53 protein-coding genes and 1 riboswitch (1 of these 54 running past the window's edge) are annotated in these 57,671 nt (G+C 42.9%); of the genes, 28 read left to right on the top strand and 25 right to left on the bottom strand.

Features of this window, described 5'->3' with window-relative positions:
* The 3 genes in view from mnmA to purB are tightly spaced (at most 18 nt apart) and all read left to right on the top strand, a layout consistent with a single transcriptional unit that may run on beyond the window.
* On the top strand, positions 1-695 hold the 3' portion of the coding sequence (mnmA, locus tag FFR00_RS17630; protein WP_137674737.1) for a tRNA 2-thiouridine(34) synthase MnmA. It extends 409 nt beyond the left edge of the window; 695 of the gene's 1,104 nt are visible here — the last part of the coding sequence; its start codon lies beyond the left edge, outside the window; the stop codon is at positions 693-695.
* A 5-nt stretch (positions 696-700) separates the two neighbouring features.
* Positions 701-1,327, top strand: a complete 627-nt coding sequence (gene hflD, locus FFR00_RS17625; protein WP_137674736.1) for a high frequency lysogenization protein HflD — start codon at positions 701-703, stop codon at positions 1,325-1,327.
* An 18-nt stretch (positions 1,328-1,345) separates the two neighbouring features.
* On the top strand, positions 1,346-2,713 hold the full coding sequence (gene purB / locus FFR00_RS17620; RefSeq protein WP_137674735.1) for an adenylosuccinate lyase: 1,368 nt from the start codon (positions 1,346-1,348) through the stop codon (positions 2,711-2,713).
* 142 nt (positions 2,714-2,855) lie between these two features.
* On the opposite strand, the gene FFR00_RS17615 is transcribed toward purB, so the two are convergent.
* Complete coding sequence (locus FFR00_RS17615; protein WP_137674734.1) at positions 2,856-6,137, bottom strand: Ig domain-containing protein; 3,282 nt, start codon at positions 6,135-6,137, stop codon at positions 2,856-2,858.
* 325 nt (positions 6,138-6,462) lie between these two features.
* Here FFR00_RS17615 and FFR00_RS17610 point away from each other — a divergent pair, with 325 nt between their 5' ends.
* The gene (locus FFR00_RS17610; protein WP_137674733.1) at positions 6,463-7,392 is read left to right on the top strand and encodes a LysR family transcriptional regulator; all 930 of its coding nucleotides are present in this window, start codon (positions 6,463-6,465) and stop codon (positions 7,390-7,392) included.
* Positions 7,393-7,456: 64 nt separating this feature from the next.
* Here the strand turns inward: FFR00_RS17610 and FFR00_RS17605 are convergent, their stop codons facing one another.
* Entirely contained in the window at positions 7,457-9,046 is a 1,590-nt protein-coding gene (locus tag FFR00_RS17605) for an ABC-F family ATPase (protein ID WP_137674732.1), read from the bottom strand.
* A 253-nt stretch (positions 9,047-9,299) separates the two neighbouring features.
* Here FFR00_RS17605 and FFR00_RS17600 point away from each other — a divergent pair, with 253 nt between their 5' ends.
* Positions 9,300-9,662: a DUF2750 domain-containing protein gene (locus FFR00_RS17600; RefSeq protein ID WP_137674731.1), complete on the top strand. Its 363-nt coding sequence runs from the start codon at positions 9,300-9,302 to the stop codon at positions 9,660-9,662.
* A 63-nt stretch (positions 9,663-9,725) separates the two neighbouring features.
* Here FFR00_RS17600 and hemH read toward each other — a convergent pair whose 3' ends face one another.
* The 6 genes from hemH to recR form a co-directional block, all read right to left on the bottom strand.
* A complete protein-coding gene (gene hemH / locus FFR00_RS17595; RefSeq protein ID WP_137674730.1) occupies positions 9,726-10,712 on the bottom strand; it encodes a ferrochelatase in 987 nt (328 codons plus the stop codon).
* 95 nt (positions 10,713-10,807) lie between these two features.
* Entirely contained in the window at positions 10,808-11,452 is a 645-nt protein-coding gene (adk, locus tag FFR00_RS17590) for an adenylate kinase (protein WP_137674729.1), read from the bottom strand.
* A gap of 88 nt (positions 11,453-11,540) precedes the next feature.
* The gene (locus FFR00_RS17585) at positions 11,541-13,661 is read right to left on the bottom strand and encodes a GGDEF domain-containing protein (protein ID WP_137674728.1); all 2,121 of its coding nucleotides are present in this window, start codon (positions 13,659-13,661) and stop codon (positions 11,541-11,543) included.
* Positions 13,658-14,830: an extracellular solute-binding protein gene (locus FFR00_RS17580; protein ID WP_137674727.1), complete on the bottom strand. Its 1,173-nt coding sequence runs from the start codon at positions 14,828-14,830 to the stop codon at positions 13,658-13,660. Before FFR00_RS17580 ends, FFR00_RS17585 begins: the two co-directional genes overlap by 4 nt.
* Positions 14,831-15,021: 191 nt before the next feature.
* On the bottom strand, positions 15,022-16,932 hold the full coding sequence (gene htpG / locus FFR00_RS17575) for a molecular chaperone HtpG (protein WP_137674726.1): 1,911 nt from the start codon (positions 16,930-16,932) through the stop codon (positions 15,022-15,024).
* 157 nt (positions 16,933-17,089) lie between these two features.
* Positions 17,090-17,692 carry a recombination mediator RecR gene (recR, locus tag FFR00_RS17570; RefSeq protein WP_137674725.1) on the bottom strand — a complete coding sequence of 201 codons (603 nt, stop codon included), beginning with the start codon at positions 17,690-17,692 and terminating at the stop codon, positions 17,090-17,092.
* A 197-nt stretch (positions 17,693-17,889) separates the two neighbouring features.
* Here recR and FFR00_RS17565 point away from each other — a divergent pair, with 197 nt between their 5' ends.
* Together FFR00_RS17565 and FFR00_RS17560 are read left to right on the top strand one after the other, a co-directional pair.
* Positions 17,890-19,119, top strand: a complete 1,230-nt coding sequence (locus FFR00_RS17565) for a phosphatase PAP2 family protein (RefSeq protein ID WP_137674724.1) — start codon at positions 17,890-17,892, stop codon at positions 19,117-19,119.
* A 55-nt stretch (positions 19,120-19,174) separates the two neighbouring features.
* Positions 19,175-22,066 (top strand): PAS domain-containing protein, encoded by a 2,892-nt coding sequence (locus tag FFR00_RS17560; protein WP_137674723.1) that lies wholly within the window; start codon positions 19,175-19,177, stop codon positions 22,064-22,066.
* A gap of 69 nt (positions 22,067-22,135) precedes the next feature.
* On the opposite strand, the gene FFR00_RS17555 is transcribed toward FFR00_RS17560, so the two are convergent.
* Together FFR00_RS17555 and FFR00_RS17550 are read right to left on the bottom strand one after the other, a co-directional pair.
* A complete protein-coding gene (locus FFR00_RS17555; protein WP_137674722.1) occupies positions 22,136-23,242 on the bottom strand; it encodes a phosphoribosylaminoimidazolesuccinocarboxamide synthase in 1,107 nt (368 codons plus the stop codon).
* Between the two features lie 310 nt (positions 23,243-23,552).
* A complete protein-coding gene (locus FFR00_RS17550) occupies positions 23,553-24,710 on the bottom strand; it encodes a cupin domain-containing protein (RefSeq protein WP_137674721.1) in 1,158 nt (385 codons plus the stop codon).
* Positions 24,711-24,851: 141 nt separating this feature from the next.
* Here FFR00_RS17550 and FFR00_RS17545 point away from each other — a divergent pair, with 141 nt between their 5' ends.
* Positions 24,852-25,772 (top strand): J domain-containing protein, encoded by a 921-nt coding sequence (locus FFR00_RS17545; protein ID WP_161985202.1) that lies wholly within the window; start codon positions 24,852-24,854, stop codon positions 25,770-25,772.
* Here the strand turns inward: FFR00_RS17545 and FFR00_RS17540 are convergent.
* Entirely contained in the window at positions 25,756-25,938 is a 183-nt protein-coding gene (locus FFR00_RS17540) for a hypothetical protein (RefSeq protein WP_137674719.1), read from the bottom strand. The genes FFR00_RS17545 and FFR00_RS17540 overlap by 17 nt on opposite strands.
* Before the next feature lie 114 nt (positions 25,939-26,052).
* Here FFR00_RS17540 and FFR00_RS21825 point away from each other — a divergent pair, with 114 nt between their 5' ends.
* The 4 genes from FFR00_RS21825 (at position 26,053) to FFR00_RS17515 (ending at position 28,545) form a co-directional block, all read left to right on the top strand.
* Complete coding sequence (locus FFR00_RS21825; RefSeq protein WP_201798766.1) at positions 26,053-26,991, top strand: tRNA-(ms[2]io[6]A)-hydroxylase; 939 nt, start codon at positions 26,053-26,055, stop codon at positions 26,989-26,991.
* A gap of 84 nt (positions 26,992-27,075) precedes the next feature.
* Complete coding sequence (locus tag FFR00_RS17525) at positions 27,076-27,648, top strand: LON peptidase substrate-binding domain-containing protein (RefSeq protein ID WP_137674718.1); 573 nt, start codon at positions 27,076-27,078, stop codon at positions 27,646-27,648.
* Positions 27,649-27,949: 301 nt separating this feature from the next.
* Positions 27,950-28,177 (top strand): hypothetical protein, encoded by a 228-nt coding sequence (locus FFR00_RS17520; RefSeq protein WP_137674717.1) that lies wholly within the window; start codon positions 27,950-27,952, stop codon positions 28,175-28,177.
* Between the two features lie 125 nt (positions 28,178-28,302).
* Complete coding sequence (locus FFR00_RS17515; RefSeq protein ID WP_137674716.1) at positions 28,303-28,545, top strand: DUF6482 family protein; 243 nt, start codon at positions 28,303-28,305, stop codon at positions 28,543-28,545.
* 67 nt (positions 28,546-28,612) lie between these two features.
* Here the strand turns inward: FFR00_RS17515 and msrA are convergent, their stop codons facing one another.
* Together msrA and glnS are read right to left on the bottom strand one after the other, a co-directional pair.
* On the bottom strand, positions 28,613-29,248 hold the full coding sequence (gene msrA, locus FFR00_RS17510) for a peptide-methionine (S)-S-oxide reductase MsrA (RefSeq protein ID WP_137674715.1): 636 nt from the start codon (positions 29,246-29,248) through the stop codon (positions 28,613-28,615).
* Between the two features lie 43 nt (positions 29,249-29,291).
* A complete protein-coding gene (gene glnS / locus FFR00_RS17505; RefSeq protein WP_137674714.1) occupies positions 29,292-30,956 on the bottom strand; it encodes a glutamine--tRNA ligase in 1,665 nt (554 codons plus the stop codon).
* A 229-nt stretch (positions 30,957-31,185) separates the two neighbouring features.
* Between glnS and FFR00_RS17500 the strand changes: the two genes are divergently transcribed.
* The gene (locus FFR00_RS17500; RefSeq protein WP_137674713.1) at positions 31,186-31,587 is read left to right on the top strand and encodes a hypothetical protein; all 402 of its coding nucleotides are present in this window, start codon (positions 31,186-31,188) and stop codon (positions 31,585-31,587) included.
* Positions 31,588-31,613: 26 nt separating this feature from the next.
* On the opposite strand, the gene FFR00_RS17495 is transcribed toward FFR00_RS17500, so the two are convergent.
* Together FFR00_RS17495 and norR are read right to left on the bottom strand one after the other, a co-directional pair.
* Entirely contained in the window at positions 31,614-32,423 is an 810-nt protein-coding gene (locus tag FFR00_RS17495; protein WP_137674712.1) for a fumarylacetoacetate hydrolase family protein, read from the bottom strand.
* Between the two features lie 61 nt (positions 32,424-32,484).
* Positions 32,485-34,056, bottom strand: coding sequence for a nitric oxide reductase transcriptional regulator NorR (gene norR / locus FFR00_RS17490; protein WP_137674711.1), 1,572 nt, complete (start codon positions 34,054-34,056; stop codon positions 32,485-32,487).
* A 193-nt stretch (positions 34,057-34,249) separates the two neighbouring features.
* Between norR and FFR00_RS17485 the strand changes: the two genes are divergently transcribed.
* The 3 genes from FFR00_RS17485 (at position 34,250) to rhtB (ending at position 36,413) form a co-directional block, all read left to right on the top strand.
* Positions 34,250-34,519, top strand: a complete 270-nt coding sequence (locus FFR00_RS17485) for a hypothetical protein (protein WP_137674710.1) — start codon at positions 34,250-34,252, stop codon at positions 34,517-34,519.
* Positions 34,520-35,719, top strand: coding sequence for an NnrS family protein (locus FFR00_RS17480; protein WP_137674709.1), 1,200 nt, complete (start codon positions 34,520-34,522; stop codon positions 35,717-35,719). It abuts the gene before it with no gap.
* Between the two features lie 76 nt (positions 35,720-35,795).
* Positions 35,796-36,413: a homoserine/homoserine lactone efflux protein gene (rhtB, locus tag FFR00_RS17475; RefSeq protein ID WP_137674708.1), complete on the top strand. Its 618-nt coding sequence runs from the start codon at positions 35,796-35,798 to the stop codon at positions 36,411-36,413.
* A gap of 154 nt (positions 36,414-36,567) precedes the next feature.
* On the opposite strand, the gene FFR00_RS17470 is transcribed toward rhtB, so the two are convergent.
* Both FFR00_RS17470 and FFR00_RS17465 read right to left on the bottom strand, forming a co-directional pair.
* Positions 36,568-37,425 (bottom strand): NAD-dependent epimerase/dehydratase family protein, encoded by an 858-nt coding sequence (locus FFR00_RS17470; protein WP_137674707.1) that lies wholly within the window; start codon positions 37,423-37,425, stop codon positions 36,568-36,570.
* A 396-nt stretch (positions 37,426-37,821) separates the two neighbouring features.
* Positions 37,822-38,640, bottom strand: coding sequence for a DUF6602 domain-containing protein (locus FFR00_RS17465; protein ID WP_137674706.1), 819 nt, complete (start codon positions 38,638-38,640; stop codon positions 37,822-37,824).
* A gap of 450 nt (positions 38,641-39,090) precedes the next feature.
* On the opposite strand from FFR00_RS17465, the gene FFR00_RS17460 reads away from it, so the two are divergent.
* Positions 39,091-39,786, top strand: coding sequence for a glutathione S-transferase family protein (locus FFR00_RS17460; RefSeq protein ID WP_137674705.1), 696 nt, complete (start codon positions 39,091-39,093; stop codon positions 39,784-39,786).
* 98 nt (positions 39,787-39,884) lie between these two features.
* The gene (gene sigZ, locus FFR00_RS17455) at positions 39,885-40,427 is read left to right on the top strand and encodes an RNA polymerase sigma factor SigZ (protein WP_137674704.1); all 543 of its coding nucleotides are present in this window, start codon (positions 39,885-39,887) and stop codon (positions 40,425-40,427) included.
* Positions 40,428-40,496: 69 nt separating this feature from the next.
* Here sigZ and FFR00_RS17450 read toward each other — a convergent pair whose 3' ends face one another.
* The 3 genes from FFR00_RS17450 to FFR00_RS17440 all read right to left on the bottom strand — a co-directional run bounded on the left by FFR00_RS17450 (position 40,497) and on the right by FFR00_RS17440 (position 42,497).
* Positions 40,497-41,054 (bottom strand): YbhB/YbcL family Raf kinase inhibitor-like protein, encoded by a 558-nt coding sequence (locus FFR00_RS17450; RefSeq protein ID WP_137674703.1) that lies wholly within the window; start codon positions 41,052-41,054, stop codon positions 40,497-40,499.
* Positions 41,055-41,138: 84 nt separating this feature from the next.
* The gene (locus tag FFR00_RS17445; protein ID WP_137674702.1) at positions 41,139-41,963 is read right to left on the bottom strand and encodes a helix-turn-helix transcriptional regulator; all 825 of its coding nucleotides are present in this window, start codon (positions 41,961-41,963) and stop codon (positions 41,139-41,141) included.
* 141 nt (positions 41,964-42,104) lie between these two features.
* The gene (locus FFR00_RS17440; RefSeq protein WP_137674701.1) at positions 42,105-42,497 is read right to left on the bottom strand and encodes a cupin domain-containing protein; all 393 of its coding nucleotides are present in this window, start codon (positions 42,495-42,497) and stop codon (positions 42,105-42,107) included.
* Positions 42,498-42,685: 188 nt separating this feature from the next.
* Here FFR00_RS17440 and FFR00_RS17435 point away from each other — a divergent pair, with 188 nt between their 5' ends.
* Positions 42,686-43,156 (top strand): CreA family protein, encoded by a 471-nt coding sequence (locus FFR00_RS17435; RefSeq protein ID WP_137674700.1) that lies wholly within the window; start codon positions 42,686-42,688, stop codon positions 43,154-43,156.
* Positions 43,157-43,255: 99 nt separating this feature from the next.
* Here the strand turns inward: FFR00_RS17435 and nagE are convergent, their stop codons facing one another.
* Positions 43,256-44,698, bottom strand: coding sequence for an N-acetylglucosamine-specific PTS transporter subunit IIBC (gene nagE, locus FFR00_RS17430; RefSeq protein WP_137674699.1), 1,443 nt, complete (start codon positions 44,696-44,698; stop codon positions 43,256-43,258).
* A 286-nt stretch (positions 44,699-44,984) separates the two neighbouring features.
* Here nagE and nagB point away from each other — a divergent pair, with 286 nt between their 5' ends.
* From nagB to FFR00_RS17410, 4 genes are all read left to right on the top strand, one after another.
* On the top strand, positions 44,985-45,782 hold the full coding sequence (gene nagB, locus FFR00_RS17425) for a glucosamine-6-phosphate deaminase (RefSeq protein ID WP_137674698.1): 798 nt from the start codon (positions 44,985-44,987) through the stop codon (positions 45,780-45,782).
* Between the two features lie 10 nt (positions 45,783-45,792).
* On the top strand, positions 45,793-46,929 hold the full coding sequence (gene nagA / locus FFR00_RS17420) for an N-acetylglucosamine-6-phosphate deacetylase (RefSeq protein WP_235836253.1): 1,137 nt from the start codon (positions 45,793-45,795) through the stop codon (positions 46,927-46,929).
* An 11-nt stretch (positions 46,930-46,940) separates the two neighbouring features.
* The gene (locus tag FFR00_RS17415) at positions 46,941-48,170 is read left to right on the top strand and encodes an ROK family protein (RefSeq protein ID WP_137674697.1); all 1,230 of its coding nucleotides are present in this window, start codon (positions 46,941-46,943) and stop codon (positions 48,168-48,170) included.
* Between the two features lie 110 nt (positions 48,171-48,280).
* The gene (locus tag FFR00_RS17410) at positions 48,281-49,822 is read left to right on the top strand and encodes an EAL domain-containing protein (protein WP_161985201.1); all 1,542 of its coding nucleotides are present in this window, start codon (positions 48,281-48,283) and stop codon (positions 49,820-49,822) included.
* Between the two features lie 95 nt (positions 49,823-49,917).
* Here the strand turns inward: FFR00_RS17410 and FFR00_RS17405 are convergent, their stop codons facing one another.
* From FFR00_RS17405 to FFR00_RS17395, 3 genes are read right to left on the bottom strand one after another with little or no spacing between them, the layout of a single operon-like run.
* Positions 49,918-50,160, bottom strand: coding sequence for a FeoC-like transcriptional regulator (locus FFR00_RS17405; RefSeq protein ID WP_137674695.1), 243 nt, complete (start codon positions 50,158-50,160; stop codon positions 49,918-49,920).
* On the bottom strand, positions 50,141-52,399 hold the full coding sequence (gene feoB / locus FFR00_RS17400) for a Fe(2+) transporter permease subunit FeoB (RefSeq protein ID WP_137674694.1): 2,259 nt from the start codon (positions 52,397-52,399) through the stop codon (positions 50,141-50,143). Before feoB ends, FFR00_RS17405 begins: the two co-directional genes overlap by 20 nt.
* Positions 52,396-52,623 carry a FeoA family protein gene (locus tag FFR00_RS17395; protein ID WP_137674693.1) on the bottom strand — a complete coding sequence of 76 codons (228 nt, stop codon included), beginning with the start codon at positions 52,621-52,623 and terminating at the stop codon, positions 52,396-52,398. The genes feoB and FFR00_RS17395 overlap by 4 nt, the downstream gene beginning before the upstream one ends.
* Positions 52,624-52,822: 199 nt before the next feature.
* On the opposite strand from FFR00_RS17395, the gene FFR00_RS17390 reads away from it, so the two are divergent.
* From FFR00_RS17390 to FFR00_RS17380, 3 genes are all read left to right on the top strand, one after another.
* On the top strand, positions 52,823-53,155 hold the full coding sequence (locus FFR00_RS17390; RefSeq protein ID WP_137674692.1) for a translation initiation factor: 333 nt from the start codon (positions 52,823-52,825) through the stop codon (positions 53,153-53,155).
* Positions 53,156-53,199: 44 nt separating this feature from the next.
* Positions 53,200-53,362: riboswitch (yybP-ykoY riboswitch) on the top strand.
* Between the two features lie 15 nt (positions 53,363-53,377).
* Positions 53,378-53,932 (top strand): TMEM165/GDT1 family protein, encoded by a 555-nt coding sequence (locus FFR00_RS17385; protein ID WP_137674691.1) that lies wholly within the window; start codon positions 53,378-53,380, stop codon positions 53,930-53,932.
* A gap of 66 nt (positions 53,933-53,998) precedes the next feature.
* Entirely contained in the window at positions 53,999-54,358 is a 360-nt protein-coding gene (locus FFR00_RS17380) for a glutaredoxin (protein WP_137674690.1), read from the top strand.
* 79 nt (positions 54,359-54,437) lie between these two features.
* Here FFR00_RS17380 and fadR read toward each other — a convergent pair whose 3' ends face one another.
* Complete coding sequence (fadR, locus tag FFR00_RS17375; RefSeq protein ID WP_137674689.1) at positions 54,438-55,154, bottom strand: fatty acid metabolism transcriptional regulator FadR; 717 nt, start codon at positions 55,152-55,154, stop codon at positions 54,438-54,440.
* A gap of 246 nt (positions 55,155-55,400) precedes the next feature.
* On the opposite strand from fadR, the gene nhaB reads away from it, so the two are divergent.
* Entirely contained in the window at positions 55,401-56,972 is a 1,572-nt protein-coding gene (gene nhaB / locus FFR00_RS17370; protein WP_137674688.1) for a sodium/proton antiporter NhaB, read from the top strand.
* Between the two features lie 51 nt (positions 56,973-57,023).
* Complete coding sequence (dsbB, locus tag FFR00_RS17365; protein WP_137674687.1) at positions 57,024-57,533, top strand: disulfide bond formation protein DsbB; 510 nt, start codon at positions 57,024-57,026, stop codon at positions 57,531-57,533.
* The last annotated feature ends 138 nt before the right edge of the window (positions 57,534-57,671 follow it).

Here is a 57,671-nt window from a genome sequence, read left to right as displayed (position 1 = left end):
ACGGTCATTGGCAAATGTTACGTGGCTTAGACAGCAACAAAGACCAAAGCTACTTTTTGTATACTCTAGAAGAGAAGCACGTGGCACAAACGTTGTTCCCTGTTGGTGAAATCGAAAAACCAGAGGTTCGCCGAATCGCCGAAGAACAAGGTTTGATCACCGCCAATAAAAAAGATTCCACCGGAATATGCTTTATTGGTGAGCGTAAGTTTACTGACTTTTTGGCTCAGTACTTACCCGCTCAACCAGGTGATATAGAAACGTGCGAAGGCAAAGTAATTGGTACTCACCAAGGTTTGATGTACCACACCCTAGGCCAACGTAAAGGTTTGGGTATTGGCGGCACCAAAGACGGTGACGAAACGCCATGGTACACAGTAGATAAAGACATTGAGCGTAATGTGCTTATTGTTGGCCAAGGTCATGACCACCCTCGCCTTAAATCACAAGCTTTAATCGCCGCGCAACTGCATTGGGTTGACCGCAAAGTGATTAAGCAGGAGTTGCGTTGCAGCGTTAAGATCCGTTACCGCCAGCAAGACGTAGCCTGCACCATTATCCCGCAAGGTGATGATGAAATTAAAGTCGTTTTCGATGAGCCTCAAATTGCCGTTACACCAGGTCAATCTGCGGTATTTTACTTAGACGAAGTATGTTTAGGTGGCGGTATCATTGAACAGAAAATTGGCCTATAGCGCTTATGAGTAATCCTCTATCTGATCGTGTTATTGCCTTTGCAGGCATTTGCCAAGCGGCCAAGCTGGTACAAGACGTTGCTCGCACCAGTAACTGTGAAGAAGCCGGTTTAAGTACCTGCCTCAACAGTATTTTGGTGACCAACCCTGATCAAACGGTTGAAGTGTTTGGTTCACTGGAAGAGCTAAAACTAGGTTTAGGCGTAATGAACGCTCAGCTTAGTAGCCAACAAGAAAAGCGCAACGCCGAAATCACTCGTTACTTGGTTAGCCTATTAGCGTTAGAACGGCGTTTAAATAAACGTCCTGACCTTATGAATATGATGGGCGAGCGGATTACCCAACTCGATCGCCAGTTACAGCATTTTAACTTACTCGACCAACAAGTATTAGGCGGCATAGCTGATATCTATAGCGACATTATTAGCCCGCTAGGGCCACGCATTCAAGTTGCAGGTAACGTGAGCTATTTACAACAGCCGGTGGTTCAACACAAAGTGCGTGCATTACTCTTAGCCGGTATTCGTGCTTGTGTACTGTGGCGCCAATTAGGCGGACAACGCCGCCAACTACTGTTTTCAAGAAAGAATTATTTACAGCAAACATCAACACTTTTACACACCATTGATTAGTTAATTTAGGAGAGCACCATGGAACTGTCGGCCTTGACAGCCATTTCCCCGATAGACGGACGCTACGGGGATAAAACTTCTGAACTGCGCAGTATTTTTAGCGAATTTGGCTTAATAAAATACCGCGTAAGGGTAGAAATTCGTTGGTTACAAAAACTTGCCCAGCAAAACAACATTGCAGAAGTGCCTGCCTTTTCTCCTGAAGCCATTGCTTTTTTAGATAGCATTAACGATAACTTTAGCGAAGCCGATGCTGCTCGCGTTAAAGAGATTGAACGTACTACCAACCACGATGTAAAAGCGGTTGAGTACTTTCTTAAAGAAAAAGTAGCAGGTAACGCAGAGCTTAACGCAGTATCTGAGTTCATTCACTTTGCCTGTACTTCTGAAGACATTAACAACTTGTCTCACGCTTTAATGCTAAGCGAAGCACGTAGCGAAGTATTAGTGCCTTACCTGCAACAGTTAATTGATGCGATTACCAGTCTTGCTAAAGAACTGCGTGAAACACCGTTACTATCTCGTACTCACGGGCAGCCGGCTTCACCAAGTACTATGGGCAAAGAAATGGCTAACGTAGTAGCACGTTTACGTCGCCAGCTTAAACAAATCGAAGCAGTGGAAGTTTTAGGTAAAATTAACGGCGCAGTAGGTAACTACAACGCTCACATATCGGCTTACCCAGAGGTAGACTGGCACCAGTTTTCTGAAGAGTTCGTTACAAGTCTAGGTGTTCAGTGGAACCCTTACACTACGCAAATCGAACCGCACGATTACATTGCCGAGTTGTACGATGCCATTGCCCGTTTTAACACTATTTTGTTAGATTTTGACCGCGATGTTTGGGGCTATATCTGCCTTGGTCACTTCAAACAAAAAACCATTGCTGGTGAAATTGGTTCTTCAACCATGCCACACAAAGTGAACCCAATTGATTTCGAAAACTCTGAGGGTAACTTAGGCATCGCCAACGCATTGTTTGGTCACTTAGCCGCTAAACTACCGGTTTCTCGCTGGCAGCGCGACCTTACCGATTCTACGGTATTACGTAACCTAGGTGTAGCAATGGGTTACTCGCTAATTGCCTACCAAGCTACGCTTAAAGGCGTAAGCAAGTTGCAAGTAAACGAAGAAAACTTGTTAAAAGATCTTGATGGCAACTGGGAAGTATTGGCCGAGCCAGTACAAACCGTTATGCGCCGTTACGGTATTGAAAAGCCATACGAGAAATTGAAAGAGTTAACTCGCGGTAAGCGAGTAGACGCTGAAGCAATGCGCAACTTTATCGACGGTTTAGATATGCCAGAATCAGCGAAGGATGAGCTGAAGAAAATGACCCCTGCCAACTATATTGGCGATGCGGTTAAGTTAGTTGACCAGCTTTAAACGCTAGGCTCACTATCAAAAGCCAGTAGCAACGCTACTGGCTTTTTTGTATCTAAAGGCTTTTAAAACACCAAAAAGAAAAATCCCCGCCATAGAGGCAGGGATTGGTGTAAAAGTATCTATACTAGAAAAACACTAACAATTAATTTGCAGAATTAGTCTCTACCCATTGCATATTGTATTTAACCGCTTCCATAAACTGACTTTGGTCGTCTTTTACCTTACCAATGAAGCTATAAGTATCTCCATCATTCAGAGCTCGACTAAAATCAAAGTCATATGCCGCTGATTGCACGCCATTTTCAACTAAATCGAAGCATTCAGTACTGGTAACGCTAAAGCCATCCGGGCCGTTTAAGGTAAAAGCACTGTAAAATTCTCTTATCGTAGAGCAGCTAATACTTTCACCATTCGCAGGATCAAAGTAAAGATCCGCATCGTACAACGCTCCTAGGTCACTAGTGTCTTTTTTCATCGATAGTGACACCGTACCTAGCTGATACTGTAATGCTTCACTTTTAGGCAAGTAAAAATCGAATGCACGTTTGAACCAAGCATCACTTGATTTACTTTGTAAGCGTTTTTCAGCTTCTTGCAAATCACTATAATAGGCATAACGTTCGCCTCCGAACGCTTCAACCATAAACGCGCCCTCTGATAGATCATCAGCAAGGGCTTGAATAAATAGCTCGGTGTACTCAAATTGCGTTGCACTTATTGTATCGTCAACATCAGCCGTAATACGGATAGACAGTTTATTGTTTACAATTTTGTACTCGCCCACTTCAACGTCTGCTTGTGTATCACAAGAGGTTAAGTTTTCTGGACTACGACGGTTCATAAACATCTTACCGTCTTCAAACAACGCTGTATCACACCAAATACGGGTGAAGTTGCTGGTAGAATCATCACCATCGTCACTACCATATTCGGTGTAGTACCAATTCATACCAATCAACGCTTCGACATTGTGTTCGGGGTTTTGTGAAGGGTCCCATTGTTGAATGGTACTTTCGATAAGCGTCAAGTTTTCTGACTCCAGCAAAGTGAAAAGCGATTCCCCCTCAGCTTGGTCATAAATGATACTTAACGCCTGCTCACCCTCACCAAATGTACGCATGTAAACCCAAGTGAAATCACCTTCATCTGAGCTACTTAGGTTTAATCGTTGTATCTCATTTTCAGCAGTAACAGTCCAATCACCACTAAACCCTTGTTCGCCCCAATTATGATCGGGCCACGTTGCTTCGAAGCTACCCGCTTTAAGCGCCGAGTTTACATAAATATTTTGGCTAGTTTGCTTGTAAACAACTTGCTGCAAAAATACATCAGTCCCATCGGGGTGATCTTCAATTGCTTGATATAAAGTATTGTTAGCGACAGGCACTGCTGCAGTGTGAGTAAACGGTGTATCATTACTGTCGAGCCAGAATAACTCATTATCCATAGCAAACATGATCTGGTAATGGTTGTCTTTGGCATATTCAAAGGTCGCGACTAAAGAGAAGTCAGCATCTCCTTCGTCATCTCCAGCCATGCTTAAACTACCATCTTGATTCAAGGTAACCGGGTCACAACGCCACTCTTCTTCAGCGGGTGGATTTGCTTCTACGTCAACTAAATCGGCGGCATCTTTAATGTCATGCTCATGAGGGTTCCAACAAAATTGTTTTTCACCGTCAACGATACGCAGCGAAACCCAACCAAATTCAATCCCATCATTATCCATGCCTACTTCGCCCATGCGCCACGCGCCGGCCTTAGCAAAGTGCTCTTCTTTAAATCGGTACTTTACCGGAACCACTGGTTCAACGGGATCTACCGGTAGATCTGCTGCGGCAACCACTAAAGCAAAATTACTATCTACTGTTGGGTTTTCACTGTCAGTCGCAGATACCGTTAAACGGCCTGTTTGCTGCTTAGTTGGAGTGCCAACTAGTAGTAAGTTATCTGCTTCCAAGCTTGCACTTAAGCCAAGCACGTCGGTGCTTACCGTTAACGTGAAATCTTCATTATCGGTAAACAGGTCACTCAGCGAAATAACAGAGTCAACCGATGTAGCTACTTTAAGCTCTAATGCATTTAGCTGCTCTTGTACTAGGGCTTGAGCGGTTTTGTTGACTTCAGGGGCGTGGTTAAACGCTTTTGCTACAGCGATAGCAAAGTGAGCTCTTACTTCAGCATTAATTGAATCACTGGCGCCAATAGACAACACAAAGTCACCGCGTGTGGTCGGTGTACCACCCAATAGTAACTGCTCTTGTTCAACCCTTAGTGTTAATCCCGGTACATTAGAGTCTGCAGAAATAATCAGTGCATCATCATCTTCAAATAGTTGCGTTAGATCGATTGTTTCGTTTACTTGCTCATTAGCTCTAAGCTCAAGTTTGAGTAACTGCTCTTGAATTTGTTGTTGCGTGGCAGTATTAACTATTGGTGCTTGGTTAGGCGAACTAACATTTAACTCAAGGACCAAGGGGTATGAGCGTGTTTTTTGATCGCTAGCATAGACATATAAAGTAAACTGCCCTGCGACTTGAGGCGTGCCGCTAATAATGCCTGAGTCAGAATCGATACTTAAACCACTATCAAAGGCATCCATTGAATAGCTAAGTACATCTGCTTCGTTAGCATCGTTAAAATAAAGGCTTACGTCTTGATCAACGCTTTCACCTAGCTCAATGCTAACCGGAGCGGGTAACTGCTCCAGATCTACATATGGGCGGTAATTTGTTTCTACTTTCTCGTAGCCATTTGTTGGGTCAACCACTACAACCGGAGAGTAATGCTCTAAATCTTTCGCTGGGTCAGCAATAATTTCTGATGTCTCTTTTGACACATCTTCAATTACTTTTAGCTGCTCAGACGGATCTAAAACATCATCATTATCAACTAAAGTTTCACCTACAATGTTAACCGCTTCAGCCTTTTCGTCCCCGCTTTCAGCCGCTTCAATGTAGTCTCCAAAAATGTCTTGTTCGGTATACACCACGTCAGAGTCTTCGCTATTGAACGAATCGACCACAGCGGCTTCAGCTTGCTCTTGGCTTAAGCTGTCGTCTGCAATCATTTGCTCAACCACTAGGTTAGTCATTGGACTAACTACTGCAGAACCCGCTGGAGCCGCTAATTCAAACTCATCTACCACTACCCCTCGGTTGGAATCAACGGTTACGCCAGCAATCGCTTTTATACAAATGGTTTTGTCTGCATGCTCTACCGATAATGACAGTTCTCCCTTGTCATCTGTTGCGCCCACTCTTAACTCACAACTATCTCCAGCGTACACATCTGCATTGGCTAAATAGCCATCAATAGCGGTCACGGTGAACAGCGAAGGACTGTTCGGTGAATCATTTGAATCACTGCCACAACCAGACAACGCTAAGGCCACTGCAGCCGTTAGCAAACTAACTTTCTTCATTAATACAACCTTGTTATAGGATCAGATTACCTCAAGTTTTCTAACTCGAGGGTTTACGGGTCTATACAAGCCAAAAACGCCACTAAGCCATACCCTACCGGCAGACTTAATCTCAAATTTGAGCTTTGGATAATCGAGTGATTAACAATGACTAACAAATAACCTGGCGGTTAAACACTGTTCAGAAGTTGTCGTAAAAACGAGCGTTAAGTCATTAAAAAATCGCGCTAATTCTACTTATTTGCCCTAAGACAAGTTAACGCTAAATAAGACTTCAATTAAGTCGGTTTGCGACTTATAGTGCGCGGCAATATTAGGAGAGATTTTGCAAAAATTAGACACCAGAGCTTATGACCAGTTGTCATTAAAACTACTTAGAATATTACGTGCGGTATATGAAACATCCAGTACCTACAAAGCGGCACAACAGTTGTACGTATCTCAATCGGCGGTAGCCAGGGGATTAGATAAGCTACGACAAATACTAAACGATCCCTTATTTGTAAGAAGCAATAATCAACTCATTGCTACACCATATTGTCAGCGAATTTACTTAAGAGTCCCCCATTTATTAGATGCCTTATTGTCGACTATTTCTACACAAGCAGAATTTTTACCAGAGCAGTTAACTGAACAGTACTCAATTGCACTAAACAGTACTTTTGGCCATCAATACGGAAGCGCTTTTTCCAAAGCAATATTAACTCAGGCTCCCAATGCTACTTGGTGTTTTAAAACGTGGTATCCAGGCGCTGAAGTTGATATTCAACATAACCGTATATCTTATGGCATTCAATACCATAACAACGAGTTTCCATCCACTATTCATCAAGAACCCATTAGCCAGCAAACCATGGTGATGCTAGCAGGCGAAGATCACCCTCTCGCTAAACTACAGCGAAAAATTCGCTTAGAAGAATTACAACACTGGTCTTTTATAAAGTTTTCGGTGGTTGGTTGGAACGATACTTATAGCAAAATTAAGCAACTGATGAGCGAGCAAGGTTTACCTTTTAAGCAATTGGCAGAAACCGACTCAGTGGAGAACTTAATTAGCATGCTTCAACAGCACCCCTTCGTTAGCGGTGGTTGTCGCTCTCTTGCCACCAAAAAAAACCGTTTAGTGGAGTTAGATATTGAGCAAAGCAAATACAGTAAGCATTACTGGCTTAATGCCTGCTATCCACGCTCAGCTAATCATACAGCTTTAATACAATGGTTAAATGCACTCACCAAGTCTTGTGCAAAACAATAAGTATATTTTTGGAATAAAAAAAGCAGCCAATGGCTGCTTTCTTGTTTAAGGATTCAAAGCAAACTTAAGCCGTTAGGCCTTGGCTCGCTAAGTACTCTTCGTAAGTGCCATGGAAATCGACAATACCTTCTGGCGTCATCTCAATCACACGTGTAGCCAAACTTGATACAAATTCTCGGTCGTGGCTTACAAAGATTAACGTGCCAGGGTAGTTTTCTAAGGCTAAGTTTAATGATTCGATAGATTCCATATCCAAGTGGTTGGTTGGTTCGTCCATCACCATTACATTTGGTTTTTGTAAAATCATTTTGCCAAACAACATACGGCCTTGTTCACCACCAGAAATGACTTTTACTGACTTTTTAATATCATTTTGTGAGAATAATAAACGCCCCAGAGTGCCACGCATTACTTGCTCGTCGTCGCCCTCTTTGCCCCACTGCCACATCCAGTCAATCAAGTTTTTATCTTCTTCAAAGTCAGCTGAGTGATCCTGTGCATAGTAGCCAAGCTGCGCATTTTCAGACCATTTAATGCTGCCGCCAAATTCTGTGTCGCCCATCAAACACTTTAAGAACGTAGTTTTACCAATGCCGTTAGGGCCGATAACTGCAATACGCTCACCCACTTCAACCATTAGATCTAAATCTTTAAATAAGGTCTCTTCGTAAGTTTTCTCTAAACCTTCGATTTGTACTGCTAAACGGTGTAACTTTTTCTCTTCTTCAAAACGAATATATGGATTTTGACGACTTGAAGGTTTCACTTCGGCCAATTGGATTTTATCAATTTGCTTAGCACGAGACGTAGCTTGCTTAGATTTAGAGGCGTTTGCAGAGAAACGGCTAACAAAGGTTTTAAGCTCAGCAATTTGCGCTTTTTTCTTGGCATTATCAGACAGCATTTGATCACGTGCTTGGGTTGCAGCGGTCATGTACTCGTCGTACGAGCCAGGGAATGTGCGTAGTTCGCCGTAATCTAAATCAGCCATGTGAGTACATACACTATTTAGAAAGTGACGGTCGTGCGAAATGATGATCATGGTGCAGTTACGCTCGTTCAACACACCTTCCAACCAGCGAATAGTATTAATATCCAAGTTGTTGGTAGGTTCGTCGAGTAACATAATGTCTGGGTCACCAAACAATACTTGGGCTAGCAATACACGTAGCTTCCAGCCCGGCGCAACTTCACTCATTGGACCATAATGCTGTTCAATGGGAATACCTACACCCAATAATAACTCGCCTGCACGTGCTTCAGCGGTGTAACCGTCCATTTCGGCAAACTCGGCTTCTAGCTCAGCGGCACGAATACCGTCTTCTTCGGTCATTTCAGGGTTATCATAAATAGCATCGCGCTCAGACTTAACTGCCCACAGCTCTTCATAGCCCATAATCACGGTATCGATAACCGCATTATTTTCGTAGGCGAATTGGTCTTGTTTTAGTTTACCGATGCGCTCGTTGGGATCTTTAGAAACATTACCGCCACTTGGCTCTAAATCACCACCCAAAATCTTCATAAAGGTCGATTTACCACAACCGTTTGCCCCAATTAGGCCATAACGATTACCCTCGCCAAATTTAACTGAGACATTTTCAAATAATGGCTTAGCGCCAAATTGCATGGTGATATTAGAAGAAGTAAGCAATGTAAATATTCCGCATGGTTTAGTGACCGCGGCCAATATGCCGTGTAATCACTTTGCTAAAAAGTTTGGTCGCGCATTATGCCACAACTTGACTAAACATCGCACATTTAACGACAACGAGCACATAAGTGTAGCGACTAAGTCATTTCTCGTTTGAATATTAAGCACTCAACCAAGCGCTTAGCCCTTTTATATGACGCCTAGCTTTATTTGGATTATTCTAATCATAAATCACCGCAACCGAGGACGATTTATGTCTGAAGCAAACTCTGTCGCTAAGTCTGACAGTCAATCACGCCTGCAATACTTGATTAAAGAAAGCAAAGCTCAGAATCAGCTGTGGATCTTAATTGATGATGACGGCTGCGTTATGCTTAACTCTGAAGACGAAGACTGTGTTCCTGTTTGGCCAAGTAAAGAATTTGCCGAAGACTGGGCCACTGGAGATTGGGCACACTGTAAAGCAGAAGCTATTTCACTGAACAAGTGGCGAAGCCGATGGACAGAAGGGTTAACGGGTGACGAACTATACGTGGCTGTATTCCCGAACGAGCTAGAAGAAGGGCTTATATTGTCGCCTTACGAATTTGAAGACGCGCTAGGAAAAGGGCGTTAAAACAATAAAGCCTCGTATAGTGTTCAACTATTGCGAGGCTTTATTTTATCAATCGTTAACGATTTACCAACCCTGAGTATGTTTTTCAATAAGTTGGCAATATAACTCTACTTGCTCAGGGTTATCGTTCAAAGCAGATATATAGTGATACTGTTCACCGCCCGCCTCTAAAAACTCGTCACGTAACTCACAAGATACTTCTTCAATGGTTTCTAAGCAGTCTGCTGAAAAAGCAGGCGAAATAACATCTACCGATTTAACCCCTTGCTCGGCTAGTTGATGAAGCAGCTGATCGGTGTAAGGTTTCACCCAAGGATCTTTACCAAAGCGCGACTGATAACATAAACGCCATTGGTTTTGTTTTAACCCCAACAAGCCTGCCACTTTAGCCGCGGTATCTTCACATTGTTGTGGATAAGGGTCGCCATTTCTAGCATAACGTTCGGGAATGCCATGGAATGAAAACAGTAATACCTCGCCGCGCGCTGTGAGCTCCCAATGTTGCTTAATTGAGTTGGCTAATGCTTCAATGTAAGCGGGCTCAGCATAGTACTCTTTCACCATACGTAACTCGGGCAAGTTATAGGTATTCTTTACACTTTTTGCGTAAGCATCAAATACTGGGGCAGTAGTAGAAACCGAATATTGCGGGTACATAGGCAACAACAATACTTTTTGATGGCCAGCCTTGAGCACCTCATTAACAGCCTCCTGAATATCAGGTGAGCTATACGTCATGGCTAGGAACACTTCAACCTTGCCACGAAGTTTGGCTGACACTTTTTGATGAATTTGCTCACTAATGACTTTTAGCGGGGAGCCATTTTTTAGCCAAATTTGCTGATACAGCTTAGCTACTCTGCGTGAACGCAGTGGCAAGATGACACAATACAACAAGGGCAACCAGAGTATTCTGGGCAGATTAACCACGCGTTTATCTGATAAAAATCGACCTAAGAATTTAGCAACGGCGTTTGGCGTAGCTTCGTCTGGGGTACCTAGGTTTACCATAATTACGGCACATTTTAATTCGCTGTCGTTTTGCTGCATTCAACTATTCCCTATATATAGATGACACAGTGTACGGCATTTTTAGGCATAAAAAAAAGCGGCAAGAGCCGCTTTTTTCTTATCACGATGAGCAATTAATCAAGCAATTCAATTAATTGATTGCTGATAGCTTCAACTGACTGAGTTCCGTCAAGTTTAAAGTATTTGCTATTGCCCTGTTCAGCTTCTTTACCGTAGTAGCTTACTAATGGTTTAGTTTGCTCATGATAAATAGCTAAACGGTCACGAACGATGCTTTCTTCATCATCTGGGCGAATAACTAAGTCTTCGCCGCTAACGTCGTCTTTACCTTCAACCTTAGGTGGGTTGTATACAATGTGGTAAACACGGCCACTGCCTGGGTGAACACGACGGCCACTCATGCGTTTTACGATTTCTTCATCGGCTACGTCAAATTCCAAAACAGCATCAATGTTAATGCTTGCTTCTTTCATTGCGTCTGCTTGTGGAATAGTACGAGGGAAGCCATCTAGCAAGAAGCCTTTGGCACAATCGTTTTCAAGAATACGTTCTTTTACTAAACCAATGATCAACTCATCTGAGACCAGTTGTCCTGCATCCATTACTTCTTTTGCTTTGATGCCTAATGCGGTGCCAGCTTTTACAGCTGCACGAAGCATGTCACCAGTAGAAATTTGAGGGATGCCATAACGCTCCATAATAAACTGTGCTTGGGTACCTTTACCCGCACCTGGAGCGCCTAAAAGAATAATGCGCATAATTTGCTGTTCCTTGGTCTAGTTTTTAGTGCTTTTACAAGAGACGTGAATTTACACTGATGGGGCCAATACTACAAGGGAAGCTCGACTAAAGTTGAGTTTGACGAAGCTGCGCGTAGTAGCGTTGTTTATTGCTGTACATGTTTTGGTCAGCCAGTTTATATAAGCCGCTAAAATCAACATCACCGGTTGAGGCATAACCCAAAGAGAAACTCACTACAGGCTCTCCGCCGAAGCTATTTAGGTCGATCCCTACCTGGTTATTTTGTTTGTTTTGCAAGGTTTGCTCTAACAATTCAGCATTAACCAACTGCTCTCCTACCAACACAATGGCAAACTCGTCACCACCAATGCGGTAAAAATCAGAGGTGATACCTTGGCAGCACTCCGCCATAACTTTAGCGACCGAAATAATCAATTGGTCGCCTTTTTCATGGCCCTTTTCATCATTCATTTGTTTTAAACCATTTACATCTATAATGAACAATCCTACTTCGGCATCTAATTGGGTTTCCAAGGTAAATTGAAGCTCGTCAAAGGCTTGACGATTGCGGATCCCAGTTAATGAATCGGTTCTGGCAACATGATCTAACTCTTCGTTCAGAGTTCGGTTTTCCAAAAAAGCGCTCAGCTCAGTAATAAACAACAAAATGCGATTGCTGTACTCTTCACTAAGTTTTGGTTCATTAACCAATAGCCAACCCATTTCACCACCGCCACAACGAATACCAAAAACATTCACCAGTTGTTGCTTAAACTCAATGCTAAAGCGATCCCAACGTTGCCGAGATTTTTCTGATACGCGGTTTTGCAATACCTCAAAACTATCAATCTCTAGCGACAATCTTTCATAAACTGTGCGATGGCCCCGCGATTTAGGCAAATGGATTATCAAACCCATATTGGGAAAGCACATCGCAAGGATACGCAATGCATCTCGAGAGATTTGCCGATTGCCAACACTGGCTTCAAGCACTCGTCTAAATTGCACCAATTGTTGGAAGAAGAAGTTACTTTGAGCCAGGTTATCCATGGATTCTTCTAAATCCCTTGTGCGCTCTTCCACCTTAAACTCTAACTGGCTGTTAAGTGTTTGTACTTCTTCTAAGTAGCCTGCCCGCAGTTTATCTACTTTGGCCAGTTCTTCGTTCTTTTGATTTACCGTACGAAGCTGTTCACCAATTGTTGATTTCATTTCAGCGAGTAAGTTAGCAACATCGGCAAATTCACGAATAGTCACTTTCCCGTCGGCAACCCAGTCGGCTTCTCGGCCTTTTTCAAAGTCCCGGATCAGCGCGTACAATTGGCCAAAGGCTTTGGCGACCAAGTGGGCAAATAGCATTACAACGAGAATAATGGCCACAATCACCACTACGCTGGTTGCCATACCGGGTGCCATGGCCTCTTTTACTTGATGAGTTAAGCTGTCTAAGCGCTGGCCAACTTTAATCTTAAGCCATACAGAGTTTTGGTAATTGCGCCCACTAATAATCAATCTGCTTGAATGCGTAACATCATACTCATCATCACCAATCAAGTTACCTTCTAACTGCTCTTCACGGTAAAACACCGCTAGGCTTTCATCGGCTTGTAGCTCTTTCTCTACCGTTGAACCCAGTTTATAAATGGGCACAACAGCAATCAGATAGCCTCTCACATGTATATGATCGATGGCTTTGTCGGAGTAAATTGGCACCACATGCACCAAACTATGGTGACGCCCACCTTTGTTTACCAGTGAGTAATTGTCGATTAGGTAAACTTTGCTTTTTGAGTCGATATCTTTGATTTTGAAGGGTGACTCGAAACGATTGTGAAGAATATTAGATTGCTCTAACGCAAGAATATTTCCGCCATAGGACTCAATCACATATCCATCAGCTTCCACCAAATACAGTGATTCAATCAACGGTGTATCCAATACAAAATTAGCGAGTACGTCTGGCAGGTGAATTGAAAACAGCAGATCATCAATGCCTTTCACTATGCTGTCTTGTTCTGACAACAAGCGTAAGCCATTAGTTAAAATCTCGTTGCTGTGCGACAACTCCGCGGTGATTTGATTAGCAGACGCCACCAAACGACTGTCTACCGACTTATAAACAAAACTATACATTTGCTTATAGAGCGTAAACGACAGCACGGTTACCGGGATAATGGCAACAAAGATTAACAATATAAAAGTGATAGACCGAAGCCTAATGGTCATTTTTTGCTTCCGCGTTTACGAACTTCTTTATCGGCAACATTTTGCATAAATTTGGTGGCTTGTTCGACCGAATAACTATGGTCAATATAGCGATTAAACCCGCGTTCCATAGCCAACCATACAATTGTCATTTCAGCATCACTGGGCATAGCCTTGGTTTCTGCCATTTGTTGCAGCATTTGTTGGTCGTTCTCGGTATCACTATTTATTTTTTGCTCAAGCACATCCAGATTGGCAGGAATTAAGCCACCTTGCTCATAAATAATATCTTGCGATGTGGATTGCTGCATAAATAAACTAAATTGTTTTATCTGTTCATAATTAGCGTCTGTTTCCGCCAAACGAGGAAAAGCCAGAACGTAACCAGAAAACATTGGCAACATAGGTTTACCCGCTATGCTAGGTAATACACTCACGCCGAGTTTATCGCCCACGCTTTGCTTGAGTTCTTTGTATATCCAATCGCCATTGATCATGTAAGCCGCGTCTCCATTTTTAAAACGTTCAACGCTACAATCATGATTACAACTTGAATCAACGAGACCTATATCTTTCAGCTGCTTGTAATAACTTAATGCCTTTTGCATTTCAGGCGTATCAAGAGTGATGTTACCGTTCTCCATTAACCAACCTTGATAGGCGGTTAGGAAAGGAATGAACCAATACATTTCTCGATAATTCCAAACAATAGCATCACGCCCATCGGCACTCAGCAGTGTTTGCTGCTCTAATAACTCAGCCCAGCTTTTCACTGGTTGCTTCACCAAATCTTTATTGTAATAAAGTACTAAGTGATTGCCTTGAAACAAAGGAATACCGTATTGCTCACCATCCGTATACCCAGCACCTAATACCCGTTGTTCAAGCTGCGGAATAATCCAGTCTTCAGGTACTGGAGCCAATGAAATAAGATCATGCATGCCCACAAAATCACTGGGTACATACAGAATATCCGGCAAGGTATTAGTACGCGCTTGATTAAGCACTTCTTCGCGTAAACGCTCTGAAAGAAAATTGTTTTTCTCAACGGTAGCGCCGCTTTGTTTTTCAAATTCAGCAATCGCGTTATCGAGATATTGAGATGGGTTATGTGCATTCCACAATGACACCTTTGTATCGGCTAGAACGGCAAAACACGTAAAGCCCAAAACAAGTAACCATGTGCGCATGTTAGCTACCTAATGTTTTTTATTTTTTTTTAGTGTAGCAATGAATTATCGCTTTAACTGTGAGCTTACACGCTGCCCTCACTGACAAGTGCTCGGATCAGTTTAATAGTTTGTATAATCGTTCATCAATCAGCGACTTAAAATACAAAAAAGGCAGCACGTAGTGCTGCCTTTTTACCCCATATTAGCGTTTAGGCTAATAGTTGGTTAATACGCTTAATAAACTCTGAAGGGTTTTCTAGGCTACCGCGCTCTGCCAAGGTTGCTTGATCAAACAATACATTAGACCACTCGGCAAACTTCTCTTCATCTTGTTCGTCTGCTACGCGCTTAACTAAAGCATGCTGTGGGTTAAGCTCAAAAATGTACTTTTGCTCAGGAACATCTTGACCCACCGCTTGCATCAACTTCTGCATTTGGGTACTCATGTCGTTGTCATCAACCACAATACACGAAGGCGTGTCGGTTAAACGGTAAGTTAAACGTACATCTTTAACTTTATCACCAAGACTTTCTTTTACTCGAGTAACAAAGCTTGCGTATTCGCTTTCATCTTGCTCTTTTTGCTTCTTAGTTTCTTCATCATCTAAGTCGCCTAAATCCAAGTCACCTTTAGTCACAGATACTAGCGTTTTACCTTCTGCTTCTGGCAAGTGGCTAATCAACCACTCATCTACACGGTCGTGCATAAGCAGAACTTCAATGCCTTTACGCTTGAAGATTTCTAGGTGCGGGCTGTTTGCTGCAGCGGCGTAACCATCGGCCGTTACGTAGTAAATCTTGTCTTGTCCTTCTTTCATGCGCTCGATGTAATCGGCAAATGAAACATTCTGTTCAGCGCTATCACTGTTAGTAGAGGCAAAGCGCAATAGCTTGGCGATTTGGTCTTTATTCGCCATGTCTTCTGCTGGGCCTTCTTTCAACACTTGGCCAAACTCAGCCCAGAACGATTGGTACTTCTCAGCATCGTTTTTCGCCATGCGCTCAAGCATAGTTAGTACACGTTTAGTACATGCACTACGTAAATTAGCGGTGGTTTTGGTGTCTTGCAGAATTTCGCGAGAAACGTTAAGCGGTAAATCGTTTGAATCTAACACACCCTTAACGAAACGCATGTAACCCGGCATAAACTCGTCAGCGTCATCCATAATGAATACACGTTGTACATAAAGCTTAAGGCCGTGCTGGCGCTCGCGGTTCCACATATCAAATGGGGCTTTGCTCGGGATGTACAACAAGCTGGTGTAATCTTGCTTGCCTTCAACCTTATTGTGCGCCCAGCTTAGTGGATCGGCAAAGTCGTGAGAGATATGCTTGTAAAACTCGTTGTACTCTTCTTTAGAGATATCGTTTTTACCACGAGTCCATAATGCAGTCGCTTTGTTAATCGCTTCCCATTCACCAGAGATAGCTTCAACTTTTTCGCCTTCAGGGCCTTCAGACTCTGGGGTTTCATCTTTCCACATTTGTACTGGAATAGAGATGTGATCAGAGTACTTAGTGATAATTGAACGAACTTTCCAGCTATCTAGAAACTCTTGCTCGTCTTCGCGCAGGTGTAGAATAATGTCTGTGCCGCGACCTTCTTTAGTAATGTCGGCAACCGTGTAGTCACCCTCACCAGCACTTTCCCAACGCACGCCTTGGCTTGTTTCTGCGCCAGCTGCGCGTGTTTCTACTGTCACTTTATCGGCAACAATAAAGGCTGAATAGAAACCTACACCAAATTGACCAATCAGTTGTGAGTCTTTCGCGCTATCGCCGCTTAACTGGCCAAAAAATTCTTTAGTACCTGACTTAGCAATCGTACCCAAATGCTCAATCACGTCATCGCGTGTCATACCAATGCCGTTATCAGACAAGGTAATCGTTTTAGCATCTTGGTTAAAACTAACACGAACACGTAAATCACCGTCGTTTTCAAACAACGCGTTATCTTCTAATGCTCTGAAACGCAGTTTATCTGCGGCATCGGCGGCGTTAGACACCAACTCACGAAGGAAAATTTCTTTATTAGAATAAAGTGAGTGAATCATCAACTGCAGTAATTGTTTTACTTCAGTTTGAAAGCCATGTGTTTCTGCATGAGCTGCATCAGTCATCGAGTTATATCCTTGCTTTAAACATACTTCTTTAGTTGATAAACGATATGGGGGTAAGCAATTTTGATTTCAAGCAATGCACTAAAAAAAATTATCTACCACAAATAAAAAAGCTCACTAACGTTAGTGAGCTTTGTGCTTAGTGTTAACCACTCATTTAATCGAACTGCTGGCGGCCAATGAGGGAGTGAGACAACGTTGTTCCATCCACGCTATCTAATTCACCACCAAGCGGCACTCCGTGGGCGATACGCGATACTTTGACTTTATAGCGCTTTGCCATATCGGCGATGTAATAAGCAGTCGCCTCACCTTCTACAGTTGGGTTGGTTGCAAGTATCAATTCTGAAACATCTTCATTAGCTAAACGCCGTTCTAGCTTATCTAAATGCAGTTCACTGGGGCCAATGCCGTCTAATGGCGATAGATGGCCCATAAGCACAAAATAACTACCATAAAACTGCGCAGTTTGTTCAATTGCGGCTACATCGGCTGGCGTTTCAACCACACAAATCACCCCTTTGCTGGTACGCTTTGGCGATTGGCAAATTGGGCATAAGTCTTCTTCTGCAAAATTTCGGCACACCTCGCAGTGGCCAACAGCGTCCATCGCCTTCGTGAGATGCTCGGCTAATTGCAAACCATCTCGACGTTTTCTTTCTAACAAGTGAAACGCCATACGTTGCGCACTGCGGGGGCCAACCCCAGGTAAAACCTGTAGCGATTTAATCAGTTGGTCAATACTAGGGCTATATTTCATTAAACTTCCACTAAACTCTATTTAAGCGAGGCTAATGTAACAGTGTGATTTACAAAATTCATCTTAACTCAGCAAATATTTATGCGGTATTTAGTTAAGCTGTTTACTAGCCTAACAGCGGTAGCCTGCGTATTATAAAATGTGTAAAGCAGTATTGGTGATTACGGATTAATCACCAAATAAAACAAGGAAGAACAATGAAGCTGAAAACAAGCCTAGTTGCAGCCGCCGTGCTCGCAACACTCAGTGCCAACTCTATGGCCGAAGAAACCTATGTCCAAATTGGTGATTACACTCAAATATTGCTGCCATTAGGCGGTTTAGCAGTAAGTTTAATGAAAGAAGATTATGCCGGTAGCCTTCAGCTTACTAAGTCTTTTGCAACGACGATGGTATTTACCCACGGTATTAAATTTGCGGTAGATAAACGCAGACCTAATTTCACCACTAATAACTCCTTCCCTTCAGGGCACACTGCAGCAGCATTCAGCGGCGCGTCATTTTTTCAAACACGTTATGGCTCAGCATGGGGCGTTCCTGCTTATGCCTTAGCGGCTTACACAGGTTGGAGCAGAGTACATGGCGACAAACACTATTGGGATGACGTGGTCGCCGGAGCTAGTATCGCCACCTTAAGTAACCTATTTTTCGTTAACCCTATTGATGAAGACATTCGCGTAAGCCCCATGGTTGACGGCGACGCGAAAGGTTTAAAAATATCCCTGTCTAATGGCTTTTTTGAAGGGGGGACACGCTCTAAAAAGCCGACAACTACTTTTGATCCGCAATTCAAATTCGATTTTTTACTTGGCCCTACCCGCTTAAAATCAAATGATATCGGTAGTTTTGCCAACGACCAAAATATTGAATTTGGCCAAGAGGATACAGTAACCACTGCCGCAGCGCGCTGGACCTGGTTTGCTAGCGACCAACATAGCTTTAGCTACCAGACTCAACCTTACGAAGCTCGTGACCAAGGTAAAGTAGAAGGTAGCACTGATGTTTATGCCCAATACCAAGTGTGGGATAACGCGGTAAACTGGCAATATGACCTACAACTAGACAAACAGTGGATTGCCAAAGCAGGTTTAGGCTTATTAGTGCAATATGCCCAAGCATCCCTTTACCCAGACTCTAGCTTTTCTAGCGAGCTTTCTGGCGAAGAAGAATGGCTATTTTATCCTTTAGTCAACGCCACTGTTGGTTACTATTTTACCCCAAGCGTAAACCTAGCTTTGGCCGGTGAGTACGGCAACAATGGAGACGGTGAAGTTGTATCTTCTGATTTAAGTGTAAATTATGCCTTTAACCAACGTTGGGACATTGGCGGTGGTTACAATTACTATAAGCGCGACCAAGACAATGCTAAAACCTTTAGAAAGGTTGAGTTTGACAGCATTTATCTACGACTAGGTTACGCATTTTAATGACTCGGGCGCATTAAGCGCCCAAATTTTTGAGCTTTAGCTAGCAAGGATGCCCGTGAGAACGCGTTTGAAATCTACATTACTGTTTAACTTATTAAGCATCATCGTTATTGCCAGCTTAGCAGCAATTAGCTTACCTTTTCTTTATAAGCAGCACACCGCAGCAATTGAAGCAGAAGTTAACACCGCTCTCAGCTTATTTGAAATAAGCGCGCGCCGAGCGGTGAATACACAAAACAAAAATATCCTTACCGACTTAGCTCAGCAACTCCTTAAATCACCAAGCATTAACTACGTAAAAGTGACTGATCAAAGTTCTAAGCAATTAATGGCAGAGGCAGGTGAAGCGCGTAAATCAAACCAATCAGACGCCCAAAAAACCAATAAATTAGCCGCACAAGTTGATAACCAACAACGGCCAGCCAGCCAAATAAACCCTGTTGCTTGGGTAGAAATAGAGTTTGCCACTCCCAGCAATGTTTACTATTGGCTTTACCCTCATCGTTTAGCACTTATCAATTTAATTATTGCGATACTTTTAATACAGCTTGCCTTAAGCCTTATCGCTAGTAGTTTGTTAAATAAGCACAAACCCCCTTCAAAGAATGATACCAAAATCCAAAAAGAGCCCAGTATGGGGGAGCAAAAGCCTTTAGTCACTAGCTCTAAAACCGCCTTGGAAATGGCCAATACTAAACTACAGAAAGAGCTCACTCGTACTAAATCTAAACACGAAAAAGATAAAACCAAGTTAAAGCAACTGGTTGAGTTATCTAGTCGAGCGAACAGTTTAAAACAAGCCTTGCTTGAACATGCTGACAATGCCACCTTCATTGTTGATGAGCATAATCACATCATTGAATCTAGTCCGATAGGCTTGGCATTTTTAGGAGTAGATAAAAATAAACTGATTAAAATAAACCTAAATAATTATTTTCATACGGTAAACAATCAGGATTATGAGCCTGCTGATTTTATGGAGCTACTAGTATCCTTCCCCGAGAGCTTCTGTATGCTGGCATCAAGCAAACAGAATCAACAAGCCTATGCGGCAACCCACGTAGCCTTACCTTTTAATGAAGACAGTCTTTATTTAGTTAGTCTGAGTCCGATCCCTGAACATAAAAGCGACCTGGCGAGTAAGCAAAAACGTGAGCAACGCATTGAACAATTACAACTTGCTTCGCTCTACACACCGTTAAAAGCAGGCTGTATAGAAGCCTTAAATCAGTTAAACAATGCTAGCCAATTAGCATTTTCACACACGCTTAATTACCAAGCGTTAGACGCACAACTTCGCTTAAGTACTCTTATGAAGTGCTTACCTTGGGAACAAGCGCATAAAGCTGATATTGCCCTTCAAGCTAGGTCTATATTAGTCGAGTTAGAAAGTCATTTACTCACCTTCAGCCCCTTGTACAGGTCAAAAAGCTTGAGTTGGTCGTTAGTGGTGAGCCCTGAAGTAAAACAGCAGTATTTTGTCAACAGCGAACATCTAAGTGCCATTTTACATCTTCAGTTGTATTTAGTGTCTTTGTACCCAAAGGGCTCACAGGTGCTGTTTCAACTTACCACTGAACAAGAGCAATTGGTGTTTAGCATAGACAGCGAGAATGCGCCGGTTTTAAGCGAGTTACAACAATCAATCATTGGCTGCAGCGCTGCACTAACCAAGCAAGTTAATGCTAGGCAACAACAAAGCCAAGATACCTTAAGTTTAACCTTTGATTTTGCGGCCTTAAACGATCAAGTATTGTTTTCGGCTCAAGACAAGCCTCAAACAACCCAGTGCGTCGTCGCCTTACCTGATCCGTTTGTTCAGCGCTGTCTTAGCCTGCAATTACAACTGCTAGGCATAGAAGTAATAGAGCAAGCGCAATATACTCAGATAGATGATAGCCGCGAGGTGGTATACATCAGCACAGATAAACAATTGCCAACAGAGCTTGATGAGCTAAACCTTAACCAAATCAAAACTCTGCAACTACTTGAAGATGATTCTCAGATACAACAAACTAACCACTCTCATCTAACTTGCCTTAGGGCAAAAGCGAATAGCTACTTAATGGCCACGTTATCGTTGAAAGAAGAAAGCGAAGAACAGCAGAATCTTAGCGATATTGCTCAAGCAATTATTAAAGCAGAAGATCTAGAACTACAGACGACTAGAACAAACTTAAGCATAGCCTCGTTTAGTCAGTCCAAACATGACTTTGAAGAACTTAAAACAAGTCAACTGCAATTTAATTGGCAACATCGAGTGTGGCAAGAAGCCTATAACCAAATCAAAAACTTGTACCAAGTGGACTACCTGCTGATTAAGGCTGAAGACCTTAATTCAAAACGTATTCAGCAAGTTAAACAGCGCAGTCAGCGCCCTTCTTTATTAGTAGTAACAGATACAGAGTCAAATTCAGCACTATTAGCAGAGCAACTTCAAGGCGTAAATTACTACCCTTTAGTTGGCCCTCTCACTCAGCAACAGTTAGTGAATGCCATTCAACTCGATCAACAATTTGGTCAGGGCTTTGAATCAATCTGCGACGATGAGCAGTTATTACATACGCATCAGCTTTCTGAATTTAATTACTTAAGCCTGATCAAATCACTGAGTGAGCTAAATTCCAATGACTTAAAGGGTACAGATTGCGCTACTTTGACCAGTAAAACGGGTGCTAGCTTGACTCAACATAGTTTCAAAGAAAGCTACTTAAATGAGTTGTATCGGGTATTTACTATTGAAACCAAAAATAGAGCGAGCCTAATCAATGGCTATGTTGGAGAACAGCGCTGGCCTGAAATACAACAACATATAAACCATATTGCGCGCGACGCTGGGAAGTTTTCTTTAGCACCACTAGAGAAAAGCTTGAATGAGCTAAACCAAGCCTGTATTCAACAAAATGAATTAGCGGTTAAAGATGCCTTAAGCAGTTTAGTCAGTTAACGTTAAGTTAGTGCTTAAAGTTAAGTCGAGCAAAAAAGAACAAGGCATATTTGCCTTGTTCTTTTTTATCTAGTCGGCGATTAAGTCGTAGTCTCGACGGAGAATATCCACCACCTCTTGTTTAGGGTTATCACCCATAACAATTTTTGAGCCGGTGATCTTCTCAGCAATACCAATATAGGTGCTAGAGATTTTCATTAACACTTCTACTGGTAATTTATTATCGCGAGCCAATGCTTCACGTTCAGGCATACGATTTTTGTTTAACAAAATATCTGGATCAGGGAAGTAGCTAAGCAAGGTTTGGCGGAAATCTTCTTTCGAGTTTTCAACCACTTTACCTTGGCGGTACTGCGGGCCATCCCAAATGCGTGATGAATCAGGTGTCCCCACTTCATCCATGTAGATTAGTTTATCGTTACCCTGCGCATCGGTGACATAACCAAACTCAAATTTAGTATCAACAAACACTTGGTCGATATCACTTAACGCTTTACTAATAACATCGAAACCTTGCTTTAATAGGTTCTCGTATACGTCTATATCAGAGGCCGAGGTAAACTTGAAGGCCGCATAGTTATCTTCAATATTGTTGCGAGTTACGTTCACATCATCAGCTTCTGGTACACCAGGAATATCTTTTAGAATGCCTTTAGTAGAAGGAGTAATGAGCAACTCAGGCAGCTTTTGATCACGCTTTAACCCTTCTGGTAAATCAATACCACAAAAGTTACGTTCGCCCTTATCGTAAGCTCGCCACATAGAACCGGTAATGTATTGGCGACAAATGGCTTCAATCATTACCGGACGGGCTTTTTGTACAATCCATACAAAAGGATGAGGAATGTCTAGAATGTGGCTATCGGCTAAGCCCTGCTCTTTGAACAGCTTAAACCAGTGATTAGATATCGCATTCAAGGCAGCGCCTTTACCTGGAACGCCTTTTAGGCCGTCTTCACCATGCCAAATGCAGTCAAAGGCAGAGATACGATCGCTTATCACCATAATGGCTAACGGTGTATCAGCTGCTACGTTATAGCCTTTTTCTTTAATGAGTCGTTTGCTGTCGGCTTCGGTTAACCAATATACGGAGCGTACTTTACCGCTATGTACTGGGCTGTCGGTGCGAATGGGTAAATCGTTATTCACTGCTAATACTTTATCAGCAAGACTCATGGTAAACAGTCCTATATTTAAAGCGAAAAATCAGCAAATTATGATTGCTTACATGCTGATTTAACGGGGAACATTCATTTGCTGAGGGATTTTACCAGAAAGTATCACAACTGCTAGCCATTCCCCCGTTCATACAGCAATTCCTCACTGCAATAGCTTTCGATCCTTTGATTTCAGAAACCAAGGGATGTTTAAAGCTTTTTGCATTGGCGAATACACGTGTAACAGCGCAAAAAAGTACACTTAAACGGCAGCCGCGCTCTTGCTGCCAGTTTGTTCCTACCTTGTTTGCGTTATAACAGTTTGTAATTTACTCATCGCATTGCCCATCAAAATACCAGTAACCCGCATTAACTAAATCGATAAGCCAATCGAGTTGTTTACTATCTTTATCAAAAGCACGCAAAGAGTAACTATCCACAACCGACTTATCACACATCGTTTTAGCTAATGCCCACGAGCAATTAGGTATTGCATAAGCTTGGCCATCAACAAATATTTGATAAGGCAGTACATCCAGATAAAGCGCCTTAATACCTGCACAGCGAGTTAAAGCAATGCCTTGCTCCATACAGGCATGTAATTCTGAGTACCCTAGTTCATCTTCGCTACCGATCAGTACCACAATATCCGAACTGTGGGCGTTTTCGCTTAAGTGCTCACCCAAAAACTGCGCGGTGGCTTCTGGCGAATTAAGTAATCCTTGCATTAACTTATTTAGTGCTAAGCTGTCGTTTTCAGCGATCCGTCCAAACTCTTGAGTCGCAGAGCGTTTCGGGTCAGCAAAACGTTTAGAGCTTAAGTCATGGCGTAATAGATAGTCAGCAAATCCTGACAATAAATCTTTAGCATTAGGCGCTCTAAAGCCAATGGAGTAATTAATGGCCGGTTCGACTGCATAACCTTCATGTGGGCAACCTGGTGGAATATAAAGTACGTCACCAGGCTCTAGAATGACATCAATCTCAGCGTCAAAAGCTTCACAGTGTTTAAGTTTGGCATGAGGAGCAAACTCTTTAAGCATTTGCTTTTTACCCACCCGCCAATGGCGCTTGCCCTCACCTTGAATAATAAACACGCAATACTGATCGATATGCGGTCCCACCCCGCCTTCCGGCGTTGAATAAGAGACCATTACATCATCAAAACGCCAGTTAGGAATAAACTGAAATGCTTCAGCCAGTTTCGCCACCTCGGGGTGCCAATGGTCAACACCCTGCACTAACAACGAGCTATGAGAATCACCGAGCAGATCAAAGTTTTCAAAAGGGCCTAATTCAGCTTGCCACTGCTGGCCCCTAGAGGTTACCAAGCGCGACTGAATTTCAGGCTCCATTGCCAATCCAGCCAATTCTTCAGCACTTAATGGATCAATAAATGCCTGCATCCCTTGTTTAAGTAAACATGGCTGTTGCTGCCAATAATTGGCCATAAAATCTTCAATATTAAACGCGACTTGATATTGCATGCACTTTACCTCTTGTTAAGCAGCACGATTGTACCCGATAAAGGCATCAAAGTTTGCATTGCTTAACGGTGATTAATTAAGACAAAAGCATTAAAAGTTTGTATGCTTATTCACAGAAATACAGGGAAAGTTACACGCACCATGACTACGCATTTTAAGCTTTTTGATCTTCATGAAGATGCTACAGAAGAACAAATAAAATCTCGTTACAAACAACTTGCCTCACGCTGCCACCCCGATAAAGGCGGCTCTGCTGAGTTGATGGTGATGATTAAAAATAGCTATCAAAAACTCATGATTGGAGAAGGCTCTCTAGCAATAAATCAACCTCTGGATAGCAGTAACAAACAAGTTTTAGCGCTAAGGAAAACCATCCACCAGCAGCAATTTTATATTCAAAAGCTCAGTGTAGCCGTCGCTAAAAAAGCTCAACAAAAAGAAACCAAACAATTACAAAAAGTAGTATTTCCTGCGGTAACCAGTGTGTTGCTGATCGCGATTATGATTTTGGCATCTAATTGGTACCAAAGTGAGAAAAAGCTAAACGCATTGATTAGCCAACAACCTGCACCATCAATCATAACGCCAGCCCCAGTGTTGCCAGTCCCCAATTCGCTCAACCCAGAACAAGGGTATAAAACTTGGGAACTAAAACAAAAACTGCGTTTAACCAGCGCTAGGCAGCAATACTTAGAGTCTGATTTAGCCACTAGTTTAGAGGTGATTCAAGGATTGCTGCTTAATAGTAATACTGAACAACTAAGTGTTCAGCAGCAACAGTTTTTACTTCAACAGAATATTGCCTTAGTCCCCGCGCCTCCCCTCATTGCCGTAAACACATTTGAAGCGTTGCTAAACGAACTACAGACTGAACAAACAGAGCAAGGTATTGAGCAAGAACCCATTGAAGAGCAGGCGTTAGACCATGTTTTAGACAAAGACCCCGAGCTTGCCTTAGACCAAGCTACGAGCCTAAATGTTAGCTCTCAGGACGATAAAGCAGTACTTATTGAGGAAGATGCCGAACAACAAAGCGGTGAAGAGGTTAAACCGGATTCTTGATTAACTGATAAGCCTCTAACTTAGCTTGTTCATTTTGTTCTTTAATTAACGCGATTTGCTTTTCTAAGGCGTTTTTCTTTTCGCCGCTAGGTAGTTTTCTACATAAACTACTTAGCTGCTCTAGTGGGGCTAGCAGTTGATCAAACTGTTGGCTAATGTGTTCCATAACACCATCTCATCTTTTAAGAAGCGTTAAGTGTACGCATCAAGTACTTGAAAACAAGCCTCCAAATGGGTGAAACTGCGCGAAGTGACAGAAAACGGACTCTTTTTTACCACTATGCCATATAGCTCTCTACTCGCACCGACCAATCAATTCTTATTTTGCTCAACTCCTCAAGCTTGGATAGAGCAAGCTCGTAAATCAGAGAACCTCAGTTTACTGCTTACCGACCATGCAAATGCTGAATGGAAAGCAGCCGCTACTGCTAGCAAACTGATCAGCAAATATGTAACAAATAGCGCGCCCGAGTTACAGCAAGAGCTAAAAAACCTACTCGCGCCCTACGAGTACCTAATATTTAGAGCAGGAAAATGGTCTGTTGAAGGTTTTAAGCAGTGGTTTTTTCCTCAAGGCATTCGGCAAGCGAGTAAAGAACAACAAGATTTAGCGCACGCCACACTAAACATAATGACTAGATGCTACATACTACCTTCATTAGTAGAGCAATTAAGCCAAGAGCTAAACCTTAACAACCGCAGCATGGCAAACCAATATTCAGCACTTAGCCGAGATAGCCAGCGCGGGGTAAACGCCGGCTTAAGCGCTTTTCAAGCTCAATTAATAGAAAAAATGCGACTACTGATTAGAGAAGAGTTACATCATTTCGAACAAGTCTGCGCAATAATGAACAGCCACCAAGTGTCTTATAAAAACATCAGTGCGGGCGGTTACGCAAAAGCCTTAATTCGCCAAGTACGCCACTTTGAGCCACAAGCATTAGCCGATAAACTTATCGTTGGTGCATATATAGAAGCCCGTTCATGTGAGCGTTTCGCCTTATTAGCGCCCCACTTACCCCAAGACATCGGTAAGTTTTATCAATCCTTGCTTCGCTCAGAAGCCAGACATTATCAAGATTACCTAAGTTTAGCCGCCAGTATTCTCCCGCAAGAGCAACTAGAATCTCGCATACAGCAAATTGGCCAAGCAGAGGCCGAGCTTATACAACAAACAGATCCTATTTTTCGCTTTCACAGCGGCATTCCTATCAGCTAATATTGATAAAGCACCATCAACATTGATCAACTACCGATTTACTCACGTAGTTAAATACATAGTTTGATTAAGATAAGGTGAACTATGCGATTACCCTTGTTTCCACTAGATCTACTGGTACTGCCTGGTGGCTTAAGCCAGCTAAGAATTTTTGAGCCTCGTTATTTACGTCTGGTATCTATCGCCAGTGAAGAAGCCAAAGGCTTTGTGCTATGCCAGCCCAGTAATGAAGACTTCCCTCAATTCAACATTGGTGTGCATTGCATAATTGAAGATTTTGAGCAGCTTGAAGATGGCATGTTAGGCATAACAATTAGAGGCTTAGAGCGCGTCGAACTCAGCGATACTAATCAAGCGGATGATAAACTCTATAGTGCGCTAACAAAAAACAAACCTGCTTGGTCACTTGAACAAGCAAATCCTATTGAAGATGATCTCAGTGAGAAATTACAGCAAGTTTTAGTGCAACACAGCTTGTACGAACAACACCCCGATTTTTTTGCCTACGACGACGAAAGTTGGGTGGTATCTCGTTGGTTAGAGTTACTGCCGTTTTCGAGCAATGCAAAGAACCAAATTTTAAACGAAGACGACTTTAATACCCTAGATAACTTAGTACATCAACTAGTGTCTGAAATAACAATAGATGCTAGGTAACTGAAATATATAGCGATTACATCTTGACCAATTAATCGCTAAGTTTAATGTCAATTTTCAGCACTAAAAACTTATAATTAACTCAAAAAAGTCATATTTATCGTATTTTGCGAACTTTTACACAGTCTTGTAATCAAAAGTGCTTTAAGATGGCTTTGTCATGGATGATGATTAAGGAGCAGTAGTTAAATGCCGTACGGCGGCGTCCAATTGCACTACTGCCCTAATACCCTTGGAACATTAAATATCTAGTAGTTTGAAAGTGAGTGATCTGCGACCCTGACTTTCTTAAAGGTGATTCATGAGATATAAAGCAAAAATAAGCGCAGCAATAACACAAGCACTACCGCTGATCCAAACCGCCACTTCTGATGAAGCCGTATTATGGAACATCGAAAAAGAGCGAGACATGTTATGCATGGAATTTACCTCAAACTTGAGTTTTGAGAATTTAGAGGCCGGTTTTAAGCAAGCCGCTGAAAAATTAGGCATAAGCTGCCCAATTAGTATCTTAAAGTTACGCCGCTAGCTTAGAAATCTTGGGGGTGGATTTACCCTCCCCCAGTTCCCTCTTCCTTTATTATCCTGGCCACTCATCTATTTTGATCTTTGCTACGTATTCACTATTAAGTGCAATCACGGTTAGGAAACAAAATGGAACTCGTTATTAATTCTCACGAAGGCGATATTTACCTAGTTTGCGAGCAGAACCTTAACCCTGCTCAGAGCAAGAGCCATCCAAAACGATTTAACAGCCTTTCAAGCGTTAAGCAGCACTACCAGCAACAGCATCCAGATAAAGTGTGGTTAATACACCATTCGGCGTACGACGAGATGTGCGGATTACCTAGCAGTCATTCAGAAATGAAAATTGAACTCGATTGGTCAAAGCATTAATCCGGTTTTGTTAAAGATAAACCAACAAAAAAGCAGCCCGTAGGCTGCTTTTTTTATGAAAGACGAATTAGTCTTGTAACCAAGGCGGTAAACAAACACCTAAGCCACCTAGTCCGCAATAGCCGTTAGGGTTTTTATGTAAGTACTGCTGATGATTAAGTTCGGCATAGTAAAACTCCTCAAAATCAACTATCTCTGTACTAATCGCTCGCGCTAACCCTTCGCCTTGCAAGGCTTTCTGGTAGGCCTGTTGAGCCTGCTGAGCAAGACTGGCTTGCTCACTATTACTCGTGAAAATCATTGAGCGATACTGAGTGCCAACATCGCCGCCTTGACGCATTCCTTGAGTAGGATCATGCTGCTCAAAAAAACACGCTAACAACTGCTGATAACTAATCACACTTGGGTCGTATACGACTTTTACCGCTTCGGTGTGACCGGTAAGGCCGGTGCACACTTCCTCGTAACTAGGATTAGCGGTGTAACCACCTGCATATCCTACCGCGGTAGATACCACACCATTTTGCTGCCAAAACAAACGCTCTGCTCCCCAAAAGCAGCCTAATCCAAAGTAAGCGGTTGTTAAGCCCGCAGTTGCTTGCAAATAGTTACTGCCGTTTACCGCATGAACACCATCAAGAGTAATCGCAGTATCGCGACCCACTAATGCGTCTTGCTCACTTACCATGTCCGTTTTGCTCATCGATACAACTCCATTAATCTCGATAAAGGCGGTAACTGACGATCTAGTCGCCTATTTTTGCCCAGGTATCACGCAAACCCACAGTACGGTTAAATACTAGCTTTTCTGGGCTTGAATCTTGGCTGTCTACACAGAAGTAACCTTGACGCTCAAACTGATGCGCATGCTCTGCTTGCGCAGTCACTAAGCTAGGTTCAACAAAACCTTGTTTAACCACTAAAGATTCAGGGTTAAGCACTTGGGTAAAGTCTTCTTCAGCAGCTGGGTTAGGTACTGTGAACAAACGATCGTACAAACGAATTTCAGCAGGCTTAGCATGGTCAGCCGATACCCAGTGAATAACACCTTTAGGTTTGCGACCGTCTTCAGGGTTTTTACCCAAGGTGGTGGTGTCGTAAGTACAGTAAACCGTAGTTACATTGCCGTTTTCATCTTTGTCGCAACGCTCAGCTTTAATCATATAAGCGTTACGTAAACGAACTTCTTTACCAATTACCAAGCGTTTAAACTTCTTGTTGGCTTCTTCACGGAAGTCTTCTGCTTCAATGTACAGTTCACGACTAAACGGTACATCACGCTCGCCCATATCTTCACTTGGGTGAAGCGGCGCACTTAGTTGCTCTACTTTATCAGCTGGATAGTTTTCGATAACTACTTTAATCGGATCTAATACCGCCATAGCACGTGGCGCATTGGCATTTAAGTCTTCACGAATACAGGCTTCTAACATTGGCATTTCTACCATGTTTTCCATTTTGGTCACGCCAATACGCTTACAAAACTCAACAATAGAACCAGCGGTATAACCACGGCGGCGTAAACCGGCAATGGTCAACATACGTGGGTCATTCCAACCATTTACATGGCCATCGGTGACTAAGGTATTTAACTTACGCTTAGACATAACCGTGTATTCAAGGTTTAAGCGTGAAAACTCATATTGATGCGGTACCGTATCAATAGTGATGTTCTCTAATACCCAGTCGTATAAACGGCGGTTATCTTGAAACTCTAAGGTACACAAAGAATGAGTAATGCCTTCGATAGCATCAGAAATACAGTGAGTAAAATCGTACATTGGGTAAATGCACCACTTATCACCGGTTTGGTGGTGGTGAGCAAAACGAATACGATAAATCACTGGGTCACGCATACACATGAACGAAGAACTCATGTCTATTTTAGCGCGTAACGAACACTCACCTTCTTTAAACTCGCCCGCTCGCATTTTCTCGAACAAGGCTAAATTTTCTTCTACTGAGGTATCTCGGTAAGGGCTATTTTTACCCGGTTGGCTTAAGGTGCCACGATACTCGCGAGACTCTTCTGCATTTAAGAAACATACAAACGCCAAACCTTTCTCAATCAGCTCTACTGCATAAGCGTGTAGCTGATCAAAATAGTTTGATGAATAACACACCTCATCGTTCCACTCAAAGCCCAGCCATTTAACGTCTTGCTGAATAGAGTTAACGTAATCAATGTCTTCTTTTTCTGGGTTGGTGTCGTCAAAGCGTAGGTTACATGCACCCTGGTAGTCTTGAGCAATTCCAAAATTTAAACAAATCGACTTAGCATGGCCGATGTGCAAATAGCCGTTTGGCTCAGGAGGAAAACGTGTATGCACACTTGTATGTTTTCCCGATTGAAGATCTTCATCAATAATATGACGAATGAAATTGCTAGGGCGATTGTCCGCCTCACTCATACCAGCCTACCTATATATACCGAATATCTAATTTAATCCCGTATAATCACTGATTATTCAGCTCAGCACAAGCAACCATCAATCAAGCGTTGAAAAGATAGCCTACCCGCACTTAAACTCAGCCGTTTTCCTTACCACTTTAGCCTTACAACAGCCCTAACAAATGGCAGTTTCGTGGTTATGGTTTATATTTCTAGAAGGCTATTGTTGATAATTAAGGGAATAAAATATGCGTATATTAAGCGTTGCATTTGGATTGCTGTTATTAGTGGCTTGTTCCAGCACTCCCACTTGGGATGGTATGTCGGAATCTGAAATCGCAGCTTGGAAAGAAATAGGCGTAAATGTAGAACAAGTTCAAACCTATGTGCGAGCAGGAATGAGTCAGCCACAAGTAAAAGAGTTTATTGACCAGAAATTTACTGACCCTGCTAAAATTACTTCTTGGGGGCAAACCTTTACTGCCATTGACGCCAGAGGCTGGATAGATTCTGGTTTCGATTTAACCGCCGCCAAAGACTGGGCCGCTAACAAATTCAGCTTTGAAGAAGCCGCAGCTTGGGCCTCAGCAGACTTCGACTTAGACGGCGCTAAGAAAAACCGAGATAAAGGCTTAACCCCGGTTAAGTAAACACACGCTGTAAACCACTCTGGTGCTTACTTGATTTGAGTAAGCACCTCGCCCAAGCCTGCAATACTCACACTAACCTTATCGCCACTTTTTAATGCTTGAGTTCGCCCAGGTGTCCCCGTAAAAATCACATCCCAAGGCTGCAAAGTAACGTATTGGCTAATGTAGCTAACAATATCCTCAACCGAATGAATCATATTGCTGCTTGATTCTTGCTGAACCACTTTACCGTTGAGTGTAGTCGTCACAGTAAAGGTGTTCTCTCCACTTACCGTGGTTAACCAAGGAGATATTGGTGCAAAGCCATTAGCGCCTTTGGCTCTCCACCATTGCAAATCTTGCCCTTGCCAAGAGCGCTCGGTGAGATCGTTGCCAGCGGTATAGGCAAATATGCAATTGCTAGCCTGCTGCTTAGTCACTTTTGCACATGGTTTGCCTATCACCACCACGAGTTCACCTTCAAAATGTACGTTATTAGCATCAGCTGGTAAGTCTAGCTCGCCCCCTATGCTCAACGAGCTAGCTGATTTATAAAATATCTCTGGTTTACTAGCGCCAGCATTACCGGCATGGCTGCGGTAGTTCAAACCGACTGCAAATACCGTGGCAGGCTCAACCGGCAATACAAACTCAGCCTTGTTAACAGGCGTAGAGTTAGCCTTTATCTCACCACCCGCTAACGGCGAATCACTTAAGTGATGCAGGGTTTCTCCCTTACGCTCTACCCACACTACACCGTCATCGGTGTTGATTCGCGCATATTGGGCGGCTTGCAGCCCTGCACTCACCAGCAAACTCGCAGTAACAACGACTAGTCCATTAAATAAAAGCCTCATATACATTCCCTTGCTTAACTACTGTTTAATAACAATAGTACGCAACACACCATATTAAAGATTAACGGCTAATCACTTTGCTCACAGTTAAGCCTAAACGTTTCGCTAAGCGGTTTAAGTTGGCTCTGTCGGTCGATAACTCACGCGCTGCCGCTGCCCAACTGCCACCATGCTTTTCAAGAGTATTTGCAATAATGTCACGCTGATAGTTGTCTGTAGCTTCACGCAGGCTTAGCCCTTGGCTCGTTAATGCGTGGCTCACGGCAACGGGTTCCGCCGCAACATATTCACTAGGTGCTAACTCGCCGCAATCGTCTATGCTTATGCGCACTATTTCTTGGCGTTGCTGGCGAGACCTTGCTTTTAAAGCTGCGCGGCTAATAAGGTGCTCTAATTCCCGCACATTGCCGGGCCAATCATATTGATTAAGATAACTCACCAAATCGGCTTGCAGTTTTAACTGGCCAATTCCTAATTTACGTTTAAGTACTTCTACAAAGTAACCCGCTAGTAGCTGTACATCACCTGCGCGTAAACGCAAAGCAGGTACCGTAACTGGATACACCGTTAAGCGATGATACAAATCTGCTCTAAAACGCCCTTGCTCTACTTCCTCGGCTAAATCTCGATTGGTGGCGGCAATCACTCGTACATCTACTGTTTGGATCTTGTCTTGGCCTAGCGCTTGAATCTCTTTATTTTGCAGTACCCTTAGCAATTTACTTTGCGCCGCTAAAGGTAACTCGCCAATCTCATCTAAAAAAATAGTGCCGCCGTCTGCCACGCTAAACTTACCGGCTCTGGTTTTATCCGCGCCGGTAAATGCGCCTTTTACATGGCCAAACAACTCGCTTTCAATTAAGTTCTCGGGCAAGGCCGCACAGTTAACGTGAACAATAGGTGCTTTAAATCGACCCGATTGCATGTGAAGAGAACGCGCAACCAGCTCTTTACCCACCCCTGTTTCACCTTGAATTAAGATAGTAAAATCAGACGGCGCGACTAAAGCTATCTCTTGTTTTAAGCGCTGCATCTCTGGGCTTTCGCCAATCAGTTCTTCACTGGCGGTTTGCCAGGCTGCTTGGTTTAATTCTTCTAATACTTGCTGTGAATGATGTGCTTGCTGCTCTAACAAATCTAAGGTGAGCGCAGTATTTAAACTGGCTGCCGCCATCGCCGAAATAACTTCTAATGTGCGACTTGGAATATCGTCAAATACCTTGGGTGTAAAGCTATCTAAAGTAAGCACGCCAATCAGTTTATGATCGAAATACAAAGGCAAGCCCATACACGCATGCACTGGTAAATCACCTTCACGATCAATTAACAAACCATCGTAGGGGTCGGGCAAATTGCTATCGGCAGGGAAACGTACCGGCGTATTGGAGCTGCATATTTGCTGAAAGCGAGGATGCTCCGATAAAACAAAACGCCGGCCCAAAGTATCGCGGCTCAAACCTTGCAAAGTTAAGGGGCTAAGTACTTCGCCGCGTAAAGCTAAAAGAGCCACCGCGTCACAACTAATGGTTTTGCGTACCGTGTCTAATAAACGATCAAAGCGATCTTTAGTACTAAGGCTTTGGGCTAAATCTAAAGCCAGTTCAATCAGTGCCTTTGAAGAAATGTCTGACATATCACCTCCGTCATTTAAATTCAAAGTAGTCTAATTGACACTTTTTATCAAGAAGTCATATTGACACCTCCAACAAAAATCATCCCGTTAAACGCCATTAAACCTGGCTTTGAGCGTTTGGCACAGCGTTTGCTATTTCTAAAACAACGGTGAAGAACCTAAAGTTCGCCACTACTTCAAAGAGGAAAGCACAATGACCGTATTCCCATTACTAGTAAGCTCCACTTACACCCAAACAGCAAAACAATACATGCGCTGCGTAGTAGGCGGTAACTGGCTAATGTTGCTTTCACTCAGCATTATCATTTCATCCATTGTTATCTCCTACCCCTTAGCACAAAGCTTTTCTATTCCCATGCAAATTACAGCACACATCTCTACCATTGTTTTTGCTGGCATTTTAAAAGTAGGTTACGTGCTACGCTGTGTAGGATTAAACGAACTAGGCCAAGAGGTATTATAAGTGATTAAAATTGGTGAGCCGAACGCCACAGACCAATCCCAACATTGGCATCAGCAAGCTATTTTAGAGCTCGCCTTTAGGCCGTTCTTTTTACTGGCTACTTTAAGCTCTGCTATTAGTATTGGTTTATGGATCCTGCTGCTTAATGGCAATATGTTAATAGGTAGCCAAGGCTTAAGCCCACATGTGTGGCACGCTCATGAAATGCTAATTGGCTTTGGCACAACGGTAGCGGTGGGGTTTATTTTAACCGCCGTACAAACCTGGACTGGCCAGCCCAGTATTAAGGGCAAGGCATTAGCAGGCTTAGTATTGCTGTGGTGTTTGGCTCGTATTGGGTTTTATATAAACGACGCCAACAGCGCAATAGCCGCTACTGCACTGCAAGGTCTTTGGTGGCTAAGTGTTGTTGTGATTTACAGTAAGTTAGTCTTTAAAGCGCAAAACCGCCGCAATTACATATTCATCGCTTTACTCAGCGTAATGACCTTAATCAACCTCGGTATGTTAATTGCCGATTTAAACGGCAACAGCGCCCTCGCCTTACATTTAAGCCGCACTATGGTATTGCTATTCACCATAATGATGGCCTTAGTAGGCGGCAGAGTTATTCCTTTCTTCACGGTGCGCGGCGCAAAAACTGAGGCCATTGAATGCCCAGCTTGGATAAACCAACTAGTAGGCCCATTTGCTATTGCCACGGTGCTTGTATTTATTAGCGACTACTTCACCGCTACCTTTGGCATAGTGCCAATAGCCCTGATGGCTTTAGGTCTGCTGCATTTGCTGCGCCTAGCTTACTGGCGCTCGATAAAAACGGTAAAAGTGCCTTTGTTATGGTCATTGCACTTATCCTACCTACTCATGGCACTAGGCTTAATATTACTCGGCGCCAGTTACGACTTACCGCAACTTACTTTTAGTAATGCCCTTCACCTCATTACCATTGGCGCCATAGGGTTAATGATCTTCGCCATGATGAGCCGTGTATCTTTAGGCCACACAGGCAGAACATTAGTGATAAAACCGGTGATTACGCTGGCGTTTTTACTCTTGGTGGCCGCTACCTTAATTAGAACATTTATGGCGATTACAGACCCACTTCAAGCTTGGAACATAAGCGCAGGGCTTTGGATTACCGCCAGCGTGCTGTTTTTGGTGGTATACGTACCCATTTTAAGCAGTAAAAGACAAAGCTAAGGCAACAAAGGCTAGACGAACTCTGGGTAATTCTGCGATATTGCGTTAATCACCTAGCAATACCAAGGAATTACCAATGTTGTTTAGCGTTTGGCTTACGTTTGTTGCCGCTTGCATTGTATTTAGTTTATCGCCCGGCGCAGGCGCAGTGGCTACCATTAGCCACTCTTTAAGTGGCGGCTTCAAACAAGCCTGTAAAAATATTGCGGGTTTGCAGCTAGCACTAATAGGCCATGTGCTTATTGTATCTGTTGGTTTAGGCGCCCTGCTGGCGTCTTCGGCACTGGCGTTCACCATCATTAAATATCTAGGTGCCGCCTACCTACTCTATTTGGGAGTGACTAAATTTTTTGAGAAAAGCCAAGCTTTTAGCACCGAGCCACAAGCAAAAAAAAGCAGCTCTCAGTTAGTTAAACAAGGCTTCATTGTTAATCTAATGAACCCAAAATCTATTATCTTTCTCGCGGCTTTTTTGCCTCAATTTATAAGCCCGAACAGTGACCTTTCTAGCCAGTACTTAATATTAGGTTTCACCGTAGTGCTGATCGATTGTGCAGTCATGTTTAGTTACGCCACCTTAGCTAGCGCAGCTAAACCTTGGCTAGGTAAAGCTAAGTTTATGGCGCTACAAAATCGCATATTTGGTTCGCTATTTATTATGATGGGTTTAGCACTAGCACGTGTAGAACGTTAATAGAGTTTGCTAAGTAGCGAGTCATCAAGACAAAGTACTTAGCATCGTTACTCATTAATATGCAGAGGCTTAACTCAATCAAAAAAGACGTTTGAAGACGTCTTTTTATTTAGCTGCTAAACCCAGTTAATACCGCCAGCCAATGCAAAAATAATTACAATTCGGAAAGAATATTCTGATGGGTAGGCGTCCAGTCCAACTCCCTTTTTATCTTATCTGCGTTCATACATTGATCTAATGTTGGCCCTAAAGCCCAAGCACCATTTTCAGCAACCACCTCATCAACAGAACGCACTAATAGCTCGGTTGGTAATCGACTTTTTCTTATATACGAGTGAGCAATATCTCCCACTGTTACCGCTTGTTCACCACACACATTGTATGACATGCCTGACCTACCATTTTCTAAAACAAGCCTATAGGCTGATGCAAGATCATCTGTATGAACTACCGGCCAACGAGTGTCGAGCGAGCCCCATACTTCTACTTGGCCATTCTGGGGAACAAAGCTAGACAACACCCCAGCATCTTTAGCGTAAACCACTGCTGGGTGAATAATATTGGTATGCAAACTAGGCGCGTTCAAAACTAAAGAACTATTCTCAATCATCCAACTAAAGCTAGATATTGGCTTAAATGGGCTTTGCTCTGTGGCTGCAATATCCCCTGTTTCCCCGTATAGCCAAACACCTCCGGTGTAGATAAATCGCGTTGTTCCGCCCTTAGCATTAGCTTGGGCGATTAGTTCATTAACCACTCGTAAATCAATATTTCCCATATCTTCACAAAATGTTGCGGCGACATGAATAACAGCATCAACCCTATGAATAGCGGTCGACCATAACTGAGGCTCACGTAAGTCCCCCCGCAAAACATCTGCACCTTTAGCTGTAATGGTCTGCGCTGCATAATCAGACCGCGCCAATGCAAGCACCGAATGCCCATGCTGTAATAGATCTGTCAATATCGCACTGCCAATGGTTCCCGTTGCCCCAAGTAGTAAAACCTTCATTTGCAATCTCCTTTTGAAAAGCACCAAGGTAAGACCTCAAGCTAGCTTGAGGTCAATAGATTGTGGTGAGGTTTATTGGAAAAAAAATCGCGTACCTAAACGGAGGCAAAGCAGCTCAATCCAGTGCAGAAGCAAACTATTTCAACAATGAGTTGCGGGTAACCAAGCTCGCACTCTTTCTCCAATATCAACAAGAAGCATCGCGACACATGCTTGCCATGGGCCTCTCATTGAGTTTTTCTATGCAGATGTCAATCGGTAGGAATAGACTTGTGCGAGTTGACAGCGGGGATCATATCAACGCCTCATTCAGAGGCAATAAAATAGTTGGTTAAAATAAGCGAGGCACGAGCAAAAACCAACTGTTTTTTGTCCTGCTGAAATGACTTGTTAGAGCTACTTTTCTTCAGGTCTGGAATAAATATTTGAACCGTCAGAACGATTTAGTTTTTCTAGTTCAAGCATACCTGACCCATACTTAAACACTTTGTGCTTTAACGTAAATAATTTATCAAAATCCCCTGAAAATATAGCGCCAATTGTTCTGTCGCTATTTACTCCCGCTTTTAATTCACAGAGCTTCAATACCGAAAACAAAAAATGCGTTAACAATGCTTCGGATTTCTCCTCGACATCATCATTACATACAGTGCGACATGCCCCAGAGGGCTGAACCGATTGAGGAGGAAATGATTCAATTAAGCAATCATCCAATATTGTGATGCTCTTAGGATAATTAAGCCACGAATCTTTAATGTCTACACTTTCAAACCAACTAGCCACTGTTTCAATCTGTACCACTTTAGCTTTAAAACATAGCGCTAAAATATTAAATCCTGTTGGGTTTGATTTTCTATACTGCTCTGATTTTTTTGCTATATCTAGAAAAGCCTCTTTATCAAAATTTGTTTTTACTTCTATAGCGCATACAACAGCATCTGGAACAGCAACTACAAAATCATCATCTTGAAAGAGATAGGCTGAAGGTACATTTTCATCAATCACCAATATGTCCATTTGAGGACTTACTTCATTGCTTACTGAGTTGTAAACAAACCCTGTTTTGATTGAGAACCGTCGAGAGATAAAATTTCTTAAGTAATTTCCAACGATGTTTTCGTGATATGTGCCGATGGAAGGAGCATGACCAACAAGATCGTTTAATCGCCCTAACTTACTCATTAGCTCTTTAGCATAGCTTTGATATAGTGCCATTTAACTCCGACCTCTGGTGTAGCTCTAACAACTTATTAAGAGGAAAAATGCCTTGTTTAAACAAGGCATTTTTCCTCTTTTTACGCATTTAATGAAGTGAAGATTAACACTTTCCCCTCGTATCATCAGCGACCTAAGACAACAATCAACAAAAACATCAGCAGAAAAGGATGCAAATACTTGGGAAAGGAGGAATGGCCGTTTACCTGTATACAATCACAGGGAAATTGCGGTTCACTCGCCTAATCAAAGTTGGATGGTCGGGAGGACTTTCGAGAAAGCAGTAATGCGTTATCGAGCTGAATCACATAGCTCCCGCAAGCTTTGCAACTGATACCTCCCCCGCTCCCTCCTTCATTTATCTATGCCACAAAAACTTTTTAAAATTAGTTTCGTCTTTTTCTTATCTGGTTCGTCTTATAGGTAATTCACTAATACAATGAGACCATCATGATTAAGATTGTTAGCTTTAAAATTTGCCCATTTGTTCAACGCGTAACCGCCGCTTTAGAAACTAAAAAGGTTCCTTACGAGATTGAATACATTAGTTTAAAAGACAAACCTCAGTGGTTTTTAGACATGTCGCCAAATGGCCAAGTGCCGATATTGATTACCGAAAACAACACTGCTTTGTTTGAGTCTGACGCGATTATCGAATACATCGAAGATGAGTTTGGCCCAATAGAAGCAGACGTAACTAACGAACAGCGCGCCATGGACAGAGCATGGAGTTACTTAGGTTCTAAACATTATTTAGCGCAATGCAGCACTATGAGCAGTAAAGTTAAAGCCACCTTTGAAGAGCGTACTGAAAAGCTGTTTAAAGCCTTTGTAAAAGTAGAAGCGCAGCTATCTGGCACGACTATGTTCTTTAAGTCTAACCAGCTGAGCAATGTAGATATTGCATGGTTACCACTATTACATCGCGCTAACATTGTTAAGCAACATACTGGCTTCGACTTTTTATGTGGCCTGCCTAAAGCGCAAGCTTGGCAAAACAATGTATTAGCCACTGGCCTTGCTGAGAAAACTGTTTCAGACGATTTTGCAGCCTTGTTCACTGACTTCTACCTTACCAATACCTATTTGGGTGGTAATGAAGCTGAAGAAAAAGTGGCGTGTGGCACAAGCTCTTGCTGCGGTTAGTCTAGTTAGCAAGTGTAATTACACTTAAGAAAACAACCCTCAGTTTGTATACTTCATGCTAAGGGTTTAGTGATTTCTATATACGGCAGAGCAAATATATGAAGATTGAGCAGGTGTGGCAACAATATCGACAAAGCCTGAAAGCGTTTTTACACGCTAATGTTTCTAACCCTGCCGATGTAGACGATCTTCTGCAAGAAATCTTAATTAAAACCTATCAAAACTTTAGCCAACTACAAGATCACAGCAAGGTAAAATCGTGGCTATTTCAAATTGCCAATCGCAGCATTATTGATTTTTACCGCCAGCGCGGCCAAGCCGATAAGCTTGAAAACAATGAGCTTTGGTACACCGAGGCCGATGAAAGTGTGCACCAACAACTGGCTAGCTGTATCTCGCCTTTTATTCATGCCTTACCCAGTGATGAAGCAGACATGTTGGTGAGTATTGAACTAGAAGGCATGGGCCAGAGAGACTACGCAGCACAACACCAGATTAAATATTCAACATTAAAATCGCGCGTACAAAAAAGTCGCGAGAAAGTATTACAACTGTTTCAATCTTGCTGTCAGTTTTCGATAGATGCAGAGGGCCGATTGGTAGAATTTGCTCCCAAAAAACCAGGCTGTAAAAGCTGCTAAAAGCATTAGCTAATGCAGTAGACCCAAGCTGTTACGCCAAGGTTTACCGCACTACACGCTAGTTGGGTATTAGTCGCGTTTATATAAAGCTTCTAGGGTACTCGATGCAATGGTATTGGCATTGATCATATACCCTGCCAACGCACCAGATGCATGTTGTGGTAAATCAAGCTTCTCTACCGACAACGCATGTACTGTAAATTGGTAGTGATGAACACCATGCCCTTGTGGCGGGCAAGCGCCGCCAAATCCTTTGTAGCCATAATCATTGCCTACCATTTCGCTACCCATAGGCAGATTTTGCCCTTCTACATTCCCCGCATCGGAGGCGAGAGAGTTTATGGTTGCAGGGATATTGACCACTTGCCAATGCCACCAGCCGCTGCCAGTAGGTGCATCCGGGTCGTATACCGTAATGGCAAAGCTTTTAGTGCCAGCTGGAGGATTAAGCCAGCTAAGTTGCGGCGAAACATTAGCGCCAGAGCAGCCAAAACCCGTGAACTCTTGTTGCTTATTCATCGTTTTACCTTGAGCAATATCTGTACTGGTTAAGGTGAAGGTGTTAGCTACTGCGGGTAAAGTGCCAAGTAGTGAAAAAGTAAAACAGCAAATAGGTAACAAACGCATGATAGATCCTTGTTTAATCAACGAGTCACTATGCTAGCGCGCACGCTTAAGCGTAATTAGCCCTTAAACCCCCAACTATTCGCCTTATTCGGTCATTCTGGTTTTTCTTAGCTCGGAAGGGGTTAAACCAAAGTGGCTTTTAAAGCGGTCGGTAAATCGCGAGGGGGAATGATAACCGCATTTCTCAGCAATTAAGCCGATGGGTTCATCACTCGTTTGCAACAAATGTAAGCCAAGCCCCAGCCGCGCTCGGTCTTTCACTTCTTGTACGCTGGTTCCTTCTGCGTTTAGCTTTCGGCGTAAGGTAGATTCGCTCATTGCAAGGTGCTCGCAGATAGTTGCGATTGATAAGTCATTGAAGTGTTTATCGCGAAATAGCTCGTGCAAGCGATGGCTAACTTTAGGCTTGCCCATCATCGTGATGATTTGCCGATGCCCAAGCGAATAAAGCAAGCTTAGTATTTCTCTCTTTCTTGAGCTTTGAAGCGCTTTAGGCGCCCACAAGCTGCATTCTACAAATTGCTGTAAACACTGTTTTAAAACAGCGTTGGTTTTAGCCACAAAATAATCAGGCTTTACCTCGCTAGCCGCTGCAACGTTGCTGGGTAAATCGTTAAAGTCTTGGTAATCAAACTCAATCAACAATGCAAAATAAGAGTTACCCTTAGGAATGTTTCGCATATTGATGGCGGGGCTGTCACTTAAGAAAATGAAGTGGTCACTAGGACATGCTATTGAAGCATTTTCGCCCAGTTGTTTATTGCCATTGATCACCACAATTAATAAGGGTTTCGAGATGGGTACATTAAGCAACATTTGCTCGTGAACCGAAGAGTAAACTGAAAATGGCAATTCCTTTACGTCCATTTGGCTCACTGCTTTTTGAATACTAACCAGTAACTTTTCCATGTCTCATTCATTTAGTGTTAATAGGTGTTTGCTAGTAGGCCTATTTGCGCGGTTTCGATTAATACGACCTAGCTGCAACCAAGGTCTTAAAGTGCGCTTATTACTGCTTACCGTTATAAACTTGCCGTTAAAAATTTTCCGTTAAAAGCTTGGCTTATCAACTTGGTGATCCGTGGGTTGCGGCGTTACGGTCATTACCTTCACTCCTTTTGGTGTTTCAAAGCGATGCCATGTATTTTGCGGTACAACCATTAACTCACCGGCATTAAGGCTTAAGCTTGTTTCACCGTCTTTCGTTAATAAAACCAGATTTGTTGCCCCTTCAATCACCTGCACAATCTCGTCACCTTGGCTGTGCCGTTCCCACTCGCTACTACCCGCATAATGCCCAATATAAATTGCACCGTTTCGGTAGTGGCACAGTTCACTAAACGCTCCCGCTAATTCAGCCTCGCTAGAATCTGGTGTGCGGTTACCCACAAACTGCAAATGCTCGAACTGTTGGTTTAAGGCAATAACCGTTGCTTTGCTCATTCTACTTTCCTCTTAACACCACTTAGCTGTTAAACCACTTAGCTGTTAAACCACTACGCGCCATACGTTAGCAAGAACCGAATTAAAGTTTAGAATTAATTTACTCACGCTAATTGATAATTACCTTTAAGACCAGTAGCGTAGACCAAAGACCTAAACAATTAGTCACTTATTTAGAGAAACTTATAATGAAAAATGCCCTCGCCCTGCTCCTTGCCAGTAGCCTGTTGGTTGCTTGTGATAGCAATGAAGTTGCCGATGTCTCTCTAGGCTTACTAACCACTAAAGATATTAAAATTAGCGTGCTTAAAGATCCCATTGTTAGCGGAGTAACTTGTCATATTGCCAATGTAGAAGCGGATTTAGATTTTGCTGACCCCAGTGATATGTCTATTTCTTGTCGCCAAACGGGTGAAATTACGTCGGCTATGATTACTAGCATCGATAAATCGAAATCGGGAGAAGTGGTGTTTAAAAAGTCGAAAAGCATACTATTTAAGTCACTTAAAATACGCCGAATTTACGATGCTGAATCACAAACCTTAATGTATTTATCTTATTCCACTAAAGAAACCTCGGGCAGTTACAAACATAGTTTGTCTACGGTACCTCTGTGGGGGACTCAAGCTTACAGCTCGCAGATAGAAGCGACTCAATAAGTTGTTAAACAAATAACAGATATAAAAAAGGCCCTCTCCAGAGGGCCAAACAGTACAGTTATAACGACAGTTACAGAGCGTTATTCTTTCTTTAATATCCTACTTGGCGGCGAGAATTTTTAGCTCGTTGGCTACAAATTCCACGTGTGGACCAATCACTACCTGTATTGCCGTTTTACTTGGCACAATTACACCAGGTACATGTTTTTTAAGCCCGCTTACATCAACACGATCGCTGTCTTTTACTTCTAAGCGAAGGCGTGTAGCACAGTTGTCTACAAGTACTACGTTGTCTGTTCCACCTAACATTGTTAATACTAAACCAGCAGTTTCTGCATGGCTGCCACCAACACTTAAGGTTTCTTCACCTTCGTCAGCGTCTTCACGACCTGGTGTTTTAAGGTTCATTTTAATAATCATGGTTTTAAACACGAAGTAGTAAACTGCAAAGAACACTAAACCTTGTGGGATAAGCATGTACCAATTAGTGGCTAATGGGTTACGTGACGACAACACCATATCAACCAAACCAGCACTAAAGCCAAAGCCTGCCATCCACTGCATAGACGCCGCAATAAATACTGAAATACCGGTGAGTAAGGCATGTACTACATATAGCACAGGCGCTACAAACATGAAGGCGAACTCTAGTGGCTCGGTAACACCAGTAAAGAAAGACGCCGTTGCTGCAGCAATCATGATTGAGGCAACCTTAGATTTGTTTTCTGCTTTAGCGGTGTGGTAAATAGCCAAGGCTGCGCCAGGTAAACCAAACATCATCACTGGGAAGAAACCCGCCATGTAACGCCCTGTTTCACCCGGTACGGCGTCAGCCGATACACTCAAAAACTTACCAAGGTCGTTAATTCCAGCCATATCAAACCAGAACACAGCATTGAGTGCGTGGTGCAAACCGACAGGAATAAGCAAGCGGTTGAAGAAACCATAGATACCGGCGCCAACCGACCCTAAGCCAGTGATGCTTTCGCCAAAGTGAACCAAGCCACCAAAAATAATTGGCCACAAGTACATTAATACAAAGGCAACACCGATACCGGCCACCGACGTAAGAATAGGCACTAAACGCTTACCACTAAAAAATGATAAGGCTTTATGCAATTCTACTTGGTAGAAACGGTTGTATAACTCAGCCGCCATAATCCCGCTAATAATACCTACAAACTGGTTTTCAATTTTTGAAAACGCCAAGGTGCTAGAATCGTTTAGTACCACTAAACCAATTTGCTCTACCGCACCCGGCGACAGCAAAGTAGTAACCACCATGTAGCCAACAAAGCCTGCTAAGGCCGCGGCACCGTCTTTATCCCGAGACATGCCGTAGGCAATACCAATGGCAAACAGTACCGACATGTTGTCGATAATGGCCGCACCAGACTTAATTAAAAAAGCCGCCAGTGCACTATTGCCACCCCAGCCGTTTGGGTCAATCCAGTAACCTATGCCCATTAAAATAGCGGCTGCGGGTAGTACCGCTACCGGTACCATTAAGGCGCGACCAATCTTCTGTAAATAGCTAAACATAGTGTCCCTCTTTATGGCTATTATTAACCAAATTCAAATTTATCAGCGGCATCTGCCAACTCGACCTTGGTGTTCAAATTCACAGCGTGTTTCGTTTAATGTTCCACCAAGAACTTAATTCGCAGTGTAAATAATTAAATTTCCTTCGCAAATAAAGCCTTCCAAAAGTGTGATCAAAACATTCATAAATTGCTTTTATGTCGCTTTTAGTCACATTTTATCCAAATCTTATTTCGCGACTAAAATTAAACTGCTAAGCTAATTTAAAATTACGTGGAGAATACCGATGAGACTCATACCTTTACTCGACAAAGAACAAGTAGGACGCTGGTCTGCACTTTATATCGCAGAGAAAATTAAGTCGTTTAATCCTAGCGAAGACAAACCCTTTGTATTGGGATGCCCTACCGGCGGAACTCCCCTAACCACCTATAAACATCTTATTGAGCTGCACAAACAAGGCATGGTGAGCTTTGAGCATGTGGTTACCTTCAACATGGATGAATATGTAGGTATTCCAAGTGACCACCCTGAAAGCTACTACAGCTTTATGCACAACAACTTTTTCTCACATATAGACATCAAGCCAGAAAATATAAATTTGCTAGACGGCAATGCCGAAGATTTGGAAGCAGAGTGCGCCAATTACGAAGCTAAAATTAGGCACTATGGGAAAATAAACTTGTTTATGGGTGGTGTTGGTGTAGATGGCCACATCGCATTTAACGAACCCGCCTCTTCGTTGGCGTCGCGCACACGAGTAAAAACCCTTACCGAAGATACGCGCATGGTTAATTCGCGCTTCTTCAACAACATTGATGAAGTACCGCGTTTAGCACTTACGGTTGGCGTAGGCACCCTTCTTGATGCGGAAGAGATTTTAATATTAGTGACCGGACATAACAAAGCGCAGGCCCTACAGGCAGCGGTAGAAGGCAGTGTAAATCATTTATGGACCATTTCTGCGCTACAACTACATCCCAAAGGAATGATAGTATGCGACGAACCTTCAACCATGGAATTGAAAGTAAAAACAGTACGCTACTTTCAAGAGCTTGAAGCCAACAATATAAAGAACATTTAGGAACAACAGAATGATATACGCCCTTACCAATGCCCTGGTTTTTGATGGTAGTGAATTGTTAAACGGCTATTCAGTACTGATTGAAAATGGCCACATCACATCGGTGGTTCCTAACCAGCAAGTATCGCCACAAATAAGAAGCATTGACCTAAATGGTTCAGTGCTAAGTGCAGGGTTTGTAGATCTGCAACTAAACGGTTGTGGCGGTGTGATGCTAAATGGCGACTTTAGTACCCGCAATTTAGAGATTATGCATCAGTCTAATATTAAAAGCGGCACCACTAACTTCATGCCAACCCTCATCACTACCGATGACGAAGAGATGCAGCAAGCCGTTGAAGTATCACGAGCTCACCAACGCAGCCATGGCTCAGTTAACCTAGGATTACACCTAGAAGGCCCCTACCTTAGCGTAGATAAAAAAGGCATTCACAGCGAAGCACTGATTAGACAACTAAACCAACAACGTTTGCGTTTTTTGTTAGACAACAGCGATGCCATTAAAAAGGTCACTCTGGCACCAGAGCATGTTGAGCTAAGTACTATAGCCGCGCTTAAAGAAGCGGGTATTTTAGTGTCTCTTGGCCACACCAATGCCAATTACCAACAAGCTAGCGAAGCCATTAATGCGGGCGCTGGTTTTGCAACCCACCTGTTTAATGCCATGAGTCCAATGACCGGGCGTGAGCCAGGTGTGGTAGGCGCGATCTTTGATCACAACCTATTTGCTGGGATCATTGTCGATGGCCATCATGTAGACGATGCCAATGTGAGAATAGCTAAACGATTATTACGCCACAAACTGTGTTTAGTGACCGACGCCACCGCTGCTGCAGGTGCCGATATCACTAGCTTTGATTTTGTTGGGCGAAAAATCACAGTACAGGATGGGATTTGCTTTGGTGATGATGGTACACTCGGCGGCTCTGCTTTAACCATGATTCAAGCAGTAAAAAACTGCGTACAATCAGTAGGTTTATCTATGCGCGACAGCCTAAGAATGGCCTCTTTGTACCCAGCAACCGCCATCAATAGAGACAAGGACTTTGGTCGAATTAAAGCAGGTTACACTGCCAACTTAACGGCCTTCGACCAAGATTTTAATGTCACGCTCTGTATTAGCGACGGCCAACTTACTCAGTTTTAAGCAAGCAAAGCATGAATGACAAATTAATCGTAAACGTAGATAAAGTTAAACAGGTAAACACCGCAGCGGTGTATGGGATGATTGACCAATTAGGTCCGATCTCTCGCGTAAAAGTAGCAGAACAAAGCCAATTGGCACCTGCTAGCGTGACCAAAATCACCCGCCAGCTATTAGCTACCGGTTTAATTAAAGAAGTTGCCCAACAGGCCTCTACCGGAGGACGCCGGGCTATTTCCTTAATGACCGAGCAAAGCCATTACTACTTTATTTCGGTGCGATTAGGCCGTGGGACCATGGACATTTCGCTGTTTGATTTAAGCGGAATATCTCATGCTCACAGCAATCTTGGTGTACCAGAGGTGGAACAAGACGCCCTAGTCAACACCCTGCTCAACAATATCGATAGCTTTATTCAGCAGCACCTTGAAGCTTCACAAAACCTCATTGCGGTTGCGGTTACCTTGTCTGGTTTGGTGAATCCAGGCGAAGGCACAGTGGTATACACTCCTCACTACCAGTTACGAGATTGCCCGCTAGCCAGCCTAATAGAAGCACGATTCTCATTGCCAGCTTATGTAGGAAACGATACCCGTGCGATGGCACTAGCTGAGCATTACTTTGGTGCAACTAAGGATGTGCTCGATTCCATTTTGATTAGTGTGCACAGCGGCACAGGTGCCGGCATTATCGTGAATGGCCAAGTATTTATGAGCCAGAATCGAGATGTGGGTGAAATAGGTCATATTCAGGTCGATCCTTTGGGCGACAAATGCCAATGTGGCAATGTAGGTTGCCTAGAAACCATTGTTTCCAATACCGCGATTGTAGAGCGATTAAAAACCCTGATTAGCCAAGGTTGCCCGTCTATTTTACAGGGTGACTTTAGCATTGAAGATGTCTGCGCAGCAGCCAACCAAGGTGACATGTTGTGCCACCAAGTATTGCATCGTGTAGGTAAAATGCTCGGCAATAGCATCGCCATTACTATTAACTTATTTCACCCGCAAAAAATCATTCTAGCGGGAGAAATAATGGCGGCACAAAATATCTTATTACCCACCATTAAACAGTGTATTGAACATCAAGCACTAAGCTCGTTTGCCGAAGACTTACCGATTGAAGCGGCACACTTTCAAAACAACCCAACCATGGGCGGATTAGCCTTAGTAAAACGCGCCTTACTCAATGGGAGCTTGCTAATTCGCTTAATTAACGAAAAAGCGCAACAAATCGAACAGTAAGTTAAGGCTAAGGTTTTAAAAAATAAGCGTAATACACCGCGCTAAGCACTAGGTTTAGATTAACTTTTTGTGCTTTAATTATGACGACTAAGGTACATGGATGTAAGCTTATGCGAGTTTTTACACAACAAATACTTATCGTTACTGCGGGGCTATTGTCTTGTGCATTAATGACTGTCATTTCTCTACAATTTCTTTCGCACGACATCAGCCAGTCACAACGCTATCATGCAGATAATACTTTAAGCCTCACCCAGTCGGTGTTTTATAGCACCATACAATCCTTAGATGACTTAGCTAACTTAAACATTAACGACTGTAGCCCAGCGTCCTTACTAAAAATGCGCCAAACGGTATTCCTCAGTGATTACATTAAAGACGCAGGTTTAGTACAAAATAACCACTTAGCTTGTACCACTACAGGAGGGGAACTAGAGGTTCCCTTGGAATTAGACCCTCCAACTTACACCACTAACTTAGACTTCGACGTATGGTTAAACCAGCAGTTGGTTATATTTGATCACCTGCATTCAGGCATGGTCATCCGAAAAGGCAATTTTACTGTTGTGATCGCCAACAATACCTTCAGTAGCTTAGAATACGGCGATAACCAATGGGAAGTGGTAAATCGAGTAGATGAACACTATACCCACTTAATAGGCACACCCGGTACGTTTCGCCGTGCTGAGCTAGATGAAATGGAAGAAGTAGATGATAACTATCACTATTTTCATCGTTGTAGCCAGACCTACGATTTCTGTATTGCGCTCAGTTTGTATAACTACACCCTCCTTAAAAGTAAGTTCGGTTTTTTAATCTTTTCGTTATTGTTTAGTGCAGCCTTTGGCATTTTGATAAGCATCAGTTCTGACACCCTAATCAAACGCCATGGCAGTATGAGCTCTCGCGTAAGACGAGGCATCAATAAAGGCTACTTCGTTTGTCATATTCAACCTCTTGTCGATCTTAAATCTAAACGGATTATTGGTGGAGAAGTATTAACCCGTTTCGAAGATCAACACGGCAAATTAATGCCCGATGAGTTTATTCCCGAAATACGTAAACTGCGCTTAACTTGGCCTTTTACCTTAATGATCATTAAAGATGCCCTGAGTCAGTTACAAGCCAGTGGTGCAATAACTAGTGATACGAAAGTGAGTTTTAACATTTTCCCTTGTGATGTTGAAAACAACAACATTGCTGATTTACAAGCATTGCCAGAAGTACAACAGTTTAAAGGAGGCATTACTCTCGAGATAACAGAAGATCTGCAACTCGACAGCTTAGTCGCTAATCAACACATCAATCATATTATTCAACAAGGTTTTGAAGTGGCGATTGATGATTTTGGCACCGGCTACTCAAACCTTAAACAACTCAAAAACTTCCGCTGCCAATACCTAAAAATTGATAAGAGCTTTGTATTCGATTTAGAGGCGGGCTCTATTCGCTCGTCGTTAGTGCCGCACATGGTAGAAATTGCCAAGAAATCTGATTTAAAAGTCATCGCCGAAGGTGTAGAAAACCTAATGCAGTGCAAAGTATTAGAAGATTTAGATGTAGAGTTTGGGCAAGGTTGGATGTTTGGAAAGCCCATGCCTATTAGCCAGTTTGTTGAAAAATACACGCAATCAAACAGTTCTACAGACTAATTTACAAAGCCTTAGTGCTAATTACCCCACTAACAAAACCAAAAAAAGGACAGTGAATACGCTGTCCTTTTTACTTTATTTTTCCACTGCGCCGCTTAACACGTAACCCCTATTTGGCTTTCATTTTGCCAATATAGCTGCCACTGTTCTTCGCTCACTCCGCAGCCACAGCCACCTGAACAAGAGCCCAGTTTAACCAAGCGGAGTCGATGGCGTTTTACCCAAGGCTGCAACATCGCTAGCGCGGCGTCATCACTCAATGAGAAATGATTCGCTAGCTGGCTTAGCATAACCCCAGGGTTAGCTTCAATGTATTCCTTAAGCGCTTGTAATATCAAAATGCTCTGCCCGCTTACGTTTTAAAAATAGTACCCAAACCGCCAACATAAATACCATTGCCAATAACAACACGCTGGCAGACACTGGCGCTTGCTGCCAAGTGGCTACTTGGTAGTAAATAGTGGCCGAGCTATAGGCTAGTAAGGTAGACCACACGCCAATTAGTCGCGCCCATTTCATACCTAGTTCTTTTACCAATGCACCCATTGCCGCTGCGCAAGGCATGTAGAGTAGAATAAACAACATAAATGACACAGCAGATTCAGGCGTAAAGTGTTTGCCCAACTGCGACATAGTGCTGAAATCAACTTCGTTCATTTCAGCTGCTGCTTCAAGGCTATCAGCTTCTTCAATCGCTATACCTAGAGGGTCACCGTAGTTTAAGTCATTAAAGTTATCGACAATGGTTTGCCCAGCTTCTTGGAAACGGCCTAGATAAGTCCACTCTTCGTCTGCTTCACTGGCATTGGCATACAAGCTGTTTAAAGTGCCAATTACCGCTTCTTTAGCGAATAAGCCAGTAACAATACCTACGGTTGCTGGCCAGTTGTCTTGCTCAATCCCCATTGGGCCAAATACTGGTGTAACAAATTGGCTAGCTCGACTCAAAATTGAATGTTCTTGGCCTTCGGCGTCTAACTCGCCACCCGTTCCGATGCTGTTTAATACGCTAAGAATAGCGACCACTAATACAATGGTTTTGCCTGCGCCAACCACAAAGCCACGCACTTTTTGCCAGGTTAATAGTAATACGCCAAAAGCCGTAGGTAACTGGTAGTCTGGCAACTCAAGAACCGAGTCTTGCGCAGTGCCCGGTAACAACGTGTACTTAAGCAATAAGCCGGTAACAATCGCAGCCAATATGCCAATGAGATACAAACCAAATACCATGTTCTGGCCTTGCTCTGGGAAAAATGCTGCCACAAACAATGCGTAAACCGGTAAGCGCGCACCACAAGACATAAATGGGCTCATGGCTGAAGTTAATACCCGCTCGCGATGCTTTTCTAATACTCGGGTCGCCATAATGGCAGGCACGGTACAGCCAAAACCCATTAACATCGGAACAAATGCTTTACCCGGTAAACCAATCACCTGCATAGCACGGTCAACCACAAAAGCCGCTCGCGCCAGATAACCTGAGCTTTCCAGTAACGCTAAGAATAAATACAAACAAGCAATAACGGGAATAAAGGTAGCAACGGTTTGAATGCCCACGCCTACGCCATTAGCTAACACCACCGTTAGCCACTCGGGAGCGCCGACATTACTCAGCACTTCACCCACACCATCAACAAAAATAGTGCCAGCAGTAATATCAAAAAAGTCGATGAATACCGCACCGCCATTAATGGCAAACATAAACATTAGGTACATCACGCCTAAAAAGGCAGGAATACCAATCCAGCGATTAAGCAACAAGCTATCAATCATCGCCGTGTAATCTCGGTTTAAGTGGCCTTTTTTGCCAACACAATCTTGGGTAAGTTGGTAGATAAAGTTGTAGCGGCTATTGGCGAGCTCTAAATCAACATCAGTATTGTTAAACTGCACAAAATCTTGTTCTAACTCTGCCACTAACTGAGGTTCAAGCTGTTTAATCAGCCAAGGATCTTGCTCTATCAAGCGCAATACTTGGCCTTTGTTAAAGCCCAGTCTTGCTTGCCATTTTGTTGAAAATGCTTCGATGGGCGCTGAATATTCTAGCTCTAAAGGCTCACTCTGTTTGGCTTGCTCAATAATCTGGGGAAGATTATCTTTGAAATCTTCTACCTGCTTTTTAGAGGTAGCAGACAGGCATACCAGCGGCAACTTAAAGCGCTCGCTAAACTGCTGTACTTTAATTTTTAGCAGCTTTGCTTTAGCGGTGTCCATTTTGTTTAGTACTAGCACCACCGGTAAACCCAGTTCTTTAAGTTGAATGCTCAAATATAAGCTACGTTCAACTGCACTGGCATCAACCACGTTGATCACTAGATCTAAAGGTTCCGACTGTAAAAACTCACAAGCGATACGCTCGTCTAAAGAACTATTGTCTAACTGAGGATCGATATTATAAACGCCGGGGAGATCCACCACTTCAGATTGCCAATCGGCCTTGCGGATCCAACCTGACTTTTTATCAACCGTAATACCACTAAAGTTACCCACTTTCTGTTTACTGCCCGTCAAAGCATTAAACAAGGTACTTTTGCCACTATTCGGGTTACCTACTGTAGCAATTTTATGCTTAATCATACCGACTCCACCTCAATCGCCTTTGCCTGTAGATTACTCAAGGCTAGGTTAATGCCAGCGGCAGATACCTGGATCGGATCACCTAAGGGGGCGCGCCTAACTATGGTTAAGGTTGTATTAGGTAATATGCCTAACGACATTAGCTTTTTTCGATTAGCGCGTGGCAAGTTTTGCAAACTTAGCACCTTTGCTTTTTGACCTGCGACTATTTCATCCAATGACATAGAGTCCCACCCGACAATTCTAAATAGAAATGATTTTCATTTAGTTGATTGTGCGACACTCATCACTATATAACTTTGATCTATATCAAGCAGGTTTATATAGCTTGGTATTTTTGTGAGATATTTTTAGGTGTTATTTTTGAAACCTTTTCACTAAATGCGCTACCATTTAGCCAATTTCAACAAAGGTAACTTGAAGATGTCATTCAAAGACCAACTATCGCAACTTGTTTACTCCACCGACCAAGGCCGCATTGAACCTGAAGACATAGCTGAAGATATTCCAGACAGCGATGGTTTTGTTAAAATGCGTCGTGAAACCAAAGGCCGAAAAGGCAAAGGAGTAACCTGCTTAAGTGGCTTTGGGCTAGAAGAATCAGAATTAAAAAGCCTATGCAAAGAAATGAAAAAACACTGTGGCGTTGGTGGTAGCGTAAAAGACTATGTGATTGAAATTCAAGGTGACCAACGCGACAAGCTTGAAGCATGGTTGAAGCAGCGTGATTACAAAACTAAACGCATTGGTGGCTAAACCTTTTGACTAACCAGTGCTTACACGCTATCTTCTGCGCGCTTTTGGGGAGTAGCCGCCTGTAACTTTGGTTGCGGGGCATTTATCAACATACTTAGTGCACAATCACTATGGTAAATGCAGCCTAGTTAGGCCTGGCAAGACCAACTGCACATTAACGCTATTAAGAGGTGAGCGGCGTTTGTGCATTGGTTTATTTGCTCGCCTCATTAAGAGATATTAATGGAAGCCCTTGTTACCTCCATCACCGCTGTTGCCATTGCCGAAATTGGCGACAAAACTCAGTTACTTGCTCTGTTACTCGCATGCAAATTTCGTAAACCACTGCCCATTATTGCCGGCATCATTGTCGCTACCCTACTGAATCACGCCGCTGCCGCTTGGTTTGGCGCAATGGTGCAATCTTGGTTAAACCCTGATGTGCTACGTTGGCTGCTTGGACTGTCGTTTATTGCCATGGCTATTTGGGTGCTGATTCCCGATAAAGTAGACGACTTAGACAGCGCGATGCTAAAACATGGCCCTTTCATGGCGTCCTTAGTGCTTTTCTTTATTGCTGAAATTGGCGACAAGACCCAAGTGGCTACAGTTATTTTAGCGGCTAAATACGATGCCTTATGGATGGTAATAGCAGGAACCACTATTGGTATGTGCATTGCAAACATCCCAGTTATTTTACTCGGTAAACTAGGGGTAGAAAAGCTGCCTATGACCTTAATACATCGCTTAACAGCAATACTATTTTTGGCCTTAGGTTTAAGCACCTTGTTGTTTTAAGCAAGGCTTAAGCTTTAGCAGGTTTGTGTTACACTCTGCCGCAAATTGTTACTCGGGTTGTAAAAAATGAAAGTGATTCGTTGGATTTTAGGCCGTATTATTTTGTTACTTAACGCGGTATTTTCGCCAAAATCGATAAAGCGTAGTCCTGATGAACAAGCTGCAGTTGATCAGAAACTACAAGGCTTACACCTTTACCAATTGGCCGCTTGCCCCTTCTGCGTAAAGGTAAGACGCGCAATGAAGCGCAATGGCATCACCATTGGATTACGTGATATAAAAGCCCAGCCAGAATTTCTTGATGAGTTAGTAAGCGAAGGGGGTTCTCGAAAAGTGCCTTGCTTGCGCATCAGCGAAGGCGAAAACGTAAAATGGCTTTACGAGTCAAATGACATTATTCGTTACTTAGAGCAAAAAGTGGCGTAAACCACAGCTTTGCTCAGTAATAAAAAAGCTCCTTTTGTAAGGAGCTTTTTTATTTACCTAAGATCTTGGAAGCCTTAGGCTAGTCAATTTCCATAATGTCACTTGGCATAACATCTCGTAGTCGCTTCCAGACTTCACTAGTTGCAATACCGTAATTACGCACAACTTGAAGCGCATTATCGTGCTCTCCTGAGTCCGCTAAGGCGATCAAGTCGTCATAAAACTTATCGACCAATTGGCGTGATACGGGATCGTCAAAGTAATACTTACCTACACTACGGTACATGCCTCTAAAACCATTTAAAATCAAGGCATATAAAGGATTACCTGAGGCAAAAGCTAAGCCGTGCAACACTTGATAATCAAACTCAGCGTAAGCTTCACCGGTTTGTTCTAATTGCCTGTATTGTTCAATTAACTGGCGACTTTTCTCCGGGTTGTTTTTTAAGGCACCACGAATAAAAATCACACTAATATTGGTTCTTGCTGATAATAACTGTTCAAAAAGTTCAGGTACGCCGTCGCTGTCTAGTTTAGCTAAGGTTTCTAGAATATTCAGTCCAGCGGTTTCCCAAAAGTTATTTACCTTAGTGGGTTTTCCATGTTGAATAGTTAACCAACCGTCACGTGCTAAACGTTGAAGAACCTCACGTAATGTGGTGCGGGTAACGCCAATAAGTTCTGATAGTTCTCTTTCGGCAGGGAGGATGGTGCCAGGAGCAAAACGGTTATTCCAGATGGATTCGATGATGTACTGTTCGGCGAATCCCGCTGGGCTTTTTGCTTTTATTACCATTATTTACTCAGTCTATTTTAGTTTTTATTGAAATGATAATAACAAACCATTAACTAAAGCAAAAGCAAGTGGTACGGGCTCTAACCTACAGTTTTTAAAAACTATTGACATTTTTTATCATGACTTGAAGAATTTTGATATTTTCGAACGTTCAGCTATCAAAGATGCGTGACATCACATACAATCACGCTCGAGTTTTCGTAGGGGAAACTCGACCTGCCATACGAACAAATATGAGATTTCAGGATGAATACTAGTCTATCCAGTGCCTTTGCTAAGAACTTTCTTGGCAATGCGCCTTTGTGGTACAAAAAAGCCATTGTTTTATTTCTAATTATTAACCCCATCGTTTTCTATATTGACCCTTTCATTGCGGGTTGGTTGCTGGTAATTGAGTTCATTTTTACTTTGGCTATGGCCTTAAAATGTTACCCATTACAGCCGGGCGGTTTACTGGCCATTGAGGCAGTAGCTATAGGGATGACATCATCGGAAACAGTAAAGCACGAGTTAGTGAATAACTTTGAAGTAGTGCTGCTATTGATCTTCATGGTGGCGGGCATCTTCTTTATGAAGCAACTGCTTTTATTTATGTTCACCAAAATGCTCATTAAGATTAAAGATAAAGCGATTTTATCTTTAGCCTTTTGTATAGCCGGTGCATTTTTATCTGCCTTCCTTGATGCATTAACCGTTATTGCCGTGGTGATTAGTGTCGCTATCGGCTTTTATAGCATCTATCACAAAGTGGCCTCTGGAAAAGACTTTCACCAAAAGCATGACCACACCGGTGATGATTTAAGCAGCGATGACTTAGAAGGCTTCCGCGCTTTTCTACGCAGCTTAATGATGCATGCTGGTGTAGGTACCGCGCTTGGCGGCGTATGTACCATGGTAGGTGAGCCACAAAACCTCATTATTGCTGACCAATCTGGATGGCAATTTTTCGAATTCTTCTTACGCATGGCACCGGTCTCTTTACCGGTACTCGTATTTGGTCTATTAACCTGTTTCTTACTAGAGAAGGCGGGCAAGTTTGGTTATGGCACTAAACTACCTGCCAACGTTAGGCAAATTCTTACTGACTACGATAAGTACGAAGATGAGAAGCGTACTAACCGTGACCGTGCAAAACTTATCGTTCAAGCCTTTATCGCAGTATGGTTAATTATTGGTTTAGCCATGCACTTAGCGGCTGTTGGTTTAATTGGTTTGTCTGTCATTATTCTCGCCACTGCATTTACCGGAATTACCGAAGAACATCAATTAGGAAAGGCCTTTGAAGAAGCCCTGCCCTTTACGGCATTGCTAGCGGTATTCTTCTCGATTGTGGCAGTGATTATTGATCTAGAGCTATTCAAACCAGTTATTCACTGGGTGCTATCGATTGAAGATGAGGGGCAACTGGTCGCCTTCTACATTGCCAATGGCTTGCTCTCGATGGTGAGTGACAATGTATTTGTAGGTACTGTTTACATTAACGAAGTGAAAGCCGCTTGGTTAGATGGCCAAATCACTCGTGACCAATTCGACATGTTAGCCGTTGCCATTAACACTGGTACTAACTTGCCGTCGGTAGCAACGCCAAATGGCCAAGCAGCATTCTTGTTCTTGCTCACCTCTTCACTTGCTCCGCTTTTACGTTTGTCTTACGGGCGTATGGTGTGGATGGCCATTCCTTACACCATCGTACTAGCCGGTGTAGGTTTATTGTGTGTGGAATTTGCATTGATTCCTGCCACTCAATACTTCTACGATATGGGATGGATTAGCCATCACGTTGCGGGCGCAGCGTCAGCGGTTTCTGCTGGACATTAATTTTAAAAACGGCGATGCTTGCATCGCCTTTTTTAACAGGAGTTTCTGATTATGCTCAATTTTTTAAGCAGTTTGCCGTACCAACGTAAACCTTGGTTTCTGCTTTTTATTGGTAGCTTATCACTTGAGTTGTGCGCTTTATTCTTCCAACATGTCATGAAGCTTGACCCTTGCGTTATGTGCATTTATGAGCGTGTAGCCATGTTTGGTTTAATGGCAGCAGGTTTACTAGGTTGGATTGCACCTAAAAATATCGTCATTCGTTTAAGTGCTTTTGGATTATGGATCGTCAGTGCCGCATGGGGTTTGCAGCTAGCAATAACCCATACCGACTATCAAATGAATCCAAACCCATTTGCCACCTGCGACTTCTTTGCCAACTTCCCTGAATGGGCGCCGCTAGATAAATGGGTGCCTTGGTTATTTAATCCAAATGGATTTTGTGACGAGATCTCTTGGATGTTCTTAGGCTGGTCTATGCCGCAGTGGCTGATTCTATTATTTGCGGTGTTCTTAGCAGCCGGGGTTTTGTTCTTTGGTCTGCAATGGCGCAAGAAATAGATTAAAAAGATTGACCCGTCCTAAAATAGGTTGACGGTTTTTAGGCCAGCTCCAGTAGCTGGCCTTTTCTATTATGCACCTGATTGGGCGTTTCCATATTTAAACTCAGGTGCGGTCTCATCGTGTTGTATATCGCTA

The sequence above is a fragment of the Agarivorans sp. Toyoura001 genome, assembly GCF_005405585.1.
Classification (GTDB): Bacteria; Pseudomonadota; Gammaproteobacteria; order Enterobacterales; family Celerinatantimonadaceae; genus Agarivorans.
The sequence above is the reverse complement of the archived record's forward strand: the minus strand, read 5'-3'. Positions and strand labels throughout refer to the sequence as shown.

Coding starts and splice junctions, on each gene's coding strand:
- hflD (WP_137674736.1), top strand. CDS start 701: ATGAGTAATCCTCTATCTGATCGTGTTATTGCCTTTGCAGGCATTTGC.
- purB (WP_137674735.1), top strand. CDS start 1,346: ATGGAACTGTCGGCCTTGACAGCCATTTCCCCGATAGACGGACGCTAC.
- FFR00_RS17615 (WP_137674734.1), bottom strand. CDS start 6,137: ATGAAGAAAGTTAGTTTGCTAACGGCTGCAGTGGCCTTAGCGTTGTCT.
- FFR00_RS17600 (WP_137674731.1), top strand. CDS start 9,300: ATGTCTGAAGCAAACTCTGTCGCTAAGTCTGACAGTCAATCACGCCTG.
- hemH (WP_137674730.1), bottom strand. CDS start 10,712: ATGCAGCAAAACGACAGCGAATTAAAATGTGCCGTAATTATGGTAAAC.
- adk (WP_137674729.1), bottom strand. CDS start 11,452: ATGCGCATTATTCTTTTAGGCGCTCCAGGTGCGGGTAAAGGTACCCAA.
- FFR00_RS17585 (WP_137674728.1), bottom strand. CDS start 13,661: ATGACCATTAGGCTTCGGTCTATCACTTTTATATTGTTAATCTTTGTT.
- FFR00_RS17580 (WP_137674727.1), bottom strand. CDS start 14,830: ATGCGCACATGGTTACTTGTTTTGGGCTTTACGTGTTTTGCCGTTCTA.
- htpG (WP_137674726.1), bottom strand. CDS start 16,932: ATGACTGATGCAGCTCATGCAGAAACACATGGCTTTCAAACTGAAGTA.
- recR (WP_137674725.1), bottom strand. CDS start 17,692: ATGAAATATAGCCCTAGTATTGACCAACTGATTAAATCGCTACAGGTT.
- FFR00_RS17565 (WP_137674724.1), top strand. CDS start 17,890: ATGAAGCTGAAAACAAGCCTAGTTGCAGCCGCCGTGCTCGCAACACTC.
- FFR00_RS17555 (WP_137674722.1), bottom strand. CDS start 23,242: ATGAGTCTTGCTGATAAAGTATTAGCAGTGAATAACGATTTACCCATT.
- FFR00_RS17550 (WP_137674721.1), bottom strand. CDS start 24,710: ATGCAATATCAAGTCGCGTTTAATATTGAAGATTTTATGGCCAATTAT.
- FFR00_RS17545 (WP_161985202.1), top strand. CDS start 24,852: ATGACTACGCATTTTAAGCTTTTTGATCTTCATGAAGATGCTACAGAA.
- FFR00_RS17540 (WP_137674719.1), bottom strand. CDS start 25,938: ATGGAACACATTAGCCAACAGTTTGATCAACTGCTAGCCCCACTAGAG.
- FFR00_RS21825 (WP_201798766.1), top strand. CDS start 26,053: ATGCCATATAGCTCTCTACTCGCACCGACCAATCAATTCTTATTTTGC.
- FFR00_RS17525 (WP_137674718.1), top strand. CDS start 27,076: ATGCGATTACCCTTGTTTCCACTAGATCTACTGGTACTGCCTGGTGGC.
- FFR00_RS17520 (WP_137674717.1), top strand. CDS start 27,950: ATGAGATATAAAGCAAAAATAAGCGCAGCAATAACACAAGCACTACCG.
- FFR00_RS17515 (WP_137674716.1), top strand. CDS start 28,303: ATGGAACTCGTTATTAATTCTCACGAAGGCGATATTTACCTAGTTTGC.
- msrA (WP_137674715.1), bottom strand. CDS start 29,248: ATGAGCAAAACGGACATGGTAAGTGAGCAAGACGCATTAGTGGGTCGC.
- glnS (WP_137674714.1), bottom strand. CDS start 30,956: ATGAGTGAGGCGGACAATCGCCCTAGCAATTTCATTCGTCATATTATT.
- FFR00_RS17500 (WP_137674713.1), top strand. CDS start 31,186: ATGCGTATATTAAGCGTTGCATTTGGATTGCTGTTATTAGTGGCTTGT.
- FFR00_RS17495 (WP_137674712.1), bottom strand. CDS start 32,423: ATGAGGCTTTTATTTAATGGACTAGTCGTTGTTACTGCGAGTTTGCTG.
- norR (WP_137674711.1), bottom strand. CDS start 34,056: ATGTCAGACATTTCTTCAAAGGCACTGATTGAACTGGCTTTAGATTTA.
- FFR00_RS17485 (WP_137674710.1), top strand. CDS start 34,250: ATGACCGTATTCCCATTACTAGTAAGCTCCACTTACACCCAAACAGCA.
- rhtB (WP_137674708.1), top strand. CDS start 35,796: ATGTTGTTTAGCGTTTGGCTTACGTTTGTTGCCGCTTGCATTGTATTT.
- FFR00_RS17470 (WP_137674707.1), bottom strand. CDS start 37,425: ATGAAGGTTTTACTACTTGGGGCAACGGGAACCATTGGCAGTGCGATA.
- FFR00_RS17465 (WP_137674706.1), bottom strand. CDS start 38,640: ATGGCACTATATCAAAGCTATGCTAAAGAGCTAATGAGTAAGTTAGGG.
- FFR00_RS17460 (WP_137674705.1), top strand. CDS start 39,091: ATGATTAAGATTGTTAGCTTTAAAATTTGCCCATTTGTTCAACGCGTA.
- sigZ (WP_137674704.1), top strand. CDS start 39,885: ATGAAGATTGAGCAGGTGTGGCAACAATATCGACAAAGCCTGAAAGCG.
- FFR00_RS17450 (WP_137674703.1), bottom strand. CDS start 41,054: ATGCGTTTGTTACCTATTTGCTGTTTTACTTTTTCACTACTTGGCACT.
- FFR00_RS17445 (WP_137674702.1), bottom strand. CDS start 41,963: ATGGAAAAGTTACTGGTTAGTATTCAAAAAGCAGTGAGCCAAATGGAC.
- FFR00_RS17440 (WP_137674701.1), bottom strand. CDS start 42,497: ATGAGCAAAGCAACGGTTATTGCCTTAAACCAACAGTTCGAGCATTTG.
- FFR00_RS17435 (WP_137674700.1), top strand. CDS start 42,686: ATGAAAAATGCCCTCGCCCTGCTCCTTGCCAGTAGCCTGTTGGTTGCT.
- nagE (WP_137674699.1), bottom strand. CDS start 44,698: ATGTTTAGCTATTTACAGAAGATTGGTCGCGCCTTAATGGTACCGGTA.
- nagB (WP_137674698.1), top strand. CDS start 44,985: ATGAGACTCATACCTTTACTCGACAAAGAACAAGTAGGACGCTGGTCT.
- nagA (WP_235836253.1), top strand. CDS start 45,793: ATGATATACGCCCTTACCAATGCCCTGGTTTTTGATGGTAGTGAATTG.
- FFR00_RS17415 (WP_137674697.1), top strand. CDS start 46,941: ATGAATGACAAATTAATCGTAAACGTAGATAAAGTTAAACAGGTAAAC.
- FFR00_RS17410 (WP_161985201.1), top strand. CDS start 48,281: ATGCGAGTTTTTACACAACAAATACTTATCGTTACTGCGGGGCTATTG.
- feoB (WP_137674694.1), bottom strand. CDS start 52,399: ATGATTAAGCATAAAATTGCTACAGTAGGTAACCCGAATAGTGGCAAA.
- FFR00_RS17395 (WP_137674693.1), bottom strand. CDS start 52,623: ATGTCATTGGATGAAATAGTCGCAGGTCAAAAAGCAAAGGTGCTAAGT.
- FFR00_RS17390 (WP_137674692.1), top strand. CDS start 52,823: ATGTCATTCAAAGACCAACTATCGCAACTTGTTTACTCCACCGACCAA.
- FFR00_RS17385 (WP_137674691.1), top strand. CDS start 53,378: ATGGAAGCCCTTGTTACCTCCATCACCGCTGTTGCCATTGCCGAAATT.
- FFR00_RS17380 (WP_137674690.1), top strand. CDS start 53,999: ATGAAAGTGATTCGTTGGATTTTAGGCCGTATTATTTTGTTACTTAAC.
- fadR (WP_137674689.1), bottom strand. CDS start 55,154: ATGGTAATAAAAGCAAAAAGCCCAGCGGGATTCGCCGAACAGTACATC.
- nhaB (WP_137674688.1), top strand. CDS start 55,401: ATGAATACTAGTCTATCCAGTGCCTTTGCTAAGAACTTTCTTGGCAAT.
- dsbB (WP_137674687.1), top strand. CDS start 57,024: ATGCTCAATTTTTTAAGCAGTTTGCCGTACCAACGTAAACCTTGGTTT.